Genomic DNA, 57,671 nt, shown 5'->3' on the forward strand with positions numbered 1-57,671 from the left:
GTATTCGATGAACGCTGCGACATCGGAGCCGATGAACATCTCGCCGTCACCGACGCCGACCACCAGCGGGGTGGAACGGCGGGCGGCGACGATGGTGCCGGGCTCGTCGGCGAAGGCGAAGACCAGGGTGAAATGACCCTCCAACCGCCGCAGCACCGACAGCACCGAGGCGACGAAATCTCCGGCGGTGTCCCCGGTGCGGTAGGCCTGGGCGACCAGGTGCACGGCGACCTCGGAGTCGGTGTCGCTGGCGAACTCGACGCCCGCGGTCTCCAACTCGGCGCGCAGGGCCGCGAAGTTCTCGATGATGCCGTTGTGCACGACGGCGAACTTGCCGCTGGCATCGCGGTGCGGATGGGCGTTGCGGTCGGTGGGACGGCCATGGGTGGCCCACCGGGTGTGCCCCATACCGGTCGTCCCGCCGAGGTCGCCCGCGTCGGCGTCCTTGAGGGCCTCTTCCAGATTGGCCAGCCGGCCCGCCCGTCGTTGCACGGTGAGTCCACCGGCGCCGTCGAGCAGTGCCACCCCCGAGGAGTCGTAGCCGCGGTATTCCATCCGCCGCAGCGCATCGACGACGACCTCGCAGGCAGGGCGCTGCCCGACATAGCCGACGATTCCACACATAGGGACCCAGGGTAGTGCAGCCGCCCTCGCAGCCCCGCCTTGCGCGGCGGCGAGGTGCTCATCGCCACAGTCGGCGATGACGGCCCGCAGGCGTCGACTAGGGTCTATGCGTGGCCAAGACGAAGAAACTCTTCGCTGCTCTGACCCGGCGCGGACCGCACCGCGTCCTGCGCGGAGACCTCGCTTTCGCCGGCCAGCCCGGCATCGTCTACACCCCTGAGTCGGGTCTGAGCCTGCCCGGTGTGGCGTTCGGCCACGATTGGCTGGCCGCCGCCGACCGCTATGCGGGCACCCTGGAGCACCTGGCGTCCTGGGGCATCGTGGCGGCCGCCCCCGACACCGAACGCTCACTGGCCCCATCGGCGCTCAATCTGGCCGTCGACCTGGGCACCACCTTGGACATTATCGCCGGGGTACGTCTGGGGCCAGGCCAGATCAGCGTGCATCCCGCCAAGCTGGGCGTCGTCGGCCACGGCTTCGGCGGATCGGCCGCGGTCTTCACCGCCGCCGGCCTGGGATCGCGACTGAAGGCCGCCGCGGCGCTGTTCCCCGCGGTCACCAGCCCACCCGCCGAACAGCCCGCCGCCGCRCTGACGCTGCCGGGCCTGATCCTGCGGGCACCTGGCGACACCACGGCCCTCAAATCCAATGCCGACGCACTCGCACACGCCTGGCCCGGAGCCATTCTGCGGACCGTGGCCAAGGCCGAGGCCGGCGGCCTCATCGAGGGACGCCGGCTGGCCAAGGCGGTCGGCCTGCCCGGCGCCGACAAGGGCACCCAGAAGGCGACCCGCGCGTTGCTGACCGGCTACCTGTTGTACGTACTGACCGGCGACAAGGAGTACCGCGACTTCGCCGATCCCGAGGTGGTGCTGCCCAAGACGGTGGCACCCGACCCGGAGGCCGCCCAGCCCTCGCTGGAGGACAAGGTCGTCGCGCTGCTGAAGGGCTGACGCCCTCGACGCACTCCCAACCAACCGGTTGGTGATATAACTCTTCCATGCGCACAGGAATCTTCCTCAGCTATGCGGGCGGCTTCAAACAGGCCGTCGAGCAGGTCGTCGAACTGGAAAAGGTCGGCGTCGACATCGCGCTGGTGGCCGAGGCCTATTCCTATGACGCCATCAGCCAGCTCGGATACCTGGCGGCCAAGACCTCGACGATCGAACTCGGGTCCGGCGTCGTGCCCATCTACGTGCGCACCCCCACCCTGCTGGCCATGACCGCAGCCGGCCTGGACTACGTGTCCGACGGGCGCTTCCGGCTCGGCATCGGCACGTCGGGCCCACAGGTGATGGAGGGCTTCCACGGCGTCCCGTTCGACGCCCCGATGGGCCGTACCCGTGAGGTTGTCGAAATCTGCAGGCAGGTGTGGCGCCGCGAGAAGGTGAATTACGACGGCAAGCACTACCAGATCCCGCTGCCCGAGGGTCGCGGCACCGGGCTCGGCAAGCCGCTGCGCCTCATCAATCACCCTGTGCGAGAGAATATCCCGATCACCATCGCGGCACTGGGGCCGAAAAACGTTGAGCTGACCGCAGAAATCGCCGAGGGCTGGCAGCCGGTGTTCTTCTACCCGGAGAAGTCCGACGAGGTGTGGGGTGACGCCCTGCGCGCCGGCTATGCCAAGCGCGATCCCGCCCGCGGCCCATTGGACATCATGGTCAGCGCCAGCCTCGCCATCGGCGATGACGTCGAGGACCGGCTGGCCTGGGCCAAACCGCAACTGGCGCTGTACATCGGCGGCATGGGCGCCAAGGGCAAGAACTTCTACCACAACCTGGCCACCCGATACGGGTTCGGCGAGGTCGCCGACCACATCCAGGACCTGTTCCTGGCGGGCAAGAAGGACGAGGCGATCGCCGCGGTGCCCGACGAGCTGGTGCGCCACGTGTCGCTGGTCGGACCGCGCGGATTCGTGAAGGAACGGCTGGCTGCCTACAAGGAGGCCGGCGTCACGACGATGCTGGTCCATCCACTGGCCACCGACGAGGCCGAGGCCGTGCGATTCACCGAGGAATTGGTGACGCTCACCTCATAGTTTCCGGCATTGGGCTTCCTTGGGTATCCTGGGTGACAGCGGCATCGTCTGTTCTGCCTTTTGCCGCTTCGCCAAGGCCAGTTCTTGAGCCTTGCTCGATCGTCACACCGAGAGCCGCGGGAACCATCCGCGCCGGGCAGGACGACCATTCCTATCCATGGAGCATTCTTGTCTACGTTTGCCGACTTCGGCCTGCCCGAAGCCGTTGTCAACACACTCACTGCCGCAGGCATCGAGTCCCCTTTCCCCATTCAGTCCGCGACACTTCCCGATTCGCTGGCCGGCCGCGATGTGCTCGGCCGCGGTCGCACCGGATCCGGTAAGACCTACGCATTCCTGCTTCCGGTCGTCGCCCGCCTGGCCGCCTCGGACACGCCGCGGCGTGCCGGTCGGCCGCGTGCGCTGATCCTGGCGCCGACCCGCGAGCTGGCCACCCAGATCGACGCGTCGCTCGCACCGTTGGCCAAGGCCACCGGCCTGCGTTCGGTGACCGTGTTCGGCGGCGTCAGCGCCGGGCCGCAGATCCAGAAGCTGCGCGACGGTGTCGATATCGTCATCGCCTGCCCCGGCCGGCTGGAAGACCACGTGAAGTCCGGTCATGCCGACCTGTCCGCGGTGCAGATCACCGTGCTCGACGAGGCCGATCACATGGCCGACCTCGGCTTCCTGCCTCCGGTGAAGCGCCTGCTCGACCGCACACCGCGCGACTGCCAGCGGCTGCTGTTCTCGGCCACCCTCGATGGTGGCGTCGACGTGCTGGTCCAGCGCTACCTGCGCGACCCGATCGTGCACAGCGTCGACTCCGAGAATTCACCGGTCTCCACCCTGGTGCACCACGTCCTGCACGTGGATGGCGCAGCGCGTTTCGACGTGCTGGCCGACCTGGCCGCATCGCCGGGCCGCACCATCGTGTTCGCCCGCACCAAGTACGGCGCCAAAGGCCTTGCTCGCAAGCTGAATTCACGTGGCGTGCCGGCAGTTGAACTGCACGGCAACCTTTCCCAGAACGCCCGTACCCGCAATCTCGGGGCGTTCTCCGATGGCTCCGCCTCGGTGCTGGTCGCCACCGATATCGCCGCACGCGGTATCCACGTCGACGACGTCAACCTGGTGGTGCACGCCGACCCGCCGGTCGAGCACAAGGCCTACCTGCACCGGTCCGGGCGTACCGCCCGCGCCGGTAACGACGGCACCGTGGTGACCCTGATGGTCGACGATCAGGTCGCCGATGTGCGGGTGCTGACCCGCAAGGCCGGCGTCAAGCCGACCATCACCAAGTTCAGCGGCGCCTCACACCCGGTGCTGCAGGAGATCGCCCCCGGCGAGCGTTCCTTCACCGGCGGTCTCGTGATCGAGACCCCGGAAGCACCTGCACGCACCTCGCAGCAGCCCGGACGCCGCCGCAGGCCCCAGCGCCACAACGGTGCCGGCGGCGCAGCTCCGGCCGGCTCGGGCCACACCGGCGGCGGTCGCTCCAGTGGCGGTCGCGGCGGACAGCGCCGCACCGGTTCCGGAACGGCGCGCACCGGTTCGCGCTAGCTTTTGCAATGAGATCGGCGACATGGTCGCGGCTGAATTTTCAGTCGCGACCGTGTTGTCTCTCTGAAAGGATCTCCCGTGGCCCGGAGCAGCAGCACGCGCACAGCGGTCATGTTGGTGATCGCGCTGACCCTGTCGATCGGCGCAGCGCCGGTGGCCCTCGCGCAGCTGCGCGACATCACCCTCACCCTGGTCCGCCACGCGCAGTCCGCGGGCAACGCCTCCGGTCTCATCGACACCTCGACCCCCGGGCCGGTACTCACCGAACTGGGCGTGCACGAGGCGGAGTCCGTCGCCGGCGCGCTACGGGGCAAGGGCCAGACCTACGACGCCATCTTCGCGTCGACCATGGTCCGGACCCAGCAGACCGCACAGCCGATGGCGGCGGCTCTCCATGAACCGGTCGTGGTGTTGCCGGGCCTGCGCGAGATCGAAGCCGGCAACTACGAGGGCCTGCCCGAGGCCGAGGCGGGCACCACCTACTTCCACGCACCCCTACAGTGGCTGCGTGGTGATCGCGCCGCGCGCATACCGGGTTCGATCGACGGCAATGAATTCGACGCCCGGTACGACGAAGCCGTCGAGACCATGTACCGGGACACCATCGGCGACCCGGACCCCAACGTCCTTGCCTACTCGCACGGGGCCGCCATCATGATGTGGGTCGCCATGAACGTGCGCGGAGTGGACACGGCGTCTCTGGCGACCACACCGCTGCAGAACACCGGATACTTTGTGATACGCGGCAATCCGGCCGACGGCTGGGACCTGGTCACCCGCAGCCCCTAGCTCACGGCCCGACCTGCGGCAGTTCGTCGGCGGCGATCTCGCAGGGCGTGTCGGACGGCACCGGCTCGGCGGGCGGTTCGGCCACCGGCGTCGGCGCCAACGGTTCCGGCGGCACCGCAACGGGCACAACGTTTTCCACCGGCACCTCCTCCTCGGCAGGCTGCTCCCCCGGTTCCGCCACGGATGTCTCGTCCTCCAGCGGTTCCTCCTCCTCGGCGTCTTCGTCGTCCACGTCGCCCTCGTCCTCGATCCCGTCCAGGTCGTCTGGCTCGGTGTCCTCCGGGACATCGTCGGTGAGGGAGTCCAGATCACCGGCAGCCCCCAGACTTTCGCCGAGTCCGTCACCGCCGGAACCGAACAGGCTGCCCAGCAGGTCGGCGAAGGACTGTCCGAGACCGGACAGTCCCGACATGCCCGACATGCCCGACATGCCCGGACCGAGCGGCGAAGCGGCAGTCGGCATGGGTGCCGCGGCCATCGGATCCAGCGCCGCCGGTGGGTGCGCAGGTGGCGCCGCCAATGGCGGTGCCATCGGGACGGCAGGGGCCTGAGCGGGGGCCGCACCCGCAGGTACCGGGCCCGCAACATACCCGGCCGGCGCCACCGGAGCCGGGGATGACGGACCGGAAACCGACTCGGCGACAGAAGGTTCGGTCACCGACAGGCCGGGTCGCTCGAACACGACCGAGGCCTCCGCAACGATCGCTGCAACGGCATCGCGGTACGCCTGCCGGACCGCCGACTCGGTGTCCCGCATCGCGCAAACCCAGTCGAGGGCAATATCGTTGGCCACGAACGGCGCGACCTGCATGTCCACCATTTCGCTGGCGCCGGCCCGGTCCCCGGTTCCGGTCGTCACGATGCGGGATGCGCTCAACCATTCGGCCCTCATCCCCCGCGCCTCGATGTCCTGCGCGGTGCCGACCTTGGCATCGATCAACTGCCGCAGCCGGTTTCGCAGGTCCGTGAGCGCGGCCGCGGCGCCGCGCAGCCCGTCGAGGGAGGTGGCCGCCGCTTCCGCGTGGCGCGCCAGGTGATCGGCGGCCGCCTCGGCTCCGGCACCCCGCCATGCCGTGGCCAGCGCTCGCCGTGCCTGTTCCTGCAGCAGCAGTGCCCCCTCGGCTCCGGCGACGGCTGCCGACAGCGTGCGATTGTCGTCATCCAGCGCCTGCAGGTCCATACCGTCCTCGGCGGTGTACGCGGCGTGCAGGCCGGCCGGCTCCGGCGCCGAATGCCCGAGCAGGCGACAGGCCCGCGCATACTCGGTCATCACCTCGACCGCGGGCGCTCCCGCTTCCAGCACGTCCATCATCCGATCCGGCGTGCGGCGCGGTCATCGATCTGCGCGTAATCCTCGGCGGAAACCCGAAGCTGCGAAGCTATTTCGCGGCAGCTGCGCGACCAGCCGCGCAGTGCGCCGATGGTGTGCTCGACAGACCGGCGCACCTCGCCGCCTCCGTCGGTGTACTCCCGGCCGGCGCGCGTACCGGAGAACGTCAGCGCTGCCTGGCATCGCTGCAACGCGCTGTCCACCTGGTCGGCGGCGTTGTCGTAGCGGTGCGCGATATCGAGTACCGCGGCGGCATCCATCCGGGCAGAGTCGAAAAGTCCCATACCCGAATTGGACGCAGCGGCGCCCGGTTCGGTTCCCCTCCGGCAGAGACTATTTCTGTTGGCTGACCGATTCGGCGACCCGCACCGCGAGCTGGCGGGCGGTGTCCGCGTCGGCGGCTTCCACCATCACCCGGACGACCTGCTCGGTGCCCGACGGGCGTAGCAGGATCCGGCCGGTGTCACCCAGTTCGGCCTCGGCCGCAGCGACCGCGGTCCGCACCGTGTCGGTCTGGGCAACGGTCGCCTTGTCGGCGACGGCGACATTGATCAGCACCTGCGGCAAGGTCTGCATCGGCTCGCACAGCTGGGCAAGTGTGGAGCCGGTCTGCGCCATCCGCGACATCAGCCGCAGCCCGGTGACGATCCCGTCGCCGGTGGTGCCGAAGCTCGGCAACACGATGTGACCCGACTGTTCGCCACCCAGCGAGAACTCACCGGCCCGCAGTTCCTCGAGCACGTACCGGTCACCGACCGCGGTGGTACGGACCTCGATACCGGCCGCCCGCATCGCCAGGTGCAGTCCCAGATTGCTCATCACGGTGGCGACCAGGGTGTTGGAGGCCAACTCGCCGGCTTCCTGCATGGCCAGCGCCATCATCACCATGATGGCGTCACCGTCGATCAGCTCACCGGCGGCGTCGACGGCCAGGCAACGGTCGGCGTCGCCGTCATGGGCCAGGCCCAGATCGGCGCCGTGCGTGACGACGGCGGCCTGCAGCTCCTCCATATGGGTGGATCCGCAGCCGTCGTTGATATTGAGCCCGTTGGGCGCGGCGTTCAGGGTGATGACCTCGGCGCCGGCCGCGCGGTACGCCAGCGGGGCGGCGGTATAGGCGGCGCCATTGGCACAGTCGACCACCACTTTGACCCCGTCAAGCCTGGTGGTGACGGCTTTGGCGACGTGCCGCAGATAGCGGTCCAGGGCGTCCTCGGCATCGACGACCCGCCCGATGCCACCACCGAGTGGACGGACGCCCGGACCGGAGGTCAACAGTTCATCGATGCGGTCCTCGGTGGCGTCGTCGAGCTTGTGCCCGCCGGGGCCGAAGATCTTGATGCCGTTGTCGGGCATCGGATTGTGCGACGCGGAGATCATGATGCCGAAATCCGCGTCATAGGCGCTGGTCAGATAGGCCACCGCGGGAGTGGGGAGCACCCCGACACGTAACGCATCGATGCCCTCACTGGTCAGGCCGGCGATCACCGCGGCCTCCAGCATTTCACCACTGGCGCGCGGGTCGCGCCCCACCACGGCGACCCTGCGCCGGGAGCCGCCGGCAGATCCCAGCCGCCGGGCAGCGGCAGCGCCCAGTGCGAGCGCCAACTCGGCGGTCAGGTCGAGATTGGCGACTCCGCGCACGCCGTCGGTGCCGAACAGTCGAGCCATGCCCACAAATTTCTCACACGAGACGCCCAAAGAGCCAACTGGCAACCCCTGAACCCGTGTCGGCGCCCGATCGATACCCGCTCGTGGCCGGAACGGACCACCGCCCGCACCCTGGCGGGTACGGGCGGTGGGGATGCTGCTGGTCGACCTGATCTGACTACCCGACAGGGGCAGGAACTGGGGTCGTGGTGGTGGGCGTCACCGGAGATTCGGAACCCTCGATCGCAGGCTCCTCGTCGCCGGTCACGTCATCGGGTGCGGGCGCCTCGGTCTCCGTCGCGGGCTCCTCGGAGAAGGAAGCCCCCTCGGCGGTACCCGGCGCATCGATCACACCGGAGGAACCGTCCTCGACGGTGGCGGTGTTCTGCCGGAAGTCGACGGCACCGATGTCGTTGTTGCACACGCTCTGCTGCGCGCCACTGGCGTCGACGCTCTCGGCGACGGTGGAGATCGTGGTGGCATCGCTGTCGCAGACACCTGCGGCGATCTGGGTGGCCGTCTCAAGGGGCACACCGGTGAGAACGCCGGCGGTGCCGATGGCGAGGTCCACACGTCCGTCGCCGGGCTCGGCGTTGGCCGCTGCGGCTCCTCCGAACAGAAGCAGTGCGCTACCAAGGGCGGCACCGGCGGTCACTCGCGTAAAGGTCATCTTGTTCATATTCATCCTTTCAGTCAGCGAAGCGGTGCCGGTCCCCCACGAGCTGACTGACTCGTACCGACGGCAGATTCTCTGCCTGGGCGCATGCTGCAGCGCCCCCGCTCCACACCCAAGGTGGTCCAGCGCCGCACGCAGTGTCAAACCCACCCCGCAAACATCGGCGTCAGGGCCAACATATCGCCGAGGCTCGAAAATTCGCTGCGGGCGAGGGCCTTGCAAGGCAAAACGCCGAGATGAACAGTGACGGACCCGGCGAGGTCGGCACCCCCGACGCCTTTACCCACACCCTGCGGCGAAGACATCAGCTAACAAGGTCACGATAAAAAGAAACCGCCGGGTGTGGATCGGAATCCACACCCGGCGGTGCCAAGACTGAACAGATCAGCGCTTGCTGTACTGCGGAGCCTTACGGGCCTTCTTGAGGCCGTACTTCTTGCGCTCGATGGCACGCGGGTCACGCGTGAGGAAGCCGGCCTTCTTCAGGGCCGGACGGTCCTCGGGCTGCACGATGATCAGTGCACGCGCGATGGCCAGACGCAGTGCGCCGGCCTGCCCGGACGGGCCACCACCGTCGAGGTGGGCGTAGATGTCGAAGCTGTCCACGCGATCCACGGTCACCAGCGGAGCCTTGATCAGCTGCTGATGCACCTTGTTCGGGAAGTAGGCCTCCAGGGTGCGGCCGTCCAGATGGAACTTGCCGGTGCCGGGCACCAGGCGCACCCGGACGACGGCCTCTTTACGGCGGCCGACCGTCTGGATGGGGCGGTCGATGTAGATCGGCTCGCGCGGAGCGGCTTCCTCGACTGCGGCTTCCACGATGACGGTCTCGTCGGCGGTTTCGGTCGCCTCAGGCGCCTGCACGGCGTCTTCGGTCACTTCCACCTCGACAACCTCGGTCTCGTTCACTTCGGTCACTGGGCCACCTGCTTGATCTCGAACGGAATCGGCTGCTGCGCGGCATGCGGATGCTCCGGGCCGGCGTACACCTTCAGCTTCTTCTGAACCTGGCGACTCAGCTTGTTGTGCGGCAGCATCCCGATGATCGCGTTCTCCACGACACGGGTGGGGTGCTTCTCCAGCAGCTCGCCGATGGTGCGCTTGCGCAGACCGCCCGGGTAACCCGAGTGGCTGTAAGCGAACTTGTTGGTGAGCTTGTCGCCGCTGACGGCGATCTTCTCGGCGTTGATGACGATGACGAAGTCGCCACCGTCGACGTTGGGCGTGAATGTCGGCTTGTGCTTGCCGCGCAGCAGCTTGGCTGCTTCGACGGCGAGACGGCCGAGCACCACGTCTTGGGCGTCGATGACGTACCACGAACGCGTGGTGTCACCCGCCTTCGGCGTGTAAGTAGGCACAGTGCTTACCTTCTACTCTCGGGTTACGGTGCCGGTCAGGCGGACGCGCTCAGGGTTACCCGGCGACCGACGTTGACCCGGGACCCGTATGCCCGGATGGGCAGCACACGCCAACGGAGGAGCTTACCGGCCGCCATCCGCCCAGGTCAAAACGCGGTTCCTGGGGACCATTGTGGGCTTGTGTGCGAAGAATCGGCCGGAAGTGACACACGAGCCGACACTCGCCCGATCAGAGTTCAGCAGTGTCGGTCTCGTTGAGCGCGTCGAGCCGCGAGGTGTCCTTGAGCGCGACGCCGGATCGCCCCAGGGCCAGCGCCCCGCCGATCAGGCCTGCGGCCACCCGCGCCGCCTCGGCGTAGCCCAACCCGTCGGGCGGATGGATATTGGAGATGCAGTTGCGGTCGGCGTCGGTGCGGCCGGGCCGGGGCAGGTGCGTCAAATAGATGCCGAGGCTGTCGGCGACGCTCAGACCGGGACGTTCCCCGATGATCAGCACCAGTGTGCGTGCGCCCTGCGCCGCCGCGATGTGATCGCCGAGCGCGACGCGGGCCTGGGTGGCGATCACCGGTGGGGCCAGGGTGTACCGGTCACCCAGCCGCCCCACCAGGGCTTTCAGCAGGGCGGCGCCGTGGTGGCTCAGCGCGGTGGGCGACAGTCCGTCGGCCAGCACGAAGCCGATATCGGCGGGCGCGCTGGGTACCTGCATGTCCTCGGCGGGCATCCGGCCCAGATCCGGGCGGCGCAGGTACWCCTCGCGCGTGCTCGCCCTGCTGGTCACGACCACCGGGTCACCGATCCCGGCCTCGCGCACCGCGGCGGCGAGGGCATCGGTGTCCAGCGGGATGTGCACGGCGTCGCGGGCCGCGGCATGCGCGGCCGCCAGCGCCAGGACCTCACGGGTGGGCAGGGCATTGCCGGCCCGGCCCAGCCCGATCCTGGCCTGGGTGGTCTTGCGCAGTTCGGCCCAGAACTCCTGGACCGCCGAATCACCCTCCCGGGTCGGAATGTCGGCGGCATCACTACTACTACTCACAGCGCTCCTCATGTAGCAGAGGTGAGCGCACGCAACGGTGAGTGCGTCAGATCGAACGGTGTCAGACGGCCGGCCTCGTCGACCATCCCGACCTTGCGCAGCCAGGCCTCGAACTCCGGGGCCGGCCGCAGTCCCAGGGTGCGGCGGGTGGTGAGCACGTCGTGGAAGGACAGGCTCTGATAGCCCAGCATCACGTCATCGGCTCCCGGCACGGTGATCACGAACGCCGCGCCGGCCGCCGCCAGCAGCGTCAGCAGGGTGTCCATGTCGTTCTGGTCGGCCTCGGCGTGGTTGGTGTAGCAGACATCCACGCCCATGGGCAGCCCGAGCAGCTTGCCGCAGAAGTGGTCTTCCAGCCCGGCCCGGATGATCTGCTTGCCGTCATAGAGGTATTCCGGCCCGATGAAACCGACGACGGTGTTGACCAGCAACGGGTTCAGGTCGCGCGCGACGGCGTAGGCCCGCGTCTCCAGGGTCTGCTGGTCGACCGGTTTGCCGCCGACACCCAGGTGGGTGTGTGAACTGAGCGCCGAGCCCTGCCCGGTCTCCAGGTACATCACGTTGTCACCGACGGTGCCGCGTCCCAGGCTCATCGCGGCGTCGCGTCCCTCCCGCAGCAGTGCGATGTCCACGCCGAAGGCGGAGTTCGCGCCCTCGGTCCCGGCGATGGACTGGAACACCAGGTCGACGGGCGCCCCGTTCTCGATCAACCCGATGGTGGTGGTGATGTGCGACAGCACGCAGGACTGCACCGGAATGTCGTAGCGGGTGCGGATGGAGTCCAGCAGCACCAACAGGTCGGCGGTGGCCTGCGGAGAGTCGGTCGCCGGGTTGATGCCGAGCACCGCATCCCCGCAGCCCAGTAGCAGCCCGTCCAGGACGGCCGCGGCGATACCGCGCGGGTCGTCGGTCGGATGGTTGGGCTGCAGCCGGGTCGCGAGCGTGCCGGGCAGGCCGATGGTGGTGCGGAACGACGCGGTGACCCGGGTGGCCGCCGCGACCGCGATGAGATCCTGGTTGCGCATGATCTTGCTGACCGCGGCCACCATCTCCGGAGTCAGCCCCGGGGCGACGGCCGCGATGCGCGTGGCGCTGTCGTCATGCGCGGAAGTCTCCAGCAGCCAGTCCCGCAGGCCGCCCACCGTCAGTCCCGATATCGCCGAAAAGGCTTGACGGTCATGGGTATCCATGATCAGCCGGGTGACCTCGTCGGTCTCGTAGGAGACGATCTCCTGATTGAGAAAAGTGTCCAGCGGCAGGTCTGCGAGCACCCACGCGGCGGCCGCGCGTTCGGCATCGTGCTCGGCGGCGCACCCGGCGAGCTGGTCGCCCGAGCGCAGCGGTGTGGCCTTGGCCATCACCTCCACGAGTCCGTCGAAGGCGTAGTTCACGCCGGAGACCTGCTGCCGGTAGATCACTTGAGCTCGTCCTCCGCCCGCGCCAGCATGGCGAATTCCTCATCGGGCGAGTTGGCCACCAGCTTGTGCCGGCTGTAGAACGCGAAATACAGCATGAATGCGGCGAAGACAGCCAGGCACCAGCCCGCGGCGACCGGGTCGACCAGGAAGGTGGCGATGACGGCGAACACCCCGATGACGAGGGCGAAGCCGGTGGTGGCGACACCGCCGGGGGTGCGATACGGCCGCGGCATATCCGGCTCGCGGCGGCGCAACACGATATGGCTGATCATCATCAGGACGTAGCTCAGCGCCGCACCGAAGACCGCCATGTTCAGCAGCATCGCGCCCTGCCCTGTCAGCGACAGCACGAACCCGATGATCCCGGGCACGATGAGCGCCAGCATGGGCGCCTTGCGCGAGTTGGTGACCGACAGCACCCTGGGCAGATATCCGGCCCGCGACAGCGCGAACAGCTGTCGCGAGTAGGCGTAGATGATGGAGAAGAAGCTGGCGATCAGGCCCGCCAGACCGATGTAGTTGACGATCTTGGCGGCGGTGCCGTCGCCGAGCGCCTCGACCAGTGGGTTACCCGATGACGACATCGCCGCCGCACCGCCGGCGCCGGTGGTGAGGATCAGCACGGCGGCGCAGGTGACCAGCAGGACGCCCATGCCGGCGATGATGCCGCGCGGCACGTTGCGTTCGGGGTTGGCGGTCTCCTCGGCGGCCAGCGGCACGCCTTCGATCGCCAGGAAGAACCAGATGGCGAACGGGAAGGCGGCCCAGATGCCGAGGTAACCGTTGGGCAGCCAGCTGGAGGCGCCGGCGGCGCTCTCGTCGACGGCCATGTCGGTCAGGTTGGCGACATCGAAGTGCCCCACGGCGGCGATGGCGAACACCAGCAGACCGACCAGTGCGATGGCGGTGATCACGAACATCACCTTGAGCGCCTCACCCACACCGGCCAGATGGATGCCGATGAAGATGGCGTAGGCCACCAGGTACACCCACCAACCGTCGGTGATGCCGAACAGCCCCAGCGACTCGACATAGGCCCCGATGAAGGTGGCGATGGCCGCAGGCGCGATGGCGTACTCGATGAGAATGGCTGTGCCGGTGGCAAAACCACCCCACGGGCCCATCGCGCGGCGCGCGAAGGTGTAGCCGCCACCGGCGGCCGGCAGCGCCGAGGACAGCTCGGCCATGCCCAGCACCAGCGCCAGGTACATGCCCGCGATGATGACCGCGGCGATCGCGAGACCGCCGAACCCGCCCTGCTCCAGGCCGAAGTTCCAGCCCGAGTAGTCGCCGGAAATGACATAGCTGATGCCGAGACCTGCCAGCAACACCCAGCCCGCGGTGCCCGATTTGAGCTGACGCTTCTGCAGATAGTCCGCACTCTCGAGGTGTTCTTCAACACCGGCCACTTGGAACTCCTTCGTTCACAGTGCAATCAAGTCTTTTCTGAATTTCACGACGCTGCCTGACTACTGCCAGCCTCGGGCTGACCGGGAAGGCGTGGCGGCAACCGAAACCTTGCGAGATGCTCCTGCCCGRCCACGGACTTCCAGCGTTCGACTGCTCAACTCCGGGCAGCCTAAAGGTCTGATACCCAACCTTTGATACAGCAGTATCGTCCGTTAAGGCTGCCGTGTCCAGCCCAACATGGCCTCAAACGTGGCCGAGGTGATGATCGGTCAGCGACTTCAGCGGCAGTCCGGCCACGATGCGGGCGGCGTTGTGCCCCATGGTCCGCGCCGCGGCGTCCGGCGTTCCGGCAGTCAGTTCGAACACCGGTTGCGCGAGCTTCGCGTGGCATACACAGATATCCCCCGCCGCGCTGACGCCCACCCCGACCTGCAGCGGTGATTGCATTGCGGCCCGCACGGCGAGATCTGCTGCGGCGATGCCACGATCGGCGTCGGCCACCGGCTGCACCGACGACGGCACGCCCTCCTCCTCTATCCCCGCCAGCACCTCACGCACCGGGGGCCCGGCGCCGTCACTGAGTACGACGATCACCGGCCGGGACGGCTGGCCACCGCGGCCGGTGGACCTTTCAGCCACTGTCGCTCACCAGCACGCCGGCAGATCGGCCCGCGTAGGAGGCGACAAGGCCGGACGCCACCGCATTGCGCGGCCCCTCGGTGCCGCGGATGTTGCCTGTGCCGCAGACGATCCCATACGGGGCCAGGGCATCCGCGATGAGCTGCGGGATCTCGAAATCCAGGGCGCAGCCACCCAGCAGCACCACGAAGCCGATCTGACGCAGATCTCCGCCCGGAGCGACCGTGCGCAACGAACGCAGCGCATTGACGACGAAGATGCGTTCCTTGGCGGTCCGCCGGACGGTTCTGATCCGCTCCATCGAATGCCGTCCCGGAATCGGGTTCATGCTGTGCCCATCGAGGGTGACCACCCGGGCAAATGCCGTTGCCGGCAGCGGCTTCTCGAAGAACTGCACGGTGCCGTTCTCCAGCCGGACATGGAAGAAGCTCTCGGCCTTGCCGAGTGGGCATCGTTTGATGTCCTCGGCCAGTTCCAGATTGTCCAGGCCGAGTTCGGCATCGATGAGCTTGGTGACCAGATCGCCCGCCCCGGCAAGGTGCACCGCCTCGATCGAACCGTCGATCTCGATCAGCGCCGCGTCGGTGGATCCGCCGCCGAGGTCGAGCACGACGAGCGGTTTGTCGGTGCCGGGGGTGGTGAGGGCACCGAGCACCGCCATCTCGGCCTCGACCCCGCCCACGATGACCTCGACATCTTCGGCTCCGCCGGCACGCAGGCGGTCGGCCACCGCGGCGGCCACCGCCTGCATTCCGCTGTCCCGGGTGCGCACCATCGCGGCGAGTGCCACTGCGTTCTCCAGCGCCACCTCCCCGGCCACACCGCCGCGAACCTCCTGCGGGACAAAGGTGTCCACCGCAAGCAGGTCCTTGATGTGTACGTCGGCGACGGCGTGATCGGAGAGGTCGGCCATACTCTGGCGCACGTTCGCGATCATGCCGCCAGTGTTGGTGCCCGCCTCGCCGCTGACATCGGCCAACGGGCTGACCCGCTCGACGGCGGACATGATCTCGACGGCGCCGCGCGACACGTCGACTGTCGCACGACGGCTCTCGCCCTTGAGTTCGAGGGATCCCGCCGGAATGGTGCGATCGGCGACATCGCCGGCGGGTGTGCGGACGACCACCGCGGAGCGGTTCCCGGTCAGCGCCCGGGCCACCGGTGACACCACCCTGGTGGCTGCCGCATCGAGTTCGAAAATGGTGGCCAGCCCGTAGGCATTGGACAGGGTTCGGATGGACTGGCCCGGTCCGGCGACCTCCACCGCTGCCAACATGCCCAGCGGCACGGCATCGATACGCGACACCTCGTCGATCACCGGGATGGCGCCGTCCAGCCGGTTGACCACCAGGACGGCATCGTCGTTCCCGAGGATCGCCGCGGCCACCGCGACACCGCGACGGGTCGCGGCGTTGATCTGTCCCGCCGCGACCTCGAAGTCCACACCTCTGGGTACGACGACGATCACCGGTTCCGCCGTGGAGGTTTCGGCGAGCGCATCGAAACCGACGGTGGTGCCGACGCCCAAGCCGCGGCCACCCGGGGTGCGCGGGTCATGCCCGATCATCGTCGACTCGGTGATGATGGTCTCGGTGATGGTCTCCATCGCCATCCCGCTGATCACCGGGGTCGCCTCGTTGAGCAGCACGACGTCGAGATCGCCCACCGCGACACCTGCCACCCGCAGTGCGCGTTCGACCACATCGGCCACGCCGTCGACATTGCGCGGGGTGCCCTTGACGCCCGTGGTGGGCGCCAGGGCAGCCCCGAGGTACTGCACCGACCCGTCGGGTCCGATCGTCGCGGCGCTGGCCTCCGTCGTCGAGTTGCCGATGTCGACACCGACAACGGTCTGCGACATCAGTTCGCCAGGGCTTCAGCGAACTGCGGCACCACCTCGACCGGCTTTGCACCCTTGACGATCTGCTCGGTCTCCTTGAGATGCAGCAGGGCCGCCTTGGCCTGCCAGCGCGGCCGGGCCATCTGATCGTTCAGCGTCGGAACGGGTTCGGGTGATTCGCCTTTGGCGTACTGGGCCGCATTCGAGCCGACCTGCCGGTAGGTCTCCAGCGTCATCAGCGGGCTCTGCGGGAACAGTTCCAGGCTCGACAGCCGCGGCAGATCCCGCTGGTGGATCATCGTGGTGCCGCGGGACAGCAGGCCGATCGCGATACCGGATCCGGACAGCTTCGCCGCGGTGTGCGCGACGACGGCCAGGTCGCTGCTGTGCCGGATCCGCACGATGCGTGCCGACACCTCCTGCTCCTCGATACCGGCGAGAATCTGGCGGATCACATCGGCGTGCGACATCCCGGTGATGGTCTGGCTGAAGAAATCGGCGAACGCCGGCGAGATTCCCACCAGCACCTCATCGGTCCGCTTCCCCGACTCGGCCGGCTTCTCATCGACGAAAGTGAGTACCCTTTCCGACATTTCAGTCCACCTCTACTTCTGGGTTCTCGGCACTCGTCACGTGACGCAGCCGCTTCATCTCTTCCCACCGCGCCCCCGACGGACGGTAACCGGTACCGGGGCCCGCGTAGTCGTTGCGGTCGTTGACCGCCGAGAGCGGCTGCAGATCGCGGGTCATGATGGCCGAGGTCTGCAGCAGATCTCCCGAAACACGTTGGCGCAGCACGGTCAGCAGGTTCTCGGCGACATCACTGAAACCGGTCGATTCGAGCGCCTTGACCAGATCCAGGCCGGTCACGTTGCGGTCCATCACCTGCTGGGCACCCTTGAGGTCCTCCAACACGTCGCGCGGGATCAATTCGCGACTGCCGTGCGCGTACACCGCCGCCTCGATCTCGGCATCGCTGATCGCCGGCAGCTCCAGATAGCGGAACACCGCCTGCAACGCCTTACCCGCGCGGTGACGCGCGGCGAGGATGTCGGCTTCCTTCACATGCTGCAGTCCGCCGTCGATCTGCAGGTCACGCTGGATGGTGTTGAAATCGTCGAAATCCTCGGCGTCGACGTTGGATCCGGCGAACATGTTGTCGTAGTTGGGAGTTGCGGAGTAACCCGAGGTGATGAAATCGGTGCCGGGCATCATCTGCGGCAGCAGGCGCGCGACCCGGCGCATCGGCGAATGCGAGAACGACTGGTCGTTGCCGGAGGCACATTCCAGATCCACCGCCGAGGCGATGAGGTTCTCGGCGGCCACCGCCCGGATACCGGCGGGTACGGCACCGGGCACACCGATGCAGGAGATCGAACCGTTCTGCAGGCCCTGCACCCCGGCACCCTTGGTGACCAGGATGCAGCGGATCTCCAGGTACAGCATCGAGCGGCCCTCGGCGTTGCCCATCTGCACTTCGGAACCGGTGCCGGAGGTGAACCGCATCTTGATACCGCGGGAGGCATACGCCGCGGCCAGGAACGCCTTGGAGTACGGGGTGTCATCGCCGTCCACGAACACCGATTCGGTGCCGTAGACGGAGATCGTCTCGGCGTAGGCGGTGATGCCGCGCATGCCCAGCTCCAGCTCGGTGGCCTCTTCCAGCGCACACTGGGTCAGCCGTCCACCGGTGCCGACCTGGCTGCCGATCTGCAGCGCCATCGCGACCAGCGGTGCGTAGCGCACCACACCCAGCGTCGTTTCCACTTCCGAGAAACCGCGCAGCGACGCCTCCGCCGCCTCGCACGCAACCTGCAGCGGGTTGTCCCGGGCGCTGGTGCAGTGCGCCTGGTTGGCCGGGGTCCGGCGGGCCCGCATCTTCTGCATGCCCATCATGATCTCGACGATGTTCATCGTCTTGACGACCTCGAGCAGCTTGGCCGGGGTCAGGCCGCCGGTCACCGCGATTACCTCGTCGCGGGTGACCCGCGGATCGACCAGCATCGCCGCGATCTCCTGCGCGGGGATGGCCATCGACTGCTCGGTGGTCGCGACGTCGATGGCGTGATCGGCGATGAACTGGTCCAGGAAGTCGAAGTCGGCGCGGGCGCGCCCGTCCATCTCCACGATCGCACCGTCGACGACCCGCACACTGGGCTCGGGGTCGAACTCGCTGTCCATCGCGACCATGCCGACCTCGGGCCATTCCTGCACGAAGCCGTCCAGATTGACCGGTCGTTCCTCGAGGACCCTGGTCCGCTCGGACTGCCGCTTCTGACCCGTGTTGGGGGTCGAGGCCGCCTGCGGGGTTACTGCGGTCACCGATCTCTCCTATTCGTTGGTCGCGAGAATTTCGCGACGCTCGTAGACGTCAGCGGCCTCGCGCACCAGGCCCGCGAGCAGGGTGGCGCCGTATTCGCCTTCCAGCTCCTCGGCGATGGCTTCGAGTTCCGGCTTGGTCGATGCGTTGGGGCGCAACGCGTTATAGATCTGAAGGACGCGCTCATCGCTGATGGTGGTCATCTCCGCGGCCCGGCGCAGGTTGCCACCCAACTGCTTGCGACCCACCTTCTCGGCGATCTGAGCCTGCAGTCGCAGCGTCTGCGGGGTGATGCGCAGGTCCGAGGCAATCACCTCGCCCGACATCACCGCCTCCATGGTGATGTCAGCGATGGGTTTGCCGTTGGGGCTGAACAGCAGATCCTGCCGGTTCAGGCTCAACGGGTAGTCCACCGTTGGATCGAGGGTCGGTTCCGTCATGCACAGCTCCCAGGTGAGGGGTGACCGCAGGTGCGGGGCCACCCGACTTTTCGCTTGTGTGACGCGGGATGACCGCGACCCGCCCATTGTGTCTCCCGTCACGTTGCAACAACGTTGCACCAGCGGTGACCGACCTGGCCGTACGGGCAGTATTCGGTCCACCCACTCGTCCGGGGCCGGGCCTGCGGGTTACCGTGCACCCACCATGACCGATGTGCCGTCACCTGCCCGCGCCGACTTTCTGGCCGAGTTGAGCGCGCTGGGCGGGTACTTCGCGCTTCCCACCCAGGCTGGAACCCAATCACTCTGCCTGTCAAAGTTTTTCGCCGACACCGTGCTCACCGGGCACGTGGACCGCACCCGCGCCGCCTTCGCCGCCTCGGCGGACTGTGCACCGGACCAGATCCCGATCCGGATGGCGGCGTCGTCGTTCCAGCTCGCCGTCGCGGCGCGCCTGCTCTCACCCGTCATCGGCGGCGCGTTGTGTTTCGGGGCGGTACCGGTGCTCGACCACGAGTCGCTGCGGTGGACGCCGAGCGACGGGCACGCAGCGCAGTTCGCCGTACCCGATCCGGCCTGGCGGATGGTCGATCCGACGACGTCCGCGCAGGTCATCGCGGAATCGGTCATCCCTGTGCTGACGGAACTGGGCACCAGGCTGAACACCCTGGTGTCGCTGTCCCCACGGATCACGCTGGGCAATCTCACGTCGGCCGCCAACGGCGCGGTGACGGTGCTGGCCCTGTCGCGACCGCAGCTGGAGGCGTCGGGCCGGGCACTGGTGCGCGCGCTTCTGGCATCCGGTCCGCTGCGCGGAACGGGGACGTTCGTCGAGGGCCGGTTCCGCAGGCAGAGCTGCTGCCTGTACTACCAGGCGCCACGGTCCGGGCTGTGCGGTGATTGCGTGCTCGTCCCCGAGGCCGCGCCGTGAACGTTGCAACGTCGATGCAACGCTGCCTGCGCTAGCATTCGCCGCTCAGCAGCAGGACGGAGTTCGACCATGGGCTGGACACAGACCCGCGACGCACCGACCCAGCGGGAACACAGCGTCGGCGATGCCGACGCTTCAGTCGAAAACATCGATATAGCAGCATCTTTCATCGAACCCGCACCGATCCGGACGGTGTTCGTGATGAACGACGAGTTGCTCCGGCACGGCCTCATCCATGTCGTCACCCAGGGTGTCGGGATCAAGCTGGTGGGTGATCTCGCGCACGGTCCCGGACTCGTCGAGCGGCTGCGGTTGTTGCGGCCCGCACTCGTGTTCGTCGGCGCCGAGGCGGTGGCCGACCTGGCGTCGCTGCTGGCCGAACTCGACCCGGCGCCCAAGATCCTGGCCGTCATCGACGGCGACGATCCGCGCGAACGTGCGCTGCCGTTGGTCCGGGCCGGCGCCGACGCGGTCATCGACCGTCGCTCATCGACCGCGGACCTGCGCAACACCGTCCTGCGGGTGATCGAGGGCCATCGCGCCCTCGATGCCCGCAGCACCGAGACCCTGATGGCCGAACTGCGCGAGCAGGCTCGCCCCGGCGAATCGGGCACGCTCACCCGGCGTGAGCGCGAGGTCGTCGGGTTGCTCATCGAGGGACTCGACAACCGCGCGATCGCAGGCGCCTTGTTCATCTCGCAGGCCACCGTGAAGTTCCACCTGCACAACATCAAGAGCAAGTTCGGGGTGCACAGCCGCGCGGCCCTGGTCGCCGCGGTGCTGCGTGGGCGCCGGAATGCCTGAGGGTGTGACGGTACGGCTTCCGGTGCGCGGCCGTTCGGTGACGGTGGTCGGTTCATCCGACCGGGCACTGTCGGCGGTCGGCGCACTGACGACCGCGGGCGCGGCCGTCACGGTCATCGCATCCCGGCCGGCGCCGTATCTCGCGGATCTCGCCGAGCGCACACTGATCGCCCTGCAACAGCGCGAATTCCGCGCCTCCGACCTGGACACGGCCGATCTGCTCTGTGCGTACAGCGGCGACCCCGAGACGGACCGCGCGCTCGCCGCGCTGGCGACGGCTCGTGGCCTGTTCTGCATCGGACCGGACGATGACGGACACGCGGAGTCCTCGGGTGCCGCTGCGGGCACCGGCAGGGTCGTGCTCGTCGGCGGCGGTCCCGGCGATCCCGGTCTGCTCACCGTCGCCGGTCATGCGGCGTTGGGCGAGGCCGATGTCATCGTCACCGATCGGCTGGCCCCGGTGGGGGCTCTGCACGAGATCGCGCCCACAGCCCAGATCATCGACGTGTCGAAGATCCCCGGCGGCCGGCGCACCGAGCAGAGCGCGATCAACGCCATGCTGATCGAACATGCCCGCGCCGGTCGCATGGTGGTGCGCCTCAAGGGTGGTGACGGTTTCGTCTTCGGCCGCGGCGGCGAGGAACTCGACGAGTGCGTACGAGCCGGTGTCACCGTCGACGTGATTCCCGGGGTGAGTTCGGCGATCGCCGCGCCCGCCGCGGCGCTCATCCCGGTCACCCACCGCGGTCTGACCCAAGGCTTCACCGTCGTGTCGGGTCATGTCCCACCCGACCATCCCGAGTGCACGGTCAACTACGCGGCACTGGCACGGGCGAACACCACGATCGTGCTGATGATGGCCGTGGCCAATCTCGACACGATCACCCGTGCCCTCGTCGATGGCGGGATGCACCCGGACACCCCGGCGGCGGTGATCGCGGACGGCACCCTGTCCGGTCAGCAGGAGATCCGTGCCACCATCGGCACCGTCGGCGCTGCCGCACGGACCGCAGGAGTCAAGCCGCCCGCCACCACCATCATCGGCGCGGTGGCCGGTTTTGTGGCCGGCGAGTGCGATCGGCGGGCAGGCGCGCAGCGACCCGGGGAATGTCACGTACCTGTTGCAGCACAATTCGCCGGCTGATTCAGCCGGCGAATCGGGTGGCGAGTAGGGCTCAGGCCGGGAGCAGCATGGCCACGCCGGCGGCGAGCGCGGCGCCGAGCAACGGTCCGACCACGGGGACCCACGAGTAAGCCCAATCGGGCTTGGCCTTGCCTCGAATCGGCAAGAGTGCGTACGCGATACGGGGTCCCAGGTCGCGGGCCGGGTTGATGGCGTAACCGGTCGGACCACCGAGGCCGAACCCGATGGTGATCACCACGAACGAGACCGCCGCGTACCCCAGCGTCGTGTTGATCTCCGGGTTGGTCAGGACCCAGATGATCAGTACGAAGGTGGCAATGACCTCGGTGACGATGTTCCACCCGAAAGAACGCACAGCCGGTGAGGTGCAGAAGATCCCGCGCGTTCCGGAATTGTCGTCCATCTTGTCGAACTGCAGCTTGAAGGCAGCCCAGGCCAGGGAGGCGCCAACGAAGGCACCCGACAACTGGGCCGCCCAGTACACCGGCACGCTCGACCAGGGCACGTCGCCCGACAATGCCACCGCGAAAGTGACCGCCGGGTTGATGTGACCTCCCGCGGGATCGGCGATGCTGGCGCCGGTGAACACCCCGAACCCCCAGCCCAGCACAATCACGATCCAATCGCCGCCGCCGCCATAGGAGAACGAATTCTTCAGCGCCACCGCGGCCACCGCGCCACTGCCGAGCAGACACAGCACTGCGGTGCCCAGGAACTCCCATACGAAGATGTCGATGTTCGCCACGAACCCACCTATCTGATCGGCAAGATGCTCTGCTGCACAATGGTTGTCGTGATGCTCGGCACGGGGGCGCAAACCGGCAGAACCTGGGTGGCATCCTCACCGGAGGTAGTACCGCAACTGATCGGTTGGCGAGTTTTTGGCTAGGGTCTGCCGCCGATCGGCAATGGCCGTCCAAACGGCTGCCGCACCGGGTTGGTTCAGATTATGATCGAACCGAGGCAATACGCCCCCGTAAACGTCAAAATTGGTTGCGGGAACACCGATTCGAAAGGTCTTCCAATGAGTGCCATCAGCCTGACCAGGGCCACCAAAGTCGTCGAAGCGGCGGTCGAGAAGGCCGGTGAGATCGGCCAGCCGATGAACATCGCGGTCGTCGACGACGGCGGACACCTGGTGGCGTTCGCGCGCATGGACGGCGCCATCAAGGCGAGTATCGACATCTCGATCAGCAAGGCGCGCACGTCAATTCTGATGAATGCGCCCACCAGTGCGCTCATGCCGCTCGCGCAGCCGGGCGCGGAACTCTACGGTCTGGAGCAGACCAACGGCGGCCTGGTGATCTTCGGCGGCGGCATCCCGCTGACCGACGGCGACGTGGTCATCGGCGCAATCGGCGTGAGCGCGGGAAGCGTCGACCAGGACATCAGCGTGGCCGAGGCCGGCGTGGCGGCACTCTGACACGACAGCGCCAAAGATTGCAGCCCTGCGGATCGGAATCCGCAGGGCTGCAATCATTTCAGGGCACTCGAACTACGAGACGTCGACCCAGTCCAGCGTGCGTTGCACCGCCTTCTGCCAACCCGCATATCCCCCGCTGCGCTGTTCCTCCGACCATTCCGGGCTCCAGCGTTCGCCTTCCTGCCAGTTGGCACGCAGGTCGTCCGGGTTCGCCCAGAAGCCGACGGCCAGCCCGGCGGCGTACGCCGCGCCCAGCGCCGTGGTTTCGGCGACCACCGGTTTGACCACGTCCACGCCGATCACGTCGGCCTGAATCTGCATGCACAGACTGTTCGCGGTGATACCGCCATCGACCTTCAGAACCTCAAGGTGCACACCGGAATCGGCTTCCATCGCATCGACCACGTCACGGCTCTGATAGCAGATCGCCTCCAGCGTCGCCCGGGCCACGTGAGCATTGGTGTTGTAGCGGCTCAGCCCGACGATCGCACCCCGGGCGTCCGAACGCCAGTACGGCGCGAACAGCCCGGAGAACGCCGGCACGAAGTAGACCCCGCCGTTGTCATCGACCTGCTTGGCCAGCGACTCACTTTGCGCCGCACCGCTGATGATGCCCAGCTGATCGCGCAACCACTGCACCGCCGAACCCGTCACCGCGATGGAACCCTCCAACGCGTACACCGGTTTCGCATCGCCGAACTGGTAGCACACGGTGGTCAGTAGCCCGTTGGTGGACCGGACGATCTTCTCACCGGTGTTCAGCAACAGGAAATTACCTGTGCCGTAAGTGTTCTTGGCCTCGCCGGCCTTCAGACACACCTGGCCCACCATCGCGGCCTGCTGATCGCCGAGGATTCCCGTCACCGGGACCTCGCCGCCCATGGGTCCGGTGCTGAGCGTCACGCCGTAGGGTTCCGGCGAGGACGACGGACGGATCTCCGGCAGCATCTGGCGCGGAATTCCGAAGAACGACAACAACTCGTCGTCCCAGTCCAGGGTTTCCAGATTCATCAGCATGGTGCGGCTGGCATTGGTGACGTCGGTGACGTGCACTCCGCCCCGGGTTCCGCCGGTCAGGTTCCACACCACCCAGCTGTCGCTGTTGCCGAAGATCGCGTCACCGTTCTCCGCGGCCTCCCGCACACCGGCGACATTCTCCAGGATCCACTGGATCTTTCCGCCGGAAAAGTAGGTGGCCGGCGGCAGACCGGCCTTCTGCCGGATCACATCACCGCGCCCGTCCCGGTCCAGCGCCGTGGCGATGCGGTCCGTACGGGTGTCCTGCCAGACGATGGCGTTGTAATACGGCCGCCCGGTCTTGCGATTCCAGACCAGGGTGGTCTCGCGTTGGTTGGTGATCCCCAGCGCGGCAATGTCTTCGGGTTGCAGGTTGGTGTTGTTGAGCACGGAGGTCAGCACCGAGGCGGTGCGCTCCCAGATCTCCACCGGGTTGTGCTCCACCCAGCCCGGCTGCGGCATGATCTGTTCGTGTTCGAGCTGGTGACGGCCCACCTCGGCACCGGCATGATCGAAGATCATGGCTCGAGTGCTGGTGGTGCCCTGATCGATGGCTGCGACGAAATCGGGCAACACTGCTCCTAGCGTCGAAAGGGTTGTACCCGTGCGGGTTCTGCGATGGGTGTGCGGGCCGCATCGACGTGGCGCGCCGGGACGACCCGGGCCAGCGACACGAACCGCATCCCTTCTGATTCTTCCAGGCTGAAGCCGGTAGCGCGGCCGGATTCCACATCGATCACCAATTGACTGTGCTCCCACACCGGTACCTGCGGGCCCGAGACCCATACCGGAACCCCGTACGGCTGGCGGTCCGACACGACGTCGAGCATGCCGAGAAGCACATCGCTGTCCTCGATCGAGAACTCGCCGACGGGATGACACATGAGCGTGGAGCTCACACCGAAGCCGCCGGACTGACGAAACATCAACGCGCCGTTCCGGTTTTGAAGATGCACCACCAGCCCTGCAGCAGCCCGGGTGATCAACACCCGGGCTGCCGGGGAATCCATCAGCTGTGCGCTCTCTTCTTCGCGCAAGCTCTCATCAGAAAAACCCTTGTGCGTTGTCGCTGTAGCTGACGAGCAGGTTCTTCGTCTGCTGGTAGTGATCCAGCATCATCTTGTGGTTCTCGCGTCCAATACCGGACTGCTTGTAACCGCCGAACGCGGCGTGCGCGGGGTACTGGTGGTAGCAGTTCGTCCATACCCGGCCGGCCTTGATGTCGCGGCCGGCGCGGTAGGCGGTGTTGCCGTTGCGCGACCACACCCCGGCGCCCAGGCCGTAGAGGGTGTCGTTGGCGATGCTGATGGCCTCGTCGTAATCCTTGAATGAGGTCACCGCGACCACCGGACCGAAGATCTCCTCCTGGAACACCCGCATCTTGTTGTGGCCGGTGAAGATCGTCGGTGCGACGTAGAAGCCGCCGTTCAGATCGCCGCCGAGCTCTGCACGCTCGCCGCCGGTCACCACCTGGGCGCCCTCGTTCTTGCCGATCTCGATGTAGGACAGGATCTTCTCCAGCTGATCGTTGGAGGCCTGCGCGCCGATCATCGTCTCGGTGTCCAGCGGGTCACCCTGGCGCACGGCCTTGGTGCGGATCGCAGCCATCGCCAGGAACTCGTCGTAGATATCGGCCTGAACCAGGCTGCGCGACGGGCAGGTGCACACCTCGCCCTGGTTGAGGGCGAACATGGTGAAGCCCTCGAGCGCCTTGTCCTGGTAGGCATCGTTGGCGGCCAGCACATCGTTGAAGAAGATGTTGGGGCTCTTGCCACCGAGTTCCAGGGTCACCGGGATCAGGTTCTGCGAGGCGTACTGCATGATCAGTCGGCCGGTGGTGGTCTCACCGGTGAAGGCGATCTTGGCGATCCTGTTGCTGGAGGCCAGCGGCTTGCCGGCTTCGACGCCGAAGCCGTTGACCACGTTGAGCACACCGGCGGGCAACAGGTCACCGATCAGCGACACCAGGTAGAGAATCGAGGCCGGGGTCTGCTCGGCCGGTTTGAGCACCACCGCATTGCCTGCGGCCAGGGCCGGCGCCAGCTTCCATACGGCCATCAGGATCGGGAAGTTCCACGGGATGATCTGGCCGACGACGCCGAGCGGCTCGTGGAAGTGGTAGGCGACGGTGTCCTCATCGACCTCCGAGAGCGAACCCTCCTGCGCGCGAATGCATCCGGCGAAGTACCGGAAGTGATCGACGGCAAGCGGGATGTCGGCGTTCAGCGTCTCGCGGATCGGCTTGCCGTTGTCCCAGGACTCGGCGAGCGCGATGGATTCGAGGTTCTCCTCGATACGGTCGGCGATCTTGTTGAGGATCAGCGCGCGCTCGGCGGCCGAGGTCTTGCCCCAGGCCGGAGCGGCGGCGTGCGCGGCGTCCAGAGCCTTGTCGATATCGGACTCGTCGGACCGGGCGATCTCACAGAACACCTGGCCGGTGATCGGGGTGGGGTTCTCGAAGTAGCGGCCGGCGGTCGGTGCGACCCACTGGCCGCCGATGAAATTGTCATATCGCGCGTCGAACGACATCAGGGCGCCGTCTGCGCCCGGACGTGCATAAACAGTCAKGGCTTCTCCTGCGTTGTGACACCGAGGTGTGTCGGTCGTCACTCAACTTAGGCGCGCAGAGGTTGCATCACGGTTGCAACGCGACAATGCGGATGACCTACGCGACGACGGCCTCGAGCACCTCTCGGCCGACGGCCTCCAGCCGGCTCAGGCCCGGTTCCTCGATCGGATAGTGCCCGCAGTTCTCCAGGAGCTCCACGCGCGTCGGGCCGGCGATCCGCTGCAGAAATTTCACGCTCAGTTGCGGGGGCGTCCAGGTGTCGGCCGCCGGAGCGACGAGGGTGACCGGGGCGCCGCGGTAGCGCTCCGGTGGGGTGTGTTCGTAGTTCAGCCAGCTCGACAGGAAGGCGATCGGCACCCGGACGCCGCCGCCACGCGGGTCGGTGGCGCACAGTGTCGACAGACCCGGATTGCTGCTCATCGCCGACATGTCGGCCATCCACCGTATGGGTACGCGGGCCGATCCCAGTGCCGCGCCGGCCGCCCGCAGTATCGGCCCCGTGAGCCCGCCGCCGACCTTGATTCGGGAGGCCGCCGCCAGCGCGGCCGGATCGGACAGGTCCAGCAGGCAGGTCGCCAGCACCGCATCGACGGCGCCGGTGCGATGCGCCGCCTCGTAGGCCAGCATCCCGCCCATGCTCGCGCCGAACAGGATGATCGGCCGGTCGTCGCGGGCACGTTCGGCGGTGATGATGTCGCACAGCAGGTCGACCCAGTCGGGGTAGCGCACCTGGCCCGGCGCGGGTTCCTCGGTGTAGCCGTACAGCGGCATATCCGGTGCCAGGATCTCCACGCCGATTCCGTCCCGGTTGCCGGCGACCAGCCCGGCCAATGGCCACAGGGCGCCGGAGTATCCGCCGCCGCCGTGCACCAGAATTCCGCGCACAGGCCCGTCGGCGGTTCCGCCGCGCGCGATGTGGATGCGGCGTCCGCGCCAGTCCATCCAGGTCTGCCGCGGCGCGGCGATCGGGCCGCGACGGTCGGCGGGCAGGAACGCGGCATAGCGGTCGATATCCATGTGTCGATCGTCGGGTGCCACCGCAGTGCTGACAACTCGCTTACGGAGGCACCGTCGGTGCAGTTCAGGGGTGACGCGCGGGGTTCTGCTCAGGTTTTGCGATCAGCCGAGTTCGGAGTCGAGCCCGGCCAGATGACCACGCGCACCGGCACGAGCCACCGGGTCGGTTTCGGCGTGGTCGTGCAGCAGTGTCCACCCGCGCCGGTCATCGCGACCGTCGGGCAGTTCAAGCCAGCGCCGCAGCAGGCCGAGATCCGCGCCGGCCAGGACCGCACCGCGCAGGCTGGTCATCAGCTCGGTGCGCAGCCGCCCGATCGCCGGTGACACCGACTGCGGCAGCAGCGCGCCGGAGTACGCGGTGAGTGCGGCCGAGACATCACCGGCCTGCAAGGCCTCGAGCACGTCGCCCATATCGCTGGTCACCGGACCCAGCAGCCGGTACGGCCGGGACGCGATGAAGCTGTTGCCGATCACCCGACGCAACCGGGACATCTCGGCGCGGATGGTCACCACGTCGAGGTCCTTGTCGTCGAGCAGCATCGCCAGATGGTCGGCGCTCAGTCCCTCCGGGTGGCGGATCAGCAACACCAGGATGTCGGCATGCCTGCCGGTCAGCGTGGTGGAACGCGAGTCTGCCTGCCAGCGCGGCCGGTCGGCACCGAGCACCGAGAGCCGGGGGGCGGCGGCCGCATCGGGGGCCGGGGTGGGCTGCGCGGGAGTGGTCAGGCGTAGCAGCGCGAGCTGGTTTTCCACGGCCACGGCGGTGGCCCGGACCAAGGCCAGGGTCTCCGGCGCGGCGACGCGGGATCCGCCGGTGAGATCGATGGCGCCCAGCAGCGCCCCGGTGGTGGGGTCGTGGACGGGCACCGCGGTGCAGTTCCAGGGGTGCACGATGCGGGAGTAGTGCTCGGATCCGCGGATCTGCACCTCCCGGTCCAGCGCGAGTGCGGTGCCGGGTGCGTTGGTCCCCGCGATGTTCTCGCTCCAGTCGGTGCCCGGCACGAAGTTCATCGCCTCGGCCTTGCGGATGGCCAGCCGGTCACCCTCGACCCACAGCAGCGTGCCGTCGGCGGCGGTGATGGCGACGACGACGCCCGCGTCCACCGCATCTTCGACGAGGAGGCGCCGGATCAGCGGCAACGTCGGTGCCAGCGGGTGGGTCTTGCGCAACTCGTCGAGCGCGTTCACGGCCTCGGCCGTGCGGCCCATGCTGTCCGGATCCACACCCGTGGCCAGGCTGCGCTGCCAGCTCTCGGCGACGACCCGGCGCAGCGGCACCGAATCGAGATAGGACGCGTCGACCTCACCTGCGACGAAGAGGTCATGGACGGCGCGCACCTGCGCCGGCGGCACACGGCCGCCGGTCGTCTTCGATATCGCCACCAAGCTCACACTCCCCGCGCACAGCCGAAGAGCCGGCACCAGCGCATGAGATCAGGATAGTTGACGGTTGACAGTCTGAATCGAATTCGCCCTCCTGGGGGCGCTTTGCCATGACTGTGCGGTCCCGCCGGTCTCTCCCCCGAAGCGGGACCGCACAGGGTCATGGGCGCGGGTCGCTGGTCAGCGACCCCAGGCGCCGGCTGCGCGGCGATCGGTTGCCGAGACATCGTCGGCCCCGTCGCGTACCGCATTGCCCAGCCGGAAGAGGATGTCGTTGAGCGCGGCCGCCGACTGGTTCCAGCGCAGCTGTTCGGCGCGGTACGCCTCGGCGGCCTCGGCTGTCCAGGTCTGCTGCAGGGGGGCGATCTGGGCCCGTAACTCCTCCAGCGCCGCGTTGAACCGGGTCGATGTGGTGTGGATTTCCTGCCGCACCGTGTACTCGATCTCATCGAAGTTGTAGGTCAACATCATGTCCATGTTCCTGACTCCTGATCTCTGCAGCTCGGTTCTCGCTACAGCTGATTGCTGACGGCGCCGATGCCGTGCGAGTGGCCCTCGGCGGCCTCGCGCAGGGTGTGCTCGTTGAGCCGAACGGTCTCGGCGATGYGCTCCAGGGCGTTGTGCAACGCCAGCGATTCGGAGTTCCAGCGGTCGACGACCTCCCGGAAGCGGACCGCCGCCGCACCGCCCCATACCGATGCCGGCACGCTGCACATGCGTCCGATGAAGGTGCCGAGCATGGCCCGGACCTCCTGGTTGCGGGCATCGATCTGGCCGGCGACCGAGTGCATGAGTTCCAGATCGGTGTTCAGTGCGGGCATGGTGGTCCTCCCCCGGGTGAGATGACTTGCGTGTGGAATTGCTGTTGTGAATAGGACGCAGCGGCACCCGATTCGGTTCCGTCTGTGCCGAATTCGTTTTCACTGCACTGCGTGGGCCGACCGGATGGCCTCATCGCAGTACTTCCGGATCACCGCAGCCGACGGCGGCTGCTGGCATCCGACCGCGATCCGCACCCGACCGTCGAGGAAGACCGCCCAGGCGATCTCGCGGTCCGCGCGCGTCTCGGTGTAGCTCAGCACGGCGCGCCCGCCCTGGTGGTCGTCGGTGCGCAACCCGGTGAACACCCCTGGCGGTTGGAGTGCCAGCGCAGCCTCCAGGACATCCGCGGTGCGGGGCAGGTCCGGTCCTGCCACCGACTGCGTGAGCAGGATCGCGGCCACTTCCTCGGTCGGCGAACGTGCCTGAACGCGTGGCGAACCCGCACCGTCGGTGATCCGCCGGACCTCCCAGCCCGCGGGGATCTTCACCGTCACGCGACCCTCGGTCAGCACCGTGAGGGGCGCCTCGGTGGGCTGGCCCGCCCTCGGCAGGCCGAGCAGCACACCGAGCGCCATCAGCAGGCCCACAGGCACCGCCCACACCGTGGTGCGCCGCCGGCGCGCCACCGGTGCCGGCAGGTGCTCCGCGGCGACCGCCGCAGCCAGCATGACATCGTCCACAATCTGCACATCGCGGCCGTCGAGGTCATTCGCGAGAGCGGCGGCGAGTTCTGCTGCGCCGGCCACGCCCACCGGGGCGTCGATCACCACCGGTCCGGCCCCGAGGATGCCGCGTGTGACCGTGCCGGCGACCTCCCCCATCTCAGCGAGGCGAGGTGTCACCGTGATCGGCGAGCCCGGGATGCGGCAGATCACGAACTCCGGCGCGATCTCGATGATGCAGGCCGTCGGCGATCGGTGTGATTCCCCGTCGCTCCGTATGGCTTCAAGCGCCTCGTGCCGCCGCAGCAGGACCGGTTCGTCGTGGTGCTGTCGCGCCGCGTGCCGGACGCGGTTCAGCCGGGCATCACTCCACCAGCCGGGACACACCAGCAGGAGGCTGCCGTCCGGTTTGCCGGCCGCCACGCGAAGGACCCGCGCCCACACATCGTCGACGGCGACCGGCCGTTCATCGACGAGGGTGTACTCGTCATCGATGGCATCGATTGCCGCACCGCTGATGTCAGCGGGCACCGGATGAGGACCGCCGACCGTGCCCGGTCCGATCAGCAGTACCGTCGCGCTCACGGCTCGGCGGTCCAGGCGATCTGCACCCGCTCGTCGGTGTGCCCTCTGTTGGTCAGGGTGGCCCGCCCCGGCGGCAACGGCGTGGGCCGTGCGACGCCGAGCAGGGCACCGTCGTCGGGGCCCGCGCTCATCAACAGCCCGGCACAGCCGAGCTCGCGCATGGTGGCGGGCACCGGATTGAACAGCGCCCGCGCCGCACCGCCGGCGCGCCGCGCGATGACCACGTGCAGGCCGATATCGCGGGCGTGCGGCAGAAACTCCAGCAGCGGTGTCAACGGGTCCGTGCCGGCGCCCGCGATCAGCTCGTAATCGTCGACGACGACGTACATTTCCGGACCCGTCCACCACGATCGGTCGCGCAACTGCTGCTGGGTGACCGTGACGCCGGGCAGCCGGCCGCGAAGGTGTTCGATCAGTCCGGCGAGGTGCGTCTGCAGCATGGTGGTGGACATCAGGTAGCCGGCGAGGTAGTCGTCATCCACCACGCCGAGCAGGGTGCGCCGCATATCGACGAGATGGATCTGCACCTGTTGCGGCGTGCAGGTTCGGGCCAATTGGGTACACAGTGTGCGCAGCACCGTGGTCTTGCCGCAGCCGTTGTCACCCAGCACGATCAGATGTGACGTCTCGGCGAAATCGATTGTTACCGGCTTCAACTCGGACTCTCCGATGCCGATGGTGACGTTGGTGGGGCCTGCATCCCGGGCAGGGACCGAATTGCGCTCCACCAGTGTGGGCAACAGCCTGACCGGGGTGGCGCGGCGCCCGGCATGACGCGTGCGCAGGTCCTGGGCGATGGTGTCGAGGGCATCGAGGCGCGGCAAGGCGATCGCCGCGACCCTGCCGTCCCGGGTGATGGCGGCTCCGGGCGGGCTGTCCACCAGATGGCGGGCCGCCTTGCGGTCCATCTCGGATTCCGCAGGCTCGCCCAGACGCAACTCGATGCGGGTGCCGAGTTGATCCTTGAGGGCGGGCCGCAGTTCGCCCCAGCGGGAGGCGGCGATGACGACATGGACTCCGTGCGCGAGACCCTGGGCGGCCATTGCGGTGATGACCTCCTCCAGGTTGTCGTCGACATGCCGGAGCGCACCCCAGCCGTCCACCACCAGGAATACMTCGCCATAGCCGTCGGGCGCGGCGGTGCGTCCGGCGCCCGCGCGGCGACGGATCAGCGTCTGTAGCTGCGCCACGGTCCGGCGCACCAGTTCGCCGTCACCACGTCCTGCGACGACCCCGGTGTGCGGAAGATGTTGCAGTGCAGTCAATGTGCCGCCACCGAAGTCGAGACAGTAGAACTGTACGTCGGCGGGGCTGTGTGTGGCGGCGAGCGCCAGCAGGAGTGCGCACAGTGCGGTGGATTTGCCGGATCGCGTCGCACCCACCACGGCGACGTGACCACCGGACCCGTTGAGGTCGACGGTGAGCAGGTCACGACGCTGCGCGAAGGCGTTGTCCACCAGCCCGATCGGCGCGGTCAGCCGGGCACCGCCGTGCAGCGCGAGCAGTTCCGCCAATGCCGGACATGCCGGTAGCGCGGGCAACCACAGCCGGTGCGCCGGCTGGCCGTGACCGGCCAGCCGGTGCAGTACGGTCTCCAGCACGGTCGCACCGGTGTCGATATGCACCTCAGCCCGGCCGGCATCGTCATCGGATGCCGAGGTGAATCGGCGCGCGCGCAGGTCCGGAGCACCCCTGGCGATGTCCGGTCCGGAGACATACGTGGTGCGCAGCCGCACCAACCGGCCGTCGCTGGTCTTCAGATAGGCCGCGCCCGGCGCGGTCGGCAGTTCGTACGCGTCGGGCAGTCCGAGAACGGCGCGGGATTCACTGGCCGAGAATGTCTTCAGACACACCCGATAGGACAGGTGGGTCTCCAGCCCGCGCAGCCTGCCTTCATCGAGGCGCTGACTGGCCAGCAGCAGGTGCATCCCCAGCGACCTGCCCAGCCGCCCGATCGCCACGAACAACTCGGCGAAGTCGGGGTGCTGGCTGAGCAGCTCGGAGAACTCGTCGATGACGATGAACAGCGCGGGCAACGCGGGCAGACCGGATTCCGTCGACCGAGCGCGCCGATACTCGGCGATGTTCCCCAAGTTTCCGGCTGCCCGCAGGACCTGTTGGCGCCGGTTCATCTCACCGGAGAGCGCCTCGTGCATCCTGCTGACCAGGTAGGCCTCGTCATCGAGATTGGTGATGACCGCCGACACATGGGCCAGCCGTTCGAAGCCGAGAAATGTGGCGCCGCCCTTGAAATCGATGAGGGCGAGATTGAGGTCATCGGGGGAATGGGCGGCCACCAGTCCGAGGATGAGCGTGCGCAGGAATTCCGACTTCCCCGATCCGGTGGCTCCGACGCACAGTCCGTGCGGACCCATGCCGCCCTCGGCGGCCTCCTTGATGTCGAGGAACACCGGTTCACCCCGATTGTCCGCGCCGTCGCCGACACCGATGGGTACCCGCAGCCGGTCCTGATGCGCGCGGGGGCGCCATACCGCCGCCGGATCGAGATCCGCTGCGGCACCGACGCCGACCAGACCCGCCCATGTCGTGCCGGCGACGCCCGCATCCGGGCCGGTACGCCACCGGGACAGCCTGCGCGCGCACATCCTTGCCTGCGCCGGCGACAGGCCGTCCACGTGAGCGATGGTCGCGAGCTCGATGATCGTGTCGCCGCCTCCATTGAGGTCGAGCACCGTGACCTCGGCGCCGACCGGGGCGGGCATGTCCCCCTCCAGGATCGCCACGGTGCGCCCCGCGCCCGGCCGCTGCGCGTGGTGGGGCAGCCATTTCAGCCAGTCCCAGTACGGACCGGCGGGCCCCATCACGGATACATCACCCGGGCTGTGCAGCACCGCAAGTTGGCAGACCATGGCACGCACCAGGTCTCGCACCGCAGCCGGCTCACCGTCGAACCCGAGGTGACCGGAGGCGTCAACCGTCACGGGCTGGTCTGCCACCACCGCTCGGTCGACGAGTAGGCCCTCCAGCGCCCCGGCCGTCACCGGGTCCGGCTCGGCGACCCGGTCGGCCGGTGCGGTGGTCAGTGGGGTGACCAGCGGGGYGGGGCCCGCTCCGACCCGAACGCGGCAGAAGTCAGGGTCCGCGGGTCTGCGTTCCCACATTCGCTTGCCGCCCACCAGTGTCCACAGCGTCGCGGGATCGGGATCGCCCCAGTGCGCCGAAACATGTTGCTTGCGTGCGGTTTCACCGATATCCGCTGTCACGGTGTCCAGGTAGCGCAGGTAGTCACGCCGGCCGGCGTTCAGCTCGGCAGTCCGGCCCCGACCGGTGTGGGCCAGTGTGCCGAGCACCGAGATCACCATCATCACCGGGAAGATCATGTACACCGGGTTGCGCGGCGTCGTCGCGCCCGAGCCGGTCGACGAGGTCAGGTAGAGCACCACCATGCCGCCGACCGCGACGAGCATCAGCACCGGCAACAGGCGCGCCAACGGACTCGCCGGCTCTACCACGGGCACGTCCGGTGGTCGCCGCAGTACCACCTCTCCGTCCGGCACGGGCGGAGAGGGCAGACGCTTCTCCCTCAGGAACTCCATTCCTATTTCGACGCAGCGCGCGCGCCTCGGGTTCCCCTCAATTTTGGTGCGCAGTGGATGCTCACCGCCCCGTTACCGTGGCATCGGGGGAACGTGCAGGGGGATGGGCGATGGATGATCCGTTGTGCCGGGTGTCGATTCAGAGTGCCACCGAGCCGAGGGCGGTGGACCTCATGCTGCCGCGCCATGCCGAAGTCGGTCTGCTGCTGCCCGATATCGTCGACCTCTTTGCCGCAGAACCGGAGTCGGGTACCGCATCCCAGGGCTGGCGGTTGGACCGTCTCAGCGGCGGGCACTGCGATGAGTCGATGACGCTGCACGAAAGCGGAGTATCCGACGGCGACGTCATGGTGCTCTCCCCCGTCGGCGCGCCGGCGCCGGGCCCACTCCGCGCGGATCCCTTCCGCACCGTGGCCGAGGCCGGACCCAGCCCCGCACCGGATCACACGACCTCTGCCCGGATGTGGGCGTGCGTCGGTGTGCTCGCGCTGATCACGCTCGGGTTCTCGGGCGGCCGCGGCGGCGTGCCGATGGTGGCCGCCGGCATCGCCCTGATCAGTGCGGCGGGGTGCCTCATCGTCGGGTGGCGACACGATGCCATGCGTGCGACCCTGCACGGCTTGTCGGTCGGTTTCGTCGGCGTCGCAGGCTTTCTCGCGGTGCCCGGTGGGGGCGGCCCCGGGTTGACGCTCGGCGCGGCTGCCGGTGGTCTCGCCTCGCTGTGGCTACTGCGTGCGGGACGCGGTGATGCCTGGCTGCTCACCGCTGTGGCCACCGCGTCCGCAGCGGTGGCCGCGGTGTCCGCTTTCTCGCTCATGGCGGCCCTGGACCTCGTGGCATCGGGTGCAGTTCTCGGTGTGCTGTCCCTGGGCACACTGGGCGTCGCCGGCCGGATCACTTTGTCGGTCAGCGGAGTTCGTCCGCCGTTTCCCGGCGACAGTGCCGACCCGGTGTCCGAGGCGGCCGCGTTCGGTGGCCACACGGTCTTCGCGGGCCTGGTGACCGGAGGTGCGACGGCCACCGCGCTGGCCATCGGCGCGATTGCCGCGGGCTGTCGGGGCGGCAGCTCATGGCTCCCGGGATTCGTGCTGGCCGCGGTGCTTGCGGCACTGCTGCTGTTGCGAACCCGGTTCTACGCCGACCCGCGGTGCCGGGCCGCGCTGGGTTGGTGCGGCCTGAGCGGTGTCGCGGCGGTCGTCGCGCTGGCCACGGTATCGGCGCCGCGGTACGCGGGTCCGGCGGTGCTGCTGGCCGTTGGCCTGGCTGGGTGGTGCCGGGCAGGCCGAGGCAGGCACGCCTCGTCGTGGGCGCGCGCAAGCGATGTGGCCGAATACGTCCTGCTTGCTGCCGTCGTGCCACTGGCATGCTGGGCCGCCGACGTGTACGGGTTGGTGCGATCGCTGAGTGTCGGATGACCGGCCGGGCTGCCCCGATGCTCGCGGCCGTGCTGTTCACCGTGGCACCGGTCCTCACCGCGGCGCCCGCCGTCGCGGTCGGTCCGCCGCCGATCGACAGCCGGTTACTGCCGCAGCCCGGGCCGGCCGCTTCGCGTTACCCCACCGAACAATTCGAAACCTGCGCGACCGCCCCGCTCGTCGAGACGGTGCCGCGCCGGGAACGACCCGATCTGCGCACCGCGTGGGTTCGCACCCGTGGCGCCGGGCAGACGGTGGCGGTCATCGACACCGGTGTGGCGCGGCACCGGCTGCTGCCGCATCTGGTGCCGGGTGGCGACTACGTCGCCGATGGCGACGGCACCGCCGACTGTGACGGCCACGGCACCATCGTCGCCGGGATCATCGGGGCGGCTCCCGACCCGGCCAGTGGGTTCAGCGGTATCGCACCGGATGCCGCCATTCTCGCGATCCGCCAGTCCAGCATGAAGTTCCGCGCCGCCGATGCCGGTGGCGACGGCGTCGGGGATGTCGAGTCGCTCGCTGCGGCGGTGCGGGCCGCCGCCGACCAGGGTGCCACCGTCATCAACATCTCTTCGGTGGCCTGCCTCGCCGTCGCCGATGCTCTCGATGACCGGGCGCTGGGTGCGGCCCTGGCGTACGCAGTGGACACCCGCAACGTGGTGGTGGTCGCCGCGGCCGGAAATGTGGGCGGACAGGGCACATGCCCGAAACAGAATCCGCTGCCCGATCCTGCTGGCGGGCCCGACTGGGATCGCGTCGACGTGGTGGCGAGCCCCAGCTGGTATGACGACTACGTGCTGACGGTCGGGTCGGTCGACGCCGACGGGGCACCGTCCGATTTCACCCTGGCCGGTCCGTGGGTGGACGTCGCGGCCCCCGCCGAGACCGTGACATCGCTGAATCCGGCCGGAGAGGGACTGGCGGACACGATGCCGGGACATTCTGACCCGCAACCGATCTCCGGGACCAGCTACGCGGCCCCGGTGGTGTCGGGCGTTGCGGCGCTGCTGCGCGCGGCGGCCCCGACCTTGACGGCCCGCCAGGTGATGCACCGTATCGAGAGCACCGCACGCCATCCCGGGTCGGGCTGGAATCCCTTGGTGGGACACGGTGTGGTCGATGTGCTGGCCGCGATGCGCGGTATCGCCGCCCCCGCGCCGCCGGACGCACCGCGTCCACTGGCGTCGCCGCCCGCCGTGGTCACCGACGCTGAGCCACGGCGGTTCGCGCTGATGGGCGCCGCGGTGTGTGCGGCACTCGCGGTGGCCTCGGCGGCTCTGAGATCACGACGGGACGCGGACGCTGTCCTGCACGACGGCAGCGCGGGCGACGCTGAGCTCCGGTCCACGCGGTAGCAGCGCAAGCAGCGGCCACGGCGCGGCGCCCGGTGCCTGCGGCAGCCCGAGGGCTTCGGCATCGTGCGCGTCACCGATGCCGAATGCCACCCCGGATTCGGTGACCAGGTACCGCGGTCCGGTCGACATGCCCTCCCCGGCGACGCCCACCGCCCGGAGGTAGAGACTGTGCCCGGCCGGAACCGACACGGCGTCGACCCGGGGCCCGTCGCCATCGGCCTGGACCAGTGTCAGGGCGCGTTCCTGGTCGGGCAGGGTGCCGGGTGCCAGCACGGCCGTGTCCGGCACCGATCCGTTCCGCCACTGCCAGCGCGTGCACAGCCCGCCACCGAGGTCGGCACCGGCCACCGTCGGATCGGCCAGATCGGTCACCGTCAACGTGTCCACCACCGGCACGGCGGCGATACGGTCGGCCGGCACATCGGGTATCTCGCCGCCGCCGTGAGAGTCGGCGAAACGAATCAGATCCGCCGCCACCGGCCCCACGCGCTGCACTCCATCAGCGAGCACCACGTAGTGATCGGCCGCGTCCGCCCGCGGCACCCGCAGCACCTCGCCGACCCGGAACTCGGCCAGCCCGGCGGGTCCGGGTCCTCCGGCGCCGGGCACCCGGGGCGCAACGATCGGCGTCGCCTCCGGGAGGGGGTCCAGCAGTGCGGCCGAAACTGGCAGCGGGACAACGCGGTCCAGTCGCAGCGCCCGCACCGCTGCGCGGTCGCGCAGATCCACCGCGGCGCGGCGCCCGGCGTGTAGCAGGTAGGTTCCGCGCGCGCGTTCCTGGGCCGCGGTGACCAGCACCGGCGGAGCGACCGGGTGCTGCCCGGGCGCGCCGATGATCATCGTGGTGGTCCGGTCGCCGCCGTCATCGCATACGGTCCAGGCCTGCTGATCGTCCGCGAGCGCCGGTGCGATATCGCCCGGCGCGCCCGGGATACCCATCAGCGGACCGTGTTCGGCGTCGGCGATCATGGCCGCACTCACCAGCCGTGGCACCGCCGGGGTCCCGGCGATCAACCGCGCGGACGCCAGATTCAGCACCGGGTGCACGATGTCGCCGACGCGCACGTACATCGCACCGGAGTCCCGGGCCATGACGATGGGATCGGCGCCCAGGCTTCCGTGTGGACGCATCAGTGCCAGCACCGCACACACCGCCACCACGATCGCGGCCAGCACGACGCCGGCCGCCAGTGCCATCGACTGGCTGCGGATGGGGTCGTCGAGCATGCGGGTATCCCGGCATGCCAACGCGTATTCCATTCTGCGCGTCAGGAAGCGGTAGCCGCTCACCTGTAGCCGTGTCACCGAACGCCGAACCATATGTCCCCCGGATTCGACCCTAACCGGGCTGCGAGCAGGTCCGCCGCACCAATTCTGGTCCTTGCCGGCGAAACATGGGGATCGGAATACGGGTTAGCTGGTGACGGACGGTCCGAAGACTTACGCGATCCGCGTTGGGTGCAACTACACCCGAATAGCAGAATCTCGCGAAACGTGGTCAACCGCGCATCACCCAAAATGCATTGCACAGCAACTTATTTGCGAGTTCAAAGGCCGTCCGCGGTTCGGTCTCCAGGAGGGACAACGTCGCGAAGTGCGCTGAATCAACTTAGCCGGATGCGAGAGCCGCGACATCGATATCGCGCGCAACGGAAAACACCAAGCCGGTGATGGAGGAAGAGGTTAAGCTTCCGCACTATCCCGGTCACCGGCTACGCAGCAGGTCACCGGTGATCGTGAGGAGTCTCGGTCAGGCGATGCACTCAGAACTGGCACCGTCTCGAAACGGTCGGGCGCAGGGTCCAACCGTTCCCTTTCCACGGCCTTCGTCCGGCTCACGCCTTCGGGCACGCTGTCCATGACAACGCCCGTGTTCGACTTCGACGGGCGGGTGGTCGATCGAAGTCAGGAGATTGCGGATCTACGAACAGCAGTAGATGAAGCGGGCCGAGACAGCGGCGGATGCATCTTGCTCGCCGGCGTACCGGGCGTGGGCAAGTCGACGCTCATCCAGGCCTTCGGCGCCGAGGTCTCAAGCCGCAATTGCATATTCGCCTACGGGCGCTGCCGAGACGGCGCGCCGGCTCCCTATGCTGCGCTCGGTGATGCGCTGAGCTCGATCGTTCGGTCCATGGAGTCCACCCCCGCTGCCGAACGCGACCGTTGGCGCGACGGGCTGAGCGCCGCGATGTCGACGATGGCCGGCGTGCTGGGCGACCTCGTGCCCGAACTCGCTGCCGTCCTCGGTGAGCGCTCTCGCATCACCGACCTCAACGCCGCCGACGCCCGGCGGCGCCTGCACCGTGCGGCGATACGCCTGATATCCGAGACGGCCGCCTACCGTCCTGTGGTGCTCGCCGTGGACGACCTGCAGTGGGCGGATCGTGACTCTCTGCTGTTGTTGGCCGAACTGCTGACGGTATCGCCGCGCAACGTCGTAATGCTGGGTGCGCATCGTGCCGGCGAGTTCGATCCGGCCGCAGCCGGCATCACACTGGCCAACGTGCGCGAGATGCGCCTGGAGCCGCTGTCTCGCGCAGACGTCCACGACTTGCTGGCCACGGCCGGCGGTCCCACTGCGGAGCTCTCCGACGTGGCCGCAGAGTTCCACTACCGGACCGACGGCAACCCACTCCAGATCCGACAGCTGTTATACCGCGCCCAGATCGAAGGGGCACTCACGCCGACAGCCGTGACCGGCGATCCCAGCTGGGACCTGCGGATGCTCAGCTCCATCGAGGTCACGGCGACGGCCGCCGAGTCGATGGGCCGCTACCTGGATCAGCTTCGTCCGCCTGACCGCGAGGTCCTGCGGTCGCTGACGTGCATCGGTGCAGAATTCGATCTCGATGACGCCGTGGCCGCGGCCGCCCAGCCACCAGACGCGGTGGCACAGGCACTGTGGGCGGCGCTCGAACTGCGCCAATTGGAGGCACTGGACCACCGGGGGCAGCGGATTGCCAACGCGATCAGTCACGACGCCCGGTACCGGTTCAGTCACGACCGGGTGGCCGAGGTGGCCGGGAACGGACTCAGCGCAGAGGCACGCCGGGAAACGCATCTACGCATCGGCCGGCGCCTGGTCGCACTCGGCGAAGACCGACTCTTCGAGGCCGCGCGGCACGTGGGCATCGGAGGCGAGGGGCTACCCGACGGTCCCGAACGCGCTCACTACGTCGAAGTCCTTCGCCGCGCGGCACGCAAAGCCCGTGCACAGGCGTCCTTTCCGCTGTCACTCGACTACTGCCGGAACGGTCTGTCGTTGCTCGGCGAACGGCGCTGGGAAACGCACTTCGCCCTGAGCCGGGAGTTGCATCTCGATGCCACCGAGGCCGCGCTGCTCGTCGGCGACGTTCCGGCACTGCACACCCTGCTCGATGAGGCCGACGACGTCCTGACCGACCCGGCCGATCGCGCGCGGGTGGCATACCTGCGGATCAAGGGGAGACTGGCCCAGAACCGGCTGCAAGATGCCCTGGAGACCGGCCTGCAAGCGCTGGACGAGCTGGGTGAACCGTTGCCGCGGAATCCGGGCAAGCCCCGGATGGGCCTTGCCCTGGCGACCATGAAACTGACGATGCGGCACTGGAGCAACGAGCGGCTTCTCGCGCTCCGGTACTGCGAAGATCAGCGCGTCATCGAGATCCAGCGGATCCTCGGCGAGCTCTTTCACATCTGCTACAGCATCCAGCCCAACTACTTCCCTCTGCTGGTTCGCAAACAACTCGACCTCGCGCTGGCTCACGGCCACACCCCTGCCTCGCCACTCATGCTCGCGAACTACGCGATCCTGTTGGTGGTCACCGGGGACCGCGCGGGTAGTCAACGATTCGGCGAGGTCGCGCTGGCACTGGCCGAGCGGGAGGAGTTCCGCGAAGCGCACCCACACACGTTGTTCATCTACCTGCACTTCATCCGTCACTGGCGGCACCCGATCCGGGAGAGCCTGAGCCAGCTTCGCGAGGCCATCGGCCCCGCACTCGACCAAGGCGACCAGGAGTTCGCGGGATACCAAGCTGCAGCGGTCCTTTCGCAATCCTTCTGGCTGGGGCGGCCGCTGGCCGAGATCGATGCTCTGGCGCAGTCCATCGTTCCCGGCATCAGGTCGCAACTCGCGCCCGCCACGCTGTGTCAGGCCGTGCAACAGATCTGCCTGAACCTGATGGGGCGCAGCGAAGATGTGTTCCTGCTGGCCGGCGAGAGCGGATACGACGAACGCGTTGTGGTTCCCGCTGCCCGGCTCGAAAATGACGGAGTCGGCTTGAGCGTGGCCGCCACCATGAAGGTCGGCCTGCATTTCTGGGCTGGTGACTACACCGGCGCGCTGGCCGTCGCAGACGAAGCGCTGAAGCATATCGGTGGCATGGCCGGTAACCCGGTGATGCAGCTCATCCACATGGTGGACGCCCTGAGCCGTATTCAGGCGGCGCCGAACGACCGCGCCACGCGGCGCTCGGTGCGCACGGCCCTTGCCCTGCACCGTAAATGGGCGGCCGATGCACCGGCCAACTACGCCGCTCAATATGCGCTGATCGAGGGGACATGGGCCAGCGCCCGCGGGCAGCACCGCAAAGCGGAACGATTGCTGGAGCAGGCCATCGAACTGGCCGAGACGCATCAGCTGCCCTTGATCGCGGCCACCGCGTATGAGGAGGCGGCGACCCTGTACGCCCGGTCCGGCCGGCCCAGGCTTCGCCAGCACATGCTCCGGTCGGCCTACCAACGCTTCCAGAGCGTGGGGTTGACGGTGCGTACGGAACGTCTTGCCCATGCCTATCCGTGGTTGCTCAGCCGCGATCTGGTGCACGACGAATCCGCCGGCATCGACCCTGCCGGAGCGCACCAGCTGGTGCGTGCCCTCTCGGCAGCGAGAACCCGTGATGGCTTGGCCGGCCTGGCGCTCGGCACCGTTGCGGACATGACCGGCGCCGGCCGGATCGTGGGGCTCACCGGCGAGGGTGAACGTCTGGGTGTCCGCGCGGTCCACGAAGGCGGCGTCACCTCGGTGGTCGAGGGCCCGTGGACCGACGTGCCGTTCGACCGCGACCTGGTCCGCCGGGTCGCCGAAACCGGCGCGCCGATCCGGGTGATGGCCAACCCCACCAGCGGGACGCCGTCGGTGATTGCCGCACCGATCAAACTGCAGGAGAACGTCATCGGTGTCATCTATGCCGAGCACACCGAACTGGACCGCAACTTCACCCCCGAACACGAGGACGCAGTCATGTTCGTGTGCGCCCAGTGCGCCGCTCCCCTGGGGAACTTTCAACTCGAGGCGCGACTGCGCGAGGCCGACGAGCAGCGGCTGTCGCTTCTCGACATGCAATCGCGCTTTGTACCCAACGAGTTGCTCCGCATCTTGGAATTGGACGACATCCGCCGCGTCCGCAGCGGCCATCGCGTCGAGCGGCAGATGACGGTACTCATCTCCGATATCCGGGGCTACACGACGTTGCTGGAGGACATGGATATCGCTGAGGCGAACAACCTTGCGACCGGCTTCTTCCGTGCCGTCGAACTGCCGATCATCGCGTCCGACGGGGTGATCCAAGACCTCCGCGGCGACGAGATCCTGGCCGTGTTCCAATCCGGTCCCGACAACGCCTTGCGGGCAGGCCTCGGGATGCTGCGGTCGCTGCAGGAACACAACGCCGAACGACTGGCCCTCGGCTCGAATGCCTTTCGGGTGGGCATCGGCATCAACACCGGCGTCGTCGGCCTCGGGCTCGTCGGCGGCGTGAATCGTATGGTGCTCAGCATCATCGGCGACGCGGTGAACCTGGCCGCCCGCATCGAAGGCACCACCAAACGCTACGACTCGGCCCTGCTCATCTCTGACGCGACATACGCTCAACTGGCGGATCCAGAGCAGTTCCGCATCCGCCGAATGGAACGGGTCATGGTGGTGAATCGGCGCCGGCCGGTGACCGTTTATGAGGTCTACGACGAGGATCCACAACTCTTGCGTGCGGCGAAATACTCTGCGCAGCCCGCATTCGATGAGGCATTTGCCTTGTTCGACTGCGGCGAATTCGACCGGGCGCGTGCATCGTTTGAGCACTGCAGCACTTTGCTGCCCGGAGATGCGGTGGCCACGCTGCACATGGCGCACTGCGACGCGGCGTTGCGAGGAGAGTTGCCGCCCGGCGGTGAAGTCGCCTTGCTACAGAAATAGTTCGATCGGCGGACGCGAAACACACGCTGATCTGGGAAAATTGATGTACACCGAGGGGGTCGGGACCATGTATTTGACTGCCGAACGATTGGCGCTTGCCAATAAAGAGGTTCGAGAAACATTTGCGAGAACATGCGTGGCGTGGCAGTCGATCCCACACTGGGATACCGGGGATCCGGGCCAGACCAAGGTGCGCAGCGATGTAGTCAACAATCCAGCCGTGCCAGGACCGATAGACATCGTTGACGAACAAATCGACGTGCAGGTGACACTGGCTGAAGCGATCGCACCGACACCTGACTCGCTGCTCGCCAAAATCATCTCTGCCACGGGGAAACTCGCTGCGAAGGTTGACGCTGCCGTGTTTCCGAAAGTTCGTGTGCAAGCCACGGCGAACGTTATTTTCCCGAACGTCATTCCTCCGACACCCAACCCGAACGAAGTTCTCTTTGTGCTCATCGCAGCACGCGCCATGGTCGAGTCAGCGGGGTTTCGATCACCATCGTGCGTGATAACCGATACCGGCGGAATCCTGACAATCTGCCAGTTGGTAGGCGGGACATCAATCAGAAATTCGGTACTGGACGCGGCCAACGCGAACTCACTGCACCGAGTCGACAATTTCAAGAATCCCGCAGACGCCGCCGACAAAGCTCTGGGGCTCTTTCTGGGTCGCCGCCAGCGAATTTCAGACGGCGGTGCGGCCGACGCGACGCCCGGCGAGGAACCCGTCGATCTCGCCGTCAGTGTGCCCCCAAGTCTGGAGGTTGTCGGCGACACCGCCAACAACATGGTCGACCTCCGAGTTCGCATCAGCTATGCGACGAGAGTCAAGGACATCGGCGGCATCGTCGTGGCTCTTCCAAAGTAATGACATCAGCCCTGCCTGAGACGGAGTCGGGGTCGTTCTCTGCGCCGAGGGACCTTCTGGAGTTCTACCTTGCCGAGTGCAAAGCGTCCTGCGACGGTGAGATCGAAAGGCTGTACGGGTCCGGGCAACAAGGCTCCAGCAGCCTGCACGACCTGATCCTCGATTATCCGCAACGCGGCGGCAAAGCGCTACGGCCAGCGCTGGCGATCGCCATCTGCCTCGGTCTCGGCGGGCACCTCGAAGCGGTCCTACCCACCGCGGCAACGCTCGAGCTGTATCACAACGCCTTCCTCATCCACGACGACATCGAAGACGAATCCTGGTGGCGTCGCGGCAAACCCACCATGCACATCGATCACGGCGTCCCCATCGCCGTGAACGTCGGTGACGCCATGTTGTCGCTCACGCTCCAACCACTGCTCGACAATGTCGAACGCGTCGGGCTCGGACCGGCTCTGCGCATCCTGCGCGCCGTCGCCCACATGACCAGGCAGACCGTGGACGGTCAGGCCATCGAACTCGACTGGGTCAAGAGCAATACGTGGCAGTTGGACGACGCGGACTACCTGAAGATGGTCGAGCTCAAGACGAGCTGGTACTCGTTCATCACACCACTACAAGCCGGCGCCCTCGCCGCCGGCGCTCCGGTCGGCCGGCTCGTCCCGTTGGAAGCATTCGGCCGGCATATCGGTGCCGCCTTCCAGATCACCGACGACCTGCTCAATCTGCGTGGGGATCCCGAAGACTACGGCAAGGAGATCGGCGGCGACCTGTGGGAAGGCAAGCGCACCCTGATGCTGCTGCACATGCTGCGGAATCTCCCCGACGGTGAGCGCGAACGCGCCGTACAGATTCTCGGCAGACGCCGACCCGCCATGGACGCTGAACTCAACCTCACCGACCTGTTGGATCGCCTGGCCGGGCGCGGCGAGCTTTCCCTGGCCGGGCGAACTGAGATCGACGGATTCCTGCACGCCCAGCGTCACACCGACGCCAAGACACTCGACGACATCCGGTGGCTCTTCGAGATGATCCAGCGGGTCGGCTCGTTGGGCCATGCCCGCGACGTTGCCGCCCGCCACGCTGAGGCTGCGGAGTCCGTGCTGGCCGAGCTGGATTGGCTACCGCCCAGCCAGCACCGCGAGATGCTGAGCAGCCTGGTCGACTACGTACACGAGCGCACGCGATGAACGCCGAGGACCTGATCGGCGTGCTGGCCGAGCTGGAGCGGATCACGGAAGCCACCCTCGACCTCGCCGAAAACGCGGCACCGCAACTGTTACCCGCGCCCCCAGATGACGTCGAGGGACAGAGCCCGGCAGTGTTCGACCTGCTCCTCGGTGCCCGCCGTGCGGTGCTGGGCAACCCCGCTGCGGCGCGCCGCATTCACGACATGCTCGTCTCCGAGGGCATGCGCTATGGCCGGACACCGGAAGGCGCACTGTTGCGCGATCGCCTGGTGGCCTCCGATGCCGTGGAGAATCTGCGCCGCGTCTGGGAAACGGTCAGCCTCAACGTGCTCGACGGTCCCGCCGAACCCAATGCCGCACCGACCGCCTGGGCCGAGTTGCTGGCCGACGCGGTCGTCGGGCAGGGCCTCGACGACGCCATGCTCGCGCGTCTGCGGCCCGAGGGATTCGCATGACACTGACCGATCCCACTGCCGCACTTGCCGATGACTGCAGCTTCATCGGCTATCTGGTCGGCCTGGCGAGCATCGGACGAATGGTGCACACCCTGGCCGGAGCCCCGGAAGCAGTCACAGCCGGCGCTGCCGACGACTTCGTGCACCTGCTGCTGGGTCTTGCCAGCATGGGTGCCGGCATCGAAAGCCTGGGACAGCACACCGACACCGCCGCCACCAACACCGTGCGCACGACCACCGACGCAACGCGGTGGTTGCGATGACCGCGTCACTGGCCGCCAGCGACTTCATGCGGACACCGACCATCGGTGCGGCCAACCCACACGGATTCAAGGAATGGCACCACTTCGTCATTCACGCCGAGGAGTGCCGTGTACTCATCAACTTCAGCCTCGACACCGAGGTCGCGCCGGACGGCCGGATTCGCGCCGTCCCCAGGATCATCGTCATCGGACACGATGACGAATGGCACGGTGCCATCGAACGTTTCGATGAGGACGATCTTGTCATTTCAGCCAACCTCGGGGACCTGTCGGTCGGCCACAGCGGCATGCACATCGGACGCAACGGCTACGAGCTCAGAATCGACCTCCCCCAACAGGGCATCAAAGGCGAACTCTGGTTCGTCTCGGTCAGCCGGCCTTTCGTCGTGAACAATCAACCGGTGGGGTCGGGCCGGATGAGCTGGCTGTTCGTACCACGCCTGCACGCCACCGGGTGGCTGCGCATTGGCGACCGAGAACACCGCTTCGACAACGACATCGCCTATCACGACCACAACTGGGGCCGGTTCTGGTGGGGCGACGACTTCGGCTGGGAATGGGCGACGGTGCTTCCCAGCGATCCGGACGTGCCATGGTCGCTGGTGTTCCTGCGGATGACCGACCGGCGACGACATCGCTACCTGTCACAGGCACTCTATGTATGGCACCAGGACGAACCTGCCGCCATCTTCCGCCATGCGTCAGTTACGGTCCGCACCTCCGGTGTGCTCGCTCGTCAGGCGGATTGCACGCTCCCACCACCGATGCGATTGCTGCTCGATGGCGATGTACCCGGCGTACCCGAATGCGTCGACGTGGCCGCAAGCAGAGCCGGTGACACCGTGCACGTCGAGTTCCGGCCGCAGTCCTACGCACGGCTCGCGCAGCCCAGCGAGATGTCCCTCACCGACTCCACTGTGCTCTGCGAATCCACTGGAACGGCAGCGGTCACAGGGTCGATCAACGGCAAGGACATCGACTTCATCGGTACCGGAGTATTCGAGTTTCTCCATGGCTGAACGTATTTCGGCACTCCTGCGGCAGTCCATCGGCCACCTTGCCGACGAGGCACCGGACAGCTATCGCATCGTGCTAGACACCCTCGGACCTCTGGTGGTCGGCCTCGACATCGACTCCGAATGCTTCTCACTGAGCGGGAGCCGGCGGCTCGAGGTGACCAATGGCGTCGACCCGACGGCCGGCACTCGGGTCAAGGTGTCACGGGACACGGTGCTCGACGTGCTCGACGCGGTGATCACGCTGGACCGCGCCGTGGAAACGGGCAGTTTGACTGTGCACGGCACGCTCGACGACATCCTGCGAGCCCACGACACGCTCAAGGCCTACGTGCATGCCGCCGTGCGGGCACCCTCACAACCCGGCTTATTGAACGCGCTCCGGGCGGATCGCGGATGAACGAACCGATCATCACCCCAGCGTCCAGCTCCCGCCGCCCCACCGTGGCGGTGCTGGGTGCGGGCATCGCCGGGTTGACCTCAGCGCAGGAACTCGCCGAACGTGGCTTCGAGGTCACGGTGTACGAGGCCCGAGCGGATGAGCGCGGCAATCTGCCGGTCAAACTCGGCGGACTCGCGGCGTCGCAGTACGCGAAAGCCGTAACCACGGGGGGAAATTGCGCGCAGCTGCGTCCCTTTCCCGGTTGCCGCGGCCGCCCGACACCGCCCGTTGATGCCGTCGCGGGCGAGCATGGCTTTCGCTTCTTCCCCGCCTACTACCTGCACACCTGGGATCTGTTCAACCGCATCCCGATCTATGAGCCGACGACCGACCCGGGCGGCGCGCTCCAGTGGAAGCCGAGTTCACGGACGGTACTGGACAACGTCAAACGCGTTGTCACCCAGGGCACGACGCTGGCCGGCAAGCCGTCCCTGGTGTTTCCGCGCGAGGCGCCCCGCAGCCCCGGTGAATTCGTCAGCGTTGTTCGACAACTCATGAGTCTGGGATTCTCGCCCGGCGATGTGCAGAACTTCGTGAGCCGGCTGCTGCAGTACCTCGTGACGAGCCCGCCGCGCCGCGCCACCGAACTGCAGAACCAATCGGCCTACGACTTCTTCGTCGGGCGGCAGGCCGATGGCACCCGTCGCTTCCACTATTCGTCGCAGTTCGATCGGTACCTGCTCGAAATGCCCAAGGTGCTGGCCGCATTCGACGCCCGTTGGGGCGACGCCCGCACCAATCTGACCACCTATCTGCAGCTGCAACTCCAGATGGACCGCCGCGACAACAAGGCCGACGGAGTCCTCAACGCGCCCACCACCGAGTCGTGGTTCGACCACTGGTATCGCCATCTGGTCCGGCTCGGTGTGCGATTCGTGCATGCAGCGGCCGCGAGCATCGATCCGCCCGTGGTCGACCCGGCACAGCCGCCATATCTTCGCCCCCGCGCCCGGGTGACACTGGCCGACGGAACTCGGGTGACACCGGACTACACCGTGGTGGCCGTCGATGCTCCCGGCGCCGAGCGGATCACGACGACGATGCGCGCAACCGGCACCGGGGGCACGGTGGCCGAACTGGACGGCTTCACGACGTCGGCACCTCCACCCGACGGCCCGCTCCAGCCGGGGTCCACCCGGCCGCACACGAGGCGAGATCCATACGCCGTGGATCAGATGGGCCGAGTGCCGTGGGACCGGTTTCAAACCCTCAGTGGTATCCAGTACTTCTTCGATACCGAGTTCCAGTTGCTGCGCGGGCACATGTACTACTCCGGCACCGAGTGGGCGCTGTCCTCGATCAACCAACACGGAATGTGGGAACGGCGACCCAATCTGGCCCAGAATGGCTACGTCTCGGTGCTGTCGGTGGATATCGGCGATTTCAACACTGCGTCGCAGCACCTGCGCGACGAATCCGGCCGCGGCAAGGCCGCCCGCGACTGCACCGCAGACGAGATCGCCACCGAGGTGTGGCGGCAGATCGTCGACGCGCTCACCACCGTCGACGGGACCCGTCCGGAGGGGATCCTGCCGTGGCCCGCCTGGTACACGCTCGACACCGGGCTACATCTGGCGCCGGACACCGGTCACCCGATCCGCAACGAAACGCCCTATCTCATACCGATCGTCGGCGACTGGCCAAACCGTCCCGGCGGCGATCCCTGGAATCCGCACGGCACGTCCTGGACCTACCGGCCGAACGAGCAGTGGTGGCTGGAGGATCTGCTGCAGCGCCACGTGTGGCAAGCCCGCCACGGCGGTTATCAGGTGCACCACAACTCGGTCGTCTTCGCCGGCACGTGGACCAAGACCTTCACCCGGATGACCTCCATGGAAGCTGCCTGCGAATCGGGCCGTCACGCGGTCAACGCCATCCTGGACCACTACGTCTGGGTCGCGACCCGGGGTGCCGATCGTCGCGAAAACACCACGCTCGACTGGCGGTTTCCCTATGGGTTCCTCGACCAGAGCTTGTCGAGCCCGATCCGGATGCCGACACCGGCCGGTGACTACTGCTACATCTTCGATCTGGAGAATCGGGAACCGGCCGACACTCGTCCGCTGCGTAACCTCGATGCCCGATATGCCGCGCAGTCACTTCCCCACCCGTTGGACGCCCCGTCCTCGCCACCGAGTAGCGCCAGCTTCCCATCGCCATTCCTGGAGGAACGAAGATGACCATGCCGCAGCACGATCCGAACCTCCTTGCCTATCTGCAAGCGTGGCGGCAGTACCTGGAACAGGTCGCGAGCGCAGCAGTGGCGCCCGGCTTCGCATTCCCGGTGATGCCCCAATTGCCCTCTCCGGCAATGCCGCTCGTTCCACCGCCGATCCCCCCGATGCCCCCCGGGTTCGGCACCCCGATGCCGCCGGCCTTCGGCCCGCCGCCGATTCAGCCGACAGTCGCGCCCGCCGACCACACCCAGCAGCTGCTGACGGCACTGCAAGCCTGGCGGCAATTCCTCGAACAAGCGCTCCGCACCCCTGCCGCAGGGGGCGCCGCGCCGGCACCCGTCGACGACTCGTCACGCCGTGAGAAGGACCGTGTTCCACCGCTGATCGACAACGGCGGCCGAACCTCAGAGACCACCACCGGAGCCAATGCCGGGGAGACTGCACCTTGGGTGGCCCCGGGATATGAGACGCCCGCACCCCGGGTAGGTTCGGCCTATGCACCCGAAGGCGGAGCCGGCACCTACGGAGGGACCACCGATCCGGCGCCGCGATCTCTTTATTCTTCTGCTGCAGAACCTTATTCAGTCTCAGGCACCGAGTGGTGGAGCAGGGAGACCCCCGTCGCGGGCGCTCCGACACGAGCCGGCAGGCCAGACTCCGATCAGTCGAAGTCTGCGCCGGACGCCGATCAGACGCAGTCCGATACCAACAACGGCCTTGGTGATGCTTCGAACGGGTCGAAGCTCGATCCGCCGAAATGGAAGGAACTGCTCGGACCAAGAGACCCCGGCGGTTCGCTGCACCCGCTGAGCCCTTTGTCGCACCATGCGGCCGACTTGTTGTCCGTTCGCCCGGTGAACGACCTTCAGTCCCCCTCTTTCCCGCGCCTTTCCCGGTAGGCCGCCACATGCTGGCGGTTCCCACAGTTCCCGGTGTCGCAGAAGATCTTGGACCGGTTCCGTGACACGTCGAACAGCACCGCTTCGCAGTCGGGTGCCGCGCAGATCTTGAGCCGGCGCAGCTCGCCGCCGCGGATCAGGTCGGCCAGCGCCATGGCCATCTCGGCGCCCATCCTGCGCGCCAGCGGGTCGTGGATCGAGGCCAGATGCAGATGCCATTCCGGCATCTCGGCGTGCCGGGTCAGCCAGGGCGAGGCCTTGGTGTCGGAAAGCAGGGCGTTGACCTGTCCGACCGCGCGCTCCTCGTCATCAGCGGCCGCCCACAGCCGCCCGATCCGCTCCCGCAAACGATGCACCTCGGCGAGTTCCGCGTCGTCGCGGTCGCGGCGTCCGGTCCAGCCGAACTCGGCCAGGTAGTCGTCGAGTCCGGCGATGTCGCCCAGCTCGTCGCCGTCGACCCTGTCGCTGTTGATCAGTACGCACGCGGCCCGCAGTGTGAGCTCCGTGTCATGAGTGAAAATCATTTGACGCATGACTCCCGTCGCCGATATTGTCATGAGCAACATTCATTTTACTCATTACATCTTGGAGCGCCTCATGACGATGACCGACGCGCGGTCCACGAGCCGGTTCCGGCTCGGCCTGACGTTCGCCATCACGTCCGCCTTCGCGTTCGGCCTGTCCGGCCCCCTGGCGAAATCGCTCATGGAAGCGGGCTGGACCCCCACCGCCGCGGTGACCGCGCGACTGGCCGGCGGGGCGCTGGCCATGGCCGTCTTCGCCACTTTCGCCAGGCCGGGCTGGGTCCGTGAGGCGCTGGAGCATCGCCGCACGATCATCGCCTACGGCGTGGTCCCCGTCGCGGGCGCCCAGTTCTGCTACTACAACGCCGTCTCTCATCTGTCGGTGGGCGTGGCACTGCTGCTCGAATACACCGCGCCCATTCTGGTGGTGGGCTGGCTGTGGGCACGGACCCGGCGCCGACCGAGCAATCTGACGCTGGCCGGTGTCGCCATCGCAATCACCGGCATCACGCTGGTACTCGACGTCTTCGCCGGCGCGCACATCAACTCGACCGGCGTGATGTGGGGACTCGCCGCCGCAGTCTGCGCGGCCTGCTACTTCATGATGTCGGAGAAGGCGAGCTCCGACGGCACCGGACTGAGCCCCATCACGCTGGCCGCGGCCGGCCTGGTCGTCGGCGCCGTCTCCGTCGCCGCACTCGGCGTATCGGGCATCATGCCGATGCACTTCAGCGCCGAGAACGCCGTGGTGGCCGGACTGACGGTGCCGTGGTTCGTCCCCGTCATCGCGCTCGCGCTCATCCCGACCGCCATCGCCTACACGCTGGGCATCATGGGTGTGGCCCGACTGCGCCCGCGGTTCGCCTCGCTGGTCGGGCTGTCCGAAGTGCTGTTCGCCGTGCTCACCGCCTGGGCGCTGCTGGGTGAGGCGATCACCATCACTCAGACCGTGGGCGGCACAGTGGTTCTGCTCGGCCTGGCACTTGCCCGTCAGGGCGACCGCACCGAGCAGGTGGCGCAGGCCAATTGGCCCGACGTCCCGCCCGTGCAATCGTCGGCCGGGCAACCGATTAGCCGTAGCTAACCTTTGAATGTGAAGATGTTGATCGTGAAGCTGCGCACGATGGCTGCCCGGTCGGCCGCACTGGGATCCGCATTGATAACTGCACTCGCCGTCCTGGCCGGTCCCGCACCGGTCGCGTCCGCCGAGCCGTGCTCGGACGTCGAACTGCTCTTCGCCCGCGGCACCAGCGAGCCCCCCGGCATCGGCCGCGTCGGCCAGGCGCTGGCGGATTCGCTGCGCCCGCAACTCGGGGGGCGCACCCTGAGCACCTACGGGATCAACTATCCCGCGACCTACGACTTCTTCACCGCGGCCGACGGCGCCGTCGACGCGGCCGGACGTGTCGCCTACCTGGCCCAGAACTGCCCCAACACCCGGGTGGTGCTCGGCGGGTACTCGCAGGGGGCCGCAATCGTCAACATGCTTGTCGGCCTGCCGCCGGTCGGTGATCGCATCGGCGACATGGGTTCGGCGCCACCGCTGCCCGGCAACCTGGCCGGGAATGTCGCCGCGATGGTCGGATTCGGAAACGCCGGCGCGAAGTTCGGCTACCCGTTGACCGCAGCGGGACCGCCGTTCAGCGGGCGCGGGATCGACCTCTGCGCGGACGGCGATCCGATCTGCTCGCGCGGGCGCAACCCGTTCGCGCACACCCACTACGAATCATCGGGTTTCATTCCGCAGGCAGCCGGGTTCATCGCCGGCCGCGTCTGACTCGGGACTTGTTTAGCCCGTCTTCGCGTTATGCTTTGGCGTGGCCATTGATCTTGTTCGCCGTTGTTCTGTCCTTGTCGCCGCCGCTGCCACGGCAGCCGGTGCACTGATCCTGACGCCCGCGTCGCCGGCGCAAGCCGAGGGATGCACCGATATCGAGGTCGTCTTCGCCCGCGGGACCAATGAGGATCCGGGCCTGGGCCGCATCGGGAGCGCCTTCGTCAACTCGCTGCGCAACAAGGTCGGCGGACGTTCGGTGGGCACCTACGCGGTGAACTATCCGGCGAGCTTCGACTTCCTGGCCGCCGCGGGCGGCGCCAACGACGCCAGCGGTCACATCCAATGGATGATGAACAACTGCCCCAACACGCGACTGGTGCTGGGCGGCTACTCCCAGGGCGCCGCCGTCATCGACGTCATCGCCGCGGTGCCGGTGCCCGGCATCGGCTTCAACGCCCCACTGCCGCCCAATACGCCCGAGCACGTCGCCGCGCTGGTGGCGTTCGGCAACCCGTCGGCAAAGGTGGGCCTGCCGCTGACGGCCAGCCCGGTATGGGGTGGCCGGTCCATCGACCTGTGCAACTTCGGCGACCCGGTCTGCAGCCCCGGCGACGACGTCGCCGCGCACCGCGCCTACGACGGCGGCCCCGCCGATCAGGCCGCAAGCTTCGCGGCCGGTCTGCTCTGAGCGCACCCCGGTACACTGCATCAGGTGCCTATCCGAACGCTTCCAGCAAAGCGCCGTGCGCGTAAGTTCGCCGCCACCGTCGCCGCGGTAGCGGCCCTCGCCGGGGGGTTCCTGGCCACGACGACGGCCGGGCCGGCCGCACAGGTTCCCACCGCATCGGCCGAACCGTGCGCACCCGTGGAGCTGATCTTCGCGCGCGGCCGCAACGAGGCGCCCGGTGTCGGACGCCTCGGCGACAATCTCGTGGCCGCGCTGAACGCCCGGCTGCCGCAGCCCATCGGCGTCTATGGCGTGAACTATCCGGCCAACACCGAGATTCCCCAGGGCGCCAACGACATCAGCAACCGCATCCAGTACATGGCCGGCGCCTGCCCGGACACCCGGCTGATCGTCGGTGGCTACTCGCTCGGTGCGGCGTCGGCCGCGCTGGCACTGTCGGCCACCCAGACCGGGATGGGGTTCAACCGCCCCCTGCCGCCCGGGATGGACAGCCACATCGCCGCCGTCGTGCTGGTCGGTAATTTCTCCAAGTCGATTCCGGGGCATCAGATCGCCGGGCAGTACCTGGACCGCACCATCGACGTCTGCAACGCAGAGGATCCGGTCTGCTCGGGCGGCCTGCCGAACGACCTGAACGACCTCCAGCGGGTCTGGGGCGACCACCTGCAGGACGGCTACATCGGCTCCGGGCTCATCGACCAGGCCGCCGACTTCGCCGCTGCGCGCGTGCGGTAACCGCGAACTTCGCAACACAGACGTCAATTCCGGCGACTACACTCGGAGCGGTGATCTTGAAGCCGAGGGGTCGGGTCCGCCGCTTCACCGTGCTGTCGTCTGCAGTGCTCGTCGTGCTGGCCGCCCTGACCACGCCCACTCTCACCACGCCCGCCCTCCTGCCGACGGCCGGGGCGGTGTCCTGCCCCGACGCCGAGCTGATCTTCGCGCGCGGCCGCATGGAATCTCCCGGCGCCGGCCAGATCGGCAACGCCCTCGTGAGCGCCCTGCGTTCCAAGACCGGCAAGAATGTGGCGATGTACGCGGTGAAGTACCCCGCGGACACCCAGATCGACATCGGCGCCAACGATATGAGCGCCCGCGCGCAGTACATGTCGACCAACTGCCCGGACACCCGGCTCATTCTGGGTGGCTATTCACTCGGGGCCGCGGTGACCGATGTGGTGCTCGCGGTCCCCTTCGCGGCCTTCGGATTCCAGAAACCGCTGCCTCCCGGCATCGACCAGAAGGTCGCCGCGGTGGCCCTGTTCGGCAACGGGATCGCCTGGGTGGGGCCCATCTCGAACTTCAACCCGCTCTATCAGGAACGCACCATCGAGCTCTGCCACGGCGACGATCCGATCTGCAATCCGACCGACCCGGAGAACTGGGAGTCGTATTGGGCTGATCACCTGGCGCCGGCGTACATCAAAGCGGGCATGGTCAACCAGGCCGCAGATTTCGTGGCGCCGCGCCTCTGAGTGCCCTTGCCCTCGTTGACCGTTCAGAGGGTGCGCAGATCGCGCGTCACATTGATACGCGCGGCCAGCTGATCATCGGCCGGATAGTCCACCCGCACCAGGGTCAGACCACGAGCCGGTGCCGCCGCGAAATCGCTGGAGCGTTTCGTCGCGTCGAGCAGCGACGCGCACCATGCCGGTTCCCGGCGACCCTCCCCCACCGCCAGCAGCGCACCGACCAGTGAGCGCACCATCGACCAGCAGAACGCGTCGGCACTGACGTGGGCGGTGAGCAGGTCGCCGTCCCTCGTCCAGTCCAGCCGTTGCATCTCGCGGATCGTGGTGGCGCCGTCGCGGTGCTTACAGAACGCGGCGAAATCGTGCAGCCCGATCAGGTGCCGCGACGCGGCCACCATGGCGTCCACGTCGAGCGGGCGTGGCCACGGCGTGACGAACCGGGCCTGCTGCGGGGTCGCGCCGTATGGCGCTGTGGCGAGCCGGTATTCGTAATGCCTGCGCAGCGCGGAGAACCGCGCGTCGAAACCGTCCGGGGCGCGCACGATGCCGAGCACCCGGACGTCCTCGGGCACGAACCGTGCGAGACGCCTTGTCAACGGCAGGAATTCGGGCTCCCCCGGCGGCCGCACGCTGCGCGGGTAAGCGTGGCCCAGCGCATCCTCAGGCACGTCGACATGCGCCACCTGGCCGGTGGCGTGCACACCGGCATCGGTACGTCCGGCGGCCCGCAGGATCACCGGGGTGCGGAACACCGTCGACAGCGCCTCTTCGAGAACACCGGCGACGGTGCGCTGCCCGTCCTGGGCGGCCCAGCCGGCGAACTCGGTGCCGTCATAGGCGATGTCCAAGCGCAAACGAACAAACCCGCCACCGGAGTCGATGGCGGGTTTGTTCATTCCGTTGCTACTTGGCGTCGTCAGCCTTGTCCTCGGCCTCGGCCTCGGTGGTCTCCTCGGCAACAGCCTCGTCGGCAGGCGCCTCGGTGGTCTCCTCGACAGCCTCGTCGGCGGTCGGGCCTTCGGTGGCCTCAGGCTCGACTGCAGCCTGCGGGGCGGCGGCCGCCGCAACCTTCTGGGACGCGTCCGCACGGCGAGCACGGTTGGCCTCAGAGGTCGCGGTCTTCTCCCGGACCAGCTCGATGACGGCCATCGGGGCGTTGTCGCCCTTACGTGCCTCCACCTTGATGATCCGGGTGTAGCCACCCTCACGATCGGCGAAGAAGGGACCGATCTCGGCGAACAGGGTGTGCACCACATCCTTGTCGCGGATCTTCTTCATCACCTCACGCCGGTTGTGCAGCGTGCCCTTCTTGGCGTGGGTGATCAGCTTCTCCGCGTACGGACGCAACGCCCGTGCTTTCGGTTCGGTCGTCTTGATGCGGCCGTGCTCGAAGAGCGAGGTGGCCAGGTTGGCCAACAGCGCGGCCTGGTGCGAGGACGACCCGCCGAGGCGAGGACCCTTGGTGGGTTTGGGCATTGCGACTATCTCCTAATGTGGCCGATCCCCGTATCAGGTAGGACCGGGACGGATCCCGGGCTGACGTAGCCCGGGGGTTGTGCCCTGTTTAGAGCTGTTCGGTTTCGGCGAAGTCCTGGTCGGTGTCCAGGTCGTAGCCGGCGTCACCGGTCCAGGTGCCGGTGGCCACGTCGTAGCCGGCAACCTCGGACGGATCGAAGGTKGCCGGGCTGTCCTTGAGCGAGAGACCCAGCTGATGCAGCTTGATCTTGACCTCGTCGATGGACTTCTGGCCGAAGTTACGGATGTCGAGCAGATCGGACTCGGTGCGCGAGACCAGCTCGCCGACCGTGTGCACACCCTCGCGCTTGAGGCAGTTGTACGAACGCACCGTCAGGTCGAGGTCGTCGATCGGCAGCGCGAAGCTGGCGATGTGGTCGGCCTCGGCCGGCGACGGCCCGATCTCGATGCCC

The 57,671-nt window shown here is 67.7% G+C and carries 53 protein-coding genes and 1 pseudogene (1 of these 54 running past the window's edge); 24 read left to right on the top strand and 30 right to left on the bottom strand.

From position 1 onward, the window contains the following. Positions 1-624 (bottom strand): annotated as a pseudogene (locus AC1DTF_RS02650) (glutamine--fructose-6-phosphate transaminase (isomerizing)); the annotation flags it as partial. A gap of 110 nt (positions 625-734) precedes the next feature. On the opposite strand from AC1DTF_RS02650, the gene AC1DTF_RS02655 reads away from it, so the two are divergent. The 4 genes from AC1DTF_RS02655 (at position 735) to AC1DTF_RS02670 (ending at position 4,993) form a co-directional block, all read left to right on the top strand. Then, on the top strand, positions 735-1,577 hold the full coding sequence (locus AC1DTF_RS02655) for a dienelactone hydrolase family protein (RefSeq protein WP_057167128.1): 843 nt from the start codon (positions 735-737) through the stop codon (positions 1,575-1,577). 47 nt (positions 1,578-1,624) lie between these two features. Beyond that, the gene (locus tag AC1DTF_RS02660) at positions 1,625-2,665 is read left to right on the top strand and encodes an LLM class F420-dependent oxidoreductase (protein WP_057167127.1); all 1,041 of its coding nucleotides are present in this window, start codon (positions 1,625-1,627) and stop codon (positions 2,663-2,665) included. A 168-nt stretch (positions 2,666-2,833) separates the two neighbouring features. Next, a complete protein-coding gene (locus AC1DTF_RS02665; RefSeq protein WP_057167126.1) occupies positions 2,834-4,204 on the top strand; it encodes a DEAD/DEAH box helicase in 1,371 nt (456 codons plus the stop codon). 111 nt (positions 4,205-4,315) lie between these two features. Continuing rightward, positions 4,316-4,993: a histidine phosphatase family protein gene (locus tag AC1DTF_RS02670; RefSeq protein WP_477473016.1), complete on the top strand. Its 678-nt coding sequence runs from the start codon at positions 4,316-4,318 to the stop codon at positions 4,991-4,993. 1 nt (position 4,994) lies between these two features. On the opposite strand, the gene AC1DTF_RS02675 is transcribed toward AC1DTF_RS02670, so the two are convergent. The 14 genes from AC1DTF_RS02675 to AC1DTF_RS02740 form a co-directional block, all read right to left on the bottom strand. Next, positions 4,995-6,305 carry a hypothetical protein gene (locus AC1DTF_RS02675; protein ID WP_477472945.1) on the bottom strand — a complete coding sequence of 437 codons (1,311 nt, stop codon included), beginning with the start codon at positions 6,303-6,305 and terminating at the stop codon, positions 4,995-4,997. Next, a complete protein-coding gene (locus tag AC1DTF_RS02680; protein WP_477472946.1) occupies positions 6,302-6,607 on the bottom strand; it encodes a type VII secretion target in 306 nt (101 codons plus the stop codon). The genes AC1DTF_RS02675 and AC1DTF_RS02680 overlap by 4 nt, the downstream gene beginning before the upstream one ends. A 49-nt stretch (positions 6,608-6,656) precedes the next feature. Continuing rightward, positions 6,657-7,994 (bottom strand): phosphoglucosamine mutase, encoded by a 1,338-nt coding sequence (glmM, locus tag AC1DTF_RS02685; RefSeq protein WP_477472947.1) that lies wholly within the window; start codon positions 7,992-7,994, stop codon positions 6,657-6,659. Between the two features lie 157 nt (positions 7,995-8,151). Continuing rightward, positions 8,152-8,643 (bottom strand): hypothetical protein, encoded by a 492-nt coding sequence (locus tag AC1DTF_RS02690; RefSeq protein WP_156409148.1) that lies wholly within the window; start codon positions 8,641-8,643, stop codon positions 8,152-8,154. 390 nt (positions 8,644-9,033) lie between these two features. Continuing rightward, a complete protein-coding gene (rpsI, locus tag AC1DTF_RS02695) occupies positions 9,034-9,471 on the bottom strand; it encodes a 30S ribosomal protein S9 (protein ID WP_477473017.1) in 438 nt (145 codons plus the stop codon). Positions 9,472-9,563: 92 nt separating this feature from the next. Beyond that, positions 9,564-10,007, bottom strand: coding sequence for a 50S ribosomal protein L13 (gene rplM, locus AC1DTF_RS02700; RefSeq protein ID WP_057167120.1), 444 nt, complete (start codon positions 10,005-10,007; stop codon positions 9,564-9,566). Between the two features lie 229 nt (positions 10,008-10,236). Further along, positions 10,237-11,040: an ethanolamine ammonia-lyase subunit EutC gene (eutC, locus tag AC1DTF_RS02705; RefSeq protein WP_477472948.1), complete on the bottom strand. Its 804-nt coding sequence runs from the start codon at positions 11,038-11,040 to the stop codon at positions 10,237-10,239. Between the two features lie 8 nt (positions 11,041-11,048). After that, positions 11,049-12,458: an ethanolamine ammonia-lyase subunit EutB gene (locus AC1DTF_RS02710; protein ID WP_477472949.1), complete on the bottom strand. Its 1,410-nt coding sequence runs from the start codon at positions 12,456-12,458 to the stop codon at positions 11,049-11,051. Then, positions 12,455-13,867 (bottom strand): ethanolamine permease, encoded by a 1,413-nt coding sequence (eat, locus tag AC1DTF_RS02715; protein ID WP_057167117.1) that lies wholly within the window; start codon positions 13,865-13,867, stop codon positions 12,455-12,457. The genes AC1DTF_RS02710 and eat overlap by 4 nt, the downstream gene beginning before the upstream one ends. Positions 13,868-14,111: 244 nt before the next feature. Further along, entirely contained in the window at positions 14,112-14,507 is a 396-nt protein-coding gene (locus AC1DTF_RS02720) for a glycerol dehydratase reactivase beta/small subunit family protein (protein WP_477472950.1), read from the bottom strand. Then, entirely contained in the window at positions 14,500-16,368 is a 1,869-nt protein-coding gene (locus tag AC1DTF_RS02725) for a diol dehydratase reactivase subunit alpha (protein WP_477472951.1), read from the bottom strand. The genes AC1DTF_RS02720 and AC1DTF_RS02725 overlap by 8 nt, the downstream gene beginning before the upstream one ends. Next, positions 16,368-16,940 carry a propanediol/glycerol family dehydratase medium subunit gene (locus tag AC1DTF_RS02730; RefSeq protein ID WP_057167114.1) on the bottom strand — a complete coding sequence of 191 codons (573 nt, stop codon included), beginning with the start codon at positions 16,938-16,940 and terminating at the stop codon, positions 16,368-16,370. Before AC1DTF_RS02730 ends, AC1DTF_RS02725 begins: the two co-directional genes overlap by 1 nt. Position 16,941: 1 nt before the next feature. Further along, the gene (locus AC1DTF_RS02735; RefSeq protein ID WP_057167113.1) at positions 16,942-18,669 is read right to left on the bottom strand and encodes a propanediol/glycerol family dehydratase large subunit; all 1,728 of its coding nucleotides are present in this window, start codon (positions 18,667-18,669) and stop codon (positions 16,942-16,944) included. 9 nt (positions 18,670-18,678) lie between these two features. Beyond that, positions 18,679-19,107: a diol dehydratase small subunit gene (locus tag AC1DTF_RS02740; protein ID WP_057167159.1), complete on the bottom strand. Its 429-nt coding sequence runs from the start codon at positions 19,105-19,107 to the stop codon at positions 18,679-18,681. A 205-nt stretch (positions 19,108-19,312) separates the two neighbouring features. Between AC1DTF_RS02740 and AC1DTF_RS02745 the strand changes: the two genes are divergently transcribed. From AC1DTF_RS02745 to cobA, 3 genes are all read left to right on the top strand, one after another. Then, positions 19,313-20,038 carry a (2Fe-2S)-binding protein gene (locus AC1DTF_RS02745; protein ID WP_057167112.1) on the top strand — a complete coding sequence of 242 codons (726 nt, stop codon included), beginning with the start codon at positions 19,313-19,315 and terminating at the stop codon, positions 20,036-20,038. 69 nt (positions 20,039-20,107) lie between these two features. Then, positions 20,108-20,842: a response regulator transcription factor gene (locus AC1DTF_RS02750; protein WP_057167111.1), complete on the top strand. Its 735-nt coding sequence runs from the start codon at positions 20,108-20,110 to the stop codon at positions 20,840-20,842. Further along, a complete protein-coding gene (gene cobA, locus AC1DTF_RS02755; protein ID WP_477472952.1) occupies positions 20,835-21,986 on the top strand; it encodes a uroporphyrinogen-III C-methyltransferase in 1,152 nt (383 codons plus the stop codon). Before AC1DTF_RS02750 ends, cobA begins: the two co-directional genes overlap by 8 nt. 31 nt (positions 21,987-22,017) lie before the next feature. Here the strand turns inward: cobA and AC1DTF_RS02760 are convergent, their stop codons facing one another. Continuing rightward, positions 22,018-22,731, bottom strand: coding sequence for an MIP/aquaporin family protein (locus tag AC1DTF_RS02760; RefSeq protein ID WP_057167110.1), 714 nt, complete (start codon positions 22,729-22,731; stop codon positions 22,018-22,020). Between the two features lie 279 nt (positions 22,732-23,010). Between AC1DTF_RS02760 and AC1DTF_RS02765 the strand changes: the two genes are divergently transcribed. Continuing rightward, positions 23,011-23,409, top strand: coding sequence for a GlcG/HbpS family heme-binding protein (locus AC1DTF_RS02765; protein WP_057167109.1), 399 nt, complete (start codon positions 23,011-23,013; stop codon positions 23,407-23,409). 72 nt (positions 23,410-23,481) lie between these two features. Here the strand turns inward: AC1DTF_RS02765 and glpK are convergent, their stop codons facing one another. The 9 genes from glpK to eccCb all read right to left on the bottom strand — a co-directional run bounded on the left by glpK (position 23,482) and on the right by eccCb (position 35,021). Further along, positions 23,482-24,999, bottom strand: coding sequence for a glycerol kinase GlpK (gene glpK / locus AC1DTF_RS02770; RefSeq protein WP_477472953.1), 1,518 nt, complete (start codon positions 24,997-24,999; stop codon positions 23,482-23,484). A gap of 8 nt (positions 25,000-25,007) precedes the next feature. Beyond that, positions 25,008-25,436, bottom strand: a complete 429-nt coding sequence (locus AC1DTF_RS02775; protein WP_477472954.1) for a DUF779 domain-containing protein — start codon at positions 25,434-25,436, stop codon at positions 25,008-25,010. 34 nt (positions 25,437-25,470) lie between these two features. Further along, on the bottom strand, positions 25,471-26,994 hold the full coding sequence (adh, locus tag AC1DTF_RS02780; protein ID WP_057167107.1) for an aldehyde dehydrogenase: 1,524 nt from the start codon (positions 26,992-26,994) through the stop codon (positions 25,471-25,473). A gap of 97 nt (positions 26,995-27,091) precedes the next feature. Next, positions 27,092-28,012: an alpha/beta hydrolase gene (locus AC1DTF_RS02785; protein WP_477472955.1), complete on the bottom strand. Its 921-nt coding sequence runs from the start codon at positions 28,010-28,012 to the stop codon at positions 27,092-27,094. 102 nt (positions 28,013-28,114) lie between these two features. Then, positions 28,115-29,395, bottom strand: a complete 1,281-nt coding sequence (locus tag AC1DTF_RS02790; protein ID WP_057167157.1) for a helix-turn-helix domain-containing protein — start codon at positions 29,393-29,395, stop codon at positions 28,115-28,117. 180 nt (positions 29,396-29,575) lie between these two features. Next, positions 29,576-29,872 carry a WXG100 family type VII secretion target gene (locus AC1DTF_RS02795; RefSeq protein ID WP_477472956.1) on the bottom strand — a complete coding sequence of 99 codons (297 nt, stop codon included), beginning with the start codon at positions 29,870-29,872 and terminating at the stop codon, positions 29,576-29,578. Between the two features lie 35 nt (positions 29,873-29,907). Then, positions 29,908-30,216 (bottom strand): WXG100 family type VII secretion target, encoded by a 309-nt coding sequence (locus tag AC1DTF_RS02800; protein ID WP_477472957.1) that lies wholly within the window; start codon positions 30,214-30,216, stop codon positions 29,908-29,910. A 99-nt stretch (positions 30,217-30,315) separates the two neighbouring features. Continuing rightward, complete coding sequence (locus AC1DTF_RS02805; protein WP_477472958.1) at positions 30,316-31,464, bottom strand: type VII secretion-associated protein; 1,149 nt, start codon at positions 31,462-31,464, stop codon at positions 30,316-30,318. After that, entirely contained in the window at positions 31,461-35,021 is a 3,561-nt protein-coding gene (eccCb, locus tag AC1DTF_RS02810) for a type VII secretion protein EccCb (protein ID WP_477472959.1), read from the bottom strand. Before eccCb ends, AC1DTF_RS02805 begins: the two co-directional genes overlap by 4 nt. A 110-nt stretch (positions 35,022-35,131) precedes the next feature. Here eccCb and eccD point away from each other — a divergent pair, with 110 nt between their 5' ends. Together eccD and mycP are read left to right on the top strand one after the other, a co-directional pair. Then, a complete protein-coding gene (gene eccD / locus AC1DTF_RS02815; RefSeq protein ID WP_477472960.1) occupies positions 35,132-36,436 on the top strand; it encodes a type VII secretion integral membrane protein EccD in 1,305 nt (434 codons plus the stop codon). Next, entirely contained in the window at positions 36,433-37,794 is a 1,362-nt protein-coding gene (mycP, locus tag AC1DTF_RS02820) for a type VII secretion-associated serine protease mycosin (protein ID WP_477472961.1), read from the top strand. The genes eccD and mycP overlap by 4 nt, the downstream gene beginning before the upstream one ends. Here mycP and eccB read toward each other — a convergent pair. Continuing rightward, positions 37,723-39,099 (bottom strand): type VII secretion protein EccB, encoded by a 1,377-nt coding sequence (gene eccB / locus AC1DTF_RS02825; RefSeq protein WP_477472962.1) that lies wholly within the window; start codon positions 39,097-39,099, stop codon positions 37,723-37,725. The genes mycP and eccB overlap by 72 nt on opposite strands. Positions 39,100-39,664: 565 nt before the next feature. On the opposite strand from eccB, the gene AC1DTF_RS02830 reads away from it, so the two are divergent. The 9 genes from AC1DTF_RS02830 to AC1DTF_RS02870 all read left to right on the top strand — a co-directional run bounded on the left by AC1DTF_RS02830 (position 39,665) and on the right by AC1DTF_RS02870 (position 51,282). Beyond that, a complete protein-coding gene (locus AC1DTF_RS02830) occupies positions 39,665-43,969 on the top strand; it encodes an AAA family ATPase (RefSeq protein WP_477473018.1) in 4,305 nt (1,434 codons plus the stop codon). A 67-nt stretch (positions 43,970-44,036) separates the two neighbouring features. After that, on the top strand, positions 44,037-44,840 hold the full coding sequence (locus AC1DTF_RS02835; RefSeq protein WP_477472963.1) for a hypothetical protein: 804 nt from the start codon (positions 44,037-44,039) through the stop codon (positions 44,838-44,840). Next, positions 44,840-46,030: a polyprenyl synthetase family protein gene (locus AC1DTF_RS02840; RefSeq protein WP_477472964.1), complete on the top strand. Its 1,191-nt coding sequence runs from the start codon at positions 44,840-44,842 to the stop codon at positions 46,028-46,030. Before AC1DTF_RS02835 ends, AC1DTF_RS02840 begins: the two co-directional genes overlap by 1 nt. Next, positions 46,027-46,485, top strand: a complete 459-nt coding sequence (locus AC1DTF_RS02845) for a hypothetical protein (protein WP_057167097.1) — start codon at positions 46,027-46,029, stop codon at positions 46,483-46,485. Before AC1DTF_RS02840 ends, AC1DTF_RS02845 begins: the two co-directional genes overlap by 4 nt. Continuing rightward, the gene (locus AC1DTF_RS02850) at positions 46,482-46,748 is read left to right on the top strand and encodes a hypothetical protein (RefSeq protein WP_057167096.1); all 267 of its coding nucleotides are present in this window, start codon (positions 46,482-46,484) and stop codon (positions 46,746-46,748) included. The genes AC1DTF_RS02845 and AC1DTF_RS02850 overlap by 4 nt, the downstream gene beginning before the upstream one ends. Further along, complete coding sequence (locus AC1DTF_RS02855) at positions 46,745-47,767, top strand: hypothetical protein (RefSeq protein WP_477472965.1); 1,023 nt, start codon at positions 46,745-46,747, stop codon at positions 47,765-47,767. The genes AC1DTF_RS02850 and AC1DTF_RS02855 overlap by 4 nt, the downstream gene beginning before the upstream one ends. Continuing rightward, on the top strand, positions 47,760-48,164 hold the full coding sequence (locus tag AC1DTF_RS02860; RefSeq protein ID WP_477472966.1) for an SCP-2 sterol transfer family protein: 405 nt from the start codon (positions 47,760-47,762) through the stop codon (positions 48,162-48,164). The genes AC1DTF_RS02855 and AC1DTF_RS02860 overlap by 8 nt, the downstream gene beginning before the upstream one ends. Next, entirely contained in the window at positions 48,161-50,386 is a 2,226-nt protein-coding gene (locus tag AC1DTF_RS02865; RefSeq protein ID WP_477472967.1) for an FAD-dependent oxidoreductase, read from the top strand. The genes AC1DTF_RS02860 and AC1DTF_RS02865 overlap by 4 nt, the downstream gene beginning before the upstream one ends. Further along, positions 50,383-51,282, top strand: coding sequence for a hypothetical protein (locus AC1DTF_RS02870; RefSeq protein ID WP_477472968.1), 900 nt, complete (start codon positions 50,383-50,385; stop codon positions 51,280-51,282). The genes AC1DTF_RS02865 and AC1DTF_RS02870 overlap by 4 nt, the downstream gene beginning before the upstream one ends. Here AC1DTF_RS02870 and AC1DTF_RS02875 read toward each other — a convergent pair. Next, entirely contained in the window at positions 51,249-51,806 is a 558-nt protein-coding gene (locus AC1DTF_RS02875; protein WP_057167092.1) for a CGNR zinc finger domain-containing protein, read from the bottom strand. The two genes, AC1DTF_RS02870 and AC1DTF_RS02875, sit on opposite strands and share 34 nt — an antisense overlap. 73 nt (positions 51,807-51,879) lie before the next feature. Here AC1DTF_RS02875 and AC1DTF_RS02880 point away from each other — a divergent pair, with 73 nt between their 5' ends. From AC1DTF_RS02880 to AC1DTF_RS02900, 5 genes are read left to right on the top strand one after another with little or no spacing between them, the layout of a single operon-like run. Further along, entirely contained in the window at positions 51,880-52,890 is a 1,011-nt protein-coding gene (locus tag AC1DTF_RS02880) for an EamA family transporter (RefSeq protein WP_477472969.1), read from the top strand. A gap of 15 nt (positions 52,891-52,905) precedes the next feature. Further along, positions 52,906-53,583 (top strand): cutinase family protein, encoded by a 678-nt coding sequence (locus AC1DTF_RS02885; protein ID WP_477473019.1) that lies wholly within the window; start codon positions 52,906-52,908, stop codon positions 53,581-53,583. Between the two features lie 40 nt (positions 53,584-53,623). After that, on the top strand, positions 53,624-54,271 hold the full coding sequence (locus AC1DTF_RS02890) for a cutinase family protein (RefSeq protein WP_057167091.1): 648 nt from the start codon (positions 53,624-53,626) through the stop codon (positions 54,269-54,271). A 24-nt stretch (positions 54,272-54,295) separates the two neighbouring features. Beyond that, the gene (locus tag AC1DTF_RS02895; protein WP_477472970.1) at positions 54,296-55,006 is read left to right on the top strand and encodes a cutinase family protein; all 711 of its coding nucleotides are present in this window, start codon (positions 54,296-54,298) and stop codon (positions 55,004-55,006) included. A 50-nt stretch (positions 55,007-55,056) separates the two neighbouring features. Then, positions 55,057-55,746: a cutinase family protein gene (locus AC1DTF_RS02900; RefSeq protein WP_082614111.1), complete on the top strand. Its 690-nt coding sequence runs from the start codon at positions 55,057-55,059 to the stop codon at positions 55,744-55,746. Between the two features lie 23 nt (positions 55,747-55,769). Here AC1DTF_RS02900 and truA read toward each other — a convergent pair whose 3' ends face one another. The 3 genes from truA to AC1DTF_RS02915 all read right to left on the bottom strand — a co-directional run. Further along, entirely contained in the window at positions 55,770-56,639 is an 870-nt protein-coding gene (gene truA / locus AC1DTF_RS02905) for a tRNA pseudouridine(38-40) synthase TruA (protein WP_057167089.1), read from the bottom strand. Between the two features lie 7 nt (positions 56,640-56,646). Then, positions 56,647-57,219: a 50S ribosomal protein L17 gene (gene rplQ / locus AC1DTF_RS02910; protein ID WP_477472971.1), complete on the bottom strand. Its 573-nt coding sequence runs from the start codon at positions 57,217-57,219 to the stop codon at positions 56,647-56,649. Between the two features lie 88 nt (positions 57,220-57,307). Next, positions 57,308-57,671: the 3' end of a DNA-directed RNA polymerase subunit alpha gene (locus AC1DTF_RS02915; RefSeq protein WP_057167087.1), read on the bottom strand. Its footprint extends 689 nt past the window's final position; only the last 364 of its 1,053 coding nucleotides appear in the window; its start codon lies off the right edge, out of view; it ends in the stop codon at positions 57,308-57,310.

Source organism: Mycobacterium sp. P4_H6 (genome assembly GCF_056400845.1).

What these genes read in the sequence shown, in the direction of transcription:
- AC1DTF_RS02660 (WP_057167127.1), top strand. Translation starts at nt 1,625, where the DNA reads ATGCGCACAGGAATCTTCCTCAGCTATGCGGGCGGCTTCAAACAGGCC.
- AC1DTF_RS02670 (WP_477473016.1), top strand. Translation starts at nt 4,316, where the DNA reads ATGTTGGTGATCGCGCTGACCCTGTCGATCGGCGCAGCGCCGGTGGCC.
- AC1DTF_RS02675 (WP_477472945.1), bottom strand. Translation starts at nt 6,305, where the DNA reads ATGATGGACGTGCTGGAAGCGGGAGCGCCCGCGGTCGAGGTGATGACC.
- AC1DTF_RS02680 (WP_477472946.1), bottom strand. Translation starts at nt 6,607, where the DNA reads ATGGGACTTTTCGACTCTGCCCGGATGGATGCCGCCGCGGTACTCGAT.
- glmM (WP_477472947.1), bottom strand. Translation starts at nt 7,994, where the DNA reads ATGGCTCGACTGTTCGGCACCGACGGCGTGCGCGGAGTCGCCAATCTC.
- AC1DTF_RS02690 (WP_156409148.1), bottom strand. Translation starts at nt 8,643, where the DNA reads ATGACCTTTACGCGAGTGACCGCCGGTGCCGCCCTTGGTAGCGCACTG.
- AC1DTF_RS02725 (WP_477472951.1), bottom strand. Translation starts at nt 16,368, where the DNA reads ATGTCGCAGACCGTTGTCGGTGTCGACATCGGCAACTCGACGACGGAG.
- AC1DTF_RS02730 (WP_057167114.1), bottom strand. Translation starts at nt 16,940, where the DNA reads ATGTCGGAAAGGGTACTCACTTTCGTCGATGAGAAGCCGGCCGAGTCG.
- AC1DTF_RS02740 (WP_057167159.1), bottom strand. Translation starts at nt 19,107, where the DNA reads ATGACGGAACCGACCCTCGATCCAACGGTGGACTACCCGTTGAGCCTG.
- AC1DTF_RS02745 (WP_057167112.1), top strand. Translation starts at nt 19,313, where the DNA reads ATGACCGATGTGCCGTCACCTGCCCGCGCCGACTTTCTGGCCGAGTTG.
- AC1DTF_RS02750 (WP_057167111.1), top strand. Translation starts at nt 20,108, where the DNA reads ATGGGCTGGACACAGACCCGCGACGCACCGACCCAGCGGGAACACAGC.
- cobA (WP_477472952.1), top strand. Translation starts at nt 20,835, where the DNA reads ATGCCTGAGGGTGTGACGGTACGGCTTCCGGTGCGCGGCCGTTCGGTG.
- AC1DTF_RS02765 (WP_057167109.1), top strand. Translation starts at nt 23,011, where the DNA reads ATGAGTGCCATCAGCCTGACCAGGGCCACCAAAGTCGTCGAAGCGGCG.
- AC1DTF_RS02775 (WP_477472954.1), bottom strand. Translation starts at nt 25,436, where the DNA reads ATGGATTCCCCGGCAGCCCGGGTGTTGATCACCCGGGCTGCTGCAGGG.
- AC1DTF_RS02785 (WP_477472955.1), bottom strand. Translation starts at nt 28,012, where the DNA reads ATGGATATCGACCGCTATGCCGCGTTCCTGCCCGCCGACCGTCGCGGC.
- AC1DTF_RS02795 (WP_477472956.1), bottom strand. Translation starts at nt 29,872, where the DNA reads ATGGACATGATGTTGACCTACAACTTCGATGAGATCGAGTACACGGTG.
- eccD (WP_477472960.1), top strand. Translation starts at nt 35,132, where the DNA reads ATGGATGATCCGTTGTGCCGGGTGTCGATTCAGAGTGCCACCGAGCCG.
- mycP (WP_477472961.1), top strand. Translation starts at nt 36,433, where the DNA reads ATGACCGGCCGGGCTGCCCCGATGCTCGCGGCCGTGCTGTTCACCGTG.
- AC1DTF_RS02835 (WP_477472963.1), top strand. Translation starts at nt 44,037, where the DNA reads ATGTATTTGACTGCCGAACGATTGGCGCTTGCCAATAAAGAGGTTCGA.
- AC1DTF_RS02840 (WP_477472964.1), top strand. Translation starts at nt 44,840, where the DNA reads ATGACATCAGCCCTGCCTGAGACGGAGTCGGGGTCGTTCTCTGCGCCG.
- AC1DTF_RS02845 (WP_057167097.1), top strand. Translation starts at nt 46,027, where the DNA reads ATGAACGCCGAGGACCTGATCGGCGTGCTGGCCGAGCTGGAGCGGATC.
- AC1DTF_RS02850 (WP_057167096.1), top strand. Translation starts at nt 46,482, where the DNA reads ATGACACTGACCGATCCCACTGCCGCACTTGCCGATGACTGCAGCTTC.
- AC1DTF_RS02855 (WP_477472965.1), top strand. Translation starts at nt 46,745, where the DNA reads ATGACCGCGTCACTGGCCGCCAGCGACTTCATGCGGACACCGACCATC.
- AC1DTF_RS02860 (WP_477472966.1), top strand. Translation starts at nt 47,760, where the DNA reads ATGGCTGAACGTATTTCGGCACTCCTGCGGCAGTCCATCGGCCACCTT.
- AC1DTF_RS02865 (WP_477472967.1), top strand. Translation starts at nt 48,161, where the DNA reads ATGAACGAACCGATCATCACCCCAGCGTCCAGCTCCCGCCGCCCCACC.
- AC1DTF_RS02870 (WP_477472968.1), top strand. Translation starts at nt 50,383, where the DNA reads ATGACCATGCCGCAGCACGATCCGAACCTCCTTGCCTATCTGCAAGCG.
- AC1DTF_RS02875 (WP_057167092.1), bottom strand. Translation starts at nt 51,806, where the DNA reads ATGATTTTCACTCATGACACGGAGCTCACACTGCGGGCCGCGTGCGTA.
- AC1DTF_RS02880 (WP_477472969.1), top strand. Translation starts at nt 51,880, where the DNA reads ATGACGATGACCGACGCGCGGTCCACGAGCCGGTTCCGGCTCGGCCTG.
- AC1DTF_RS02885 (WP_477473019.1), top strand. Translation starts at nt 52,906, where the DNA reads ATGTTGATCGTGAAGCTGCGCACGATGGCTGCCCGGTCGGCCGCACTG.
- truA (WP_057167089.1), bottom strand. Translation starts at nt 56,639, where the DNA reads ATGAACAAACCCGCCATCGACTCCGGTGGCGGGTTTGTTCGTTTGCGC.
- rplQ (WP_477472971.1), bottom strand. Translation starts at nt 57,219, where the DNA reads ATGCCCAAACCCACCAAGGGTCCTCGCCTCGGCGGGTCGTCCTCGCAC.